Genomic DNA, 49,406 nt, shown 5'->3' on the forward strand with positions numbered 1-49,406 from the left:
TGGTGTGCGGCTTTTGCTGTTTCTTTTTTGTTTCGGCTCCCCGGGCGGGGATGACAACCAGCGGGCCGCTCCGGCGGGAAAGCTGCGGGTGGGTTCGGCCCTTTTGTCATGTACCCTTTGCAGGGGATCACCCCATGCCGGTCCAGAATCGGCCGGCTAGCGTGATCCGGGCTTTCATGAAGGCTTGACACAAAAAACAGACAGTTTCCTACGTTTACGACAGCAAGGCAGGACCATACCCATGGGCGAGTTCATTTACACCATGAAAAACGTGCGGAAGGCGCACGGTGACAAGGTCATTTTGGACAACGTCACCATGATGTTTTACCCGGGCGCGAAAATCGGCGTCGTCGGCCCCAACGGTGCCGGCAAGTCGTCGATTCTGAAAATCATGGCGGGCATCGACCAGCCGAGCAACGGTGAAGCATTCATCGATCCCGGTAAAACCGTCGGTATCCTGCTGCAGGAACCGCCGCTGAACGAAGACAAAACGGTACGGGAAAACGTCGAGGAGGGACTCGGCGAAATCTTCCAGAAAAAGCAGCGCTACGAGCAGATTGCCGAGCAGATGGCCACCGATTACTCCGATGAGCTGATGGAGGAATTCGGCAAGCTGCAGGACGAGCTCGACCATGCCGACGCCTGGGAGATTGACTCGAAAATCGAGCAGGCCCTCGATGCGCTGCGCTGCCCGCCCGGCGATGAAGCCGTCACCCACCTCTCCGGTGGCGAACGCCGCCGCGTGGCCCTGGCCAAACTGCTGCTGTCGGAGCCGGATCTGCTGCTTCTGGACGAGCCGACCAACCACCTGGACGCCGAATCCGTGCTGTGGCTCGAGCAGCACCTGGCCAAATACCCCGGTGCGGTGCTGGCCGTCACCCACGACCGCTACTTCCTCGACCACGTCGCCCAGTGGATCTGTGAGGTCGACCGCGGCAAGCTCTACCCCTACGAGGGCAACTACTCCACCTACCTGGACACCAAAGCCAAGCGTCTGGAAGTCGCCGGCAAAAAGGACCAGAAGCTGCAGAAGCGCCTGAAGGAAGAACTTGCCTGGGTGCGTTCCGGGGCCAAGGCCCGGCAGGCGAAAAATAAAGCCCGTCTTGACCGCTACGAGGAGATGGCCGCCGAAGCCGAGAAATACAAGAAACTCGATTTCGAGGAAATCCAGATTCCGACCCCGCCGCGGTTGGGTGCCCAGGTCGTCGAGGTGGAAAACCTGGTCAAGGGTTTCGACGGCCGGACGCTGATCAAGGATTTGAGTTTCACCCTGCCGCGCAACGGCATTGTCGGTGTCATCGGCCCCAACGGTGTCGGCAAGTCGACGCTGTTCAAAACCATTGTCGGCCTGGAACAGCCCGATGACGGTGTGGTGAAAGTCGGCTCGACGGTCAAGCTCAGCTACGTCGACCAGAACCGGGAGAACATCGACGGCGAGAAAACCGTGTGGGAGGTCGTCTCCGACGGGCTGGACCATATTGTGGTCGGCCAGAACGAGATGCCCTCGCGCGCCTACCTTTCGGCTTTCGGTTTCAAAGGCCCGGACCAGCAGAAACCCGCCAAAGTTCTCTCCGGCGGTGAGCGTAACCGGCTGAACCTGGCGCTGACGCTGAAGCAGGGCGGAAACCTGATCCTGCTCGACGAGCCGACCAACGACCTGGACGTGGAAACCCTGTCCAGCCTGGAAAATGCCCTGCAGCAGTTCCCCGGTTGCGCTGTGGTCATCTCCCACGACCGGTGGTTCCTTGACCGCACCTGCACGCACATTCTCGCCTGGGAGGGCAACGTCGCTGAGGGCCAGTGGTTCTGGTTCGAAGGAAACTTCGAGGAATATGAAAAGAACAAGGTTGAGCGCCTCGGTGCGGAAGCCGCCCGCCCGTCCCGGGTCACCCACCGGAAGCTGACCCGCCCTTAAAAACCCCGTTTTCAGACACACCGATTTTTTCCGCCCCGCCCTGCCCGTGCTTGTCGTCGCACCACCGGCAGGGCGGGGTGCTGCTGTTGTACCGCCAGACCTGTGGATTGTGGTGGCCGGGTACGCCTCCCCGCTTTGTCCACCTGTGGCGGCATAAGCCGGGACGGCCCGTGTTATTTGCGGCTGTGAGCCTGACACGCTCATGTTGGTTCCGGCACCGCCGACGGGGTAGAACTGTGGCATGTCCTGCCCCGCCTGTGACTGTCGGGGTAGTTTGGATATTCAACCGCCACGATTTGAAAGGGCTTAGATGGATTCCTCATCCGGGGCCACCCACCTGCACACCACCGAAGTCCACGTCAGGTGGTCGGATTTCGACAGATTCGGGCATTTGAACAACGCCGCCTACATTGAGCTGGCGCAGGAAGCGCGCAATATTTTCGCCGTGGAGGAATTCATCGGCCGGGGCCTGGACGTTCCGGCCGTGTTCATCCGCTCGCTGGAAGTCGAGTATTTCAAACCGATCCTTCCCGACACCACCAGCGTGGTGGTCAAGACCTCGGTCACCCATGTGGGCCGCACCTCGTTTACCACCACCCAGGAGATTCTCGACCGGGAAGGCCGGGAATGCTGTGTGGTCAAATGCGTGCAGATCGCCGTTGATCTGGCGACCTCCAGCCCGCGGGAGATCACTTCCTCGGAGATGAAAATTCTCACCCAGGGCCGGTTCGACGGCAGCCAGACGGTGGCCACCCGCGACAGCGACGGCACCCCCTAGTGTGCCCGGTCCGTTGTCCCCATCCGCCAGCGGGTTTTTAAAACAATGGGACAACGGAAAAAGCCGCCCCGGCACCGCCGGGATACCGCAGCCGGAGTGCCGGGAACACCGAGCCGGCACGTGAACACACAAAGGGGCGTGATTTTCCACCCATGACTACTGATCACCTGGCCATCAGCGATGGCGTTCCGGGCCTTGTCGCCCTGCTGCAGCGGGCCGCGTCAATCAACCCCATGTCGGTTGCGCGGGTGGTTGCCACCGACCGGACCCGCAACCCGGCCGATACCCCGCAGCCGCTGGATGTGTTTGTCACCACCCCGTTTCAGGTTCTGGTCTCCCGGCGGGTCACCGGAACCATCAGCCGGGACGGTGCGGTGTGTGCGGTGGCGCAGTTGGCCGACAAACTCGGTGACACCGGTGCCGACGGTTCGGTTCGGATGGACCTTGACAGCTGTGACGCCAGTTGGCCGGGGGCGGTGCCGCGGCCTGCCGTCTGGCAGGAAATCGATACCCTTCCCGCCAGTGTGGTCGCCGACCTGTCGCAGCAGGGCAAAAACCTGGCCCGGCAGTTTTCCGGCCCGATGGGCCCGCCGGCGTCACTGATGGACCAGAATGTGCTGACCGTGACCGGAAACGGGCAGACCACCGCCATCCCGATGCGCATGATTTTCGCACTGACCAATTTCGGGCTGATCCCCGGCAACGGGGCGGCGGTGAGCATTCCCCGGCATATCCGGGTCGCCACCGCCGGATCCTGGCAGCGTATTGATGCCGCTTTCGGCTCCGCCTACCGCACCAGCGCACCCGGGGTGCTGAGCCTGCTGACGTGACGGCAGGTTGAGTGCCGGTTGTCCTGGTGCGGCGGGTTGGGCACAAAAACAACCCCGCACCCCCACCGGGGACAGTCCGGGTGGCGGGGATGCGGGGGAAAATAAGCGGCGGCGGTGTTCCTAGCTGCCGGTGCCCGGGTTGATGCCGATACCGTTCGGGTAGGGGGTTTTGATCCCGGCTTTCGCCAGGGCGGGAATGATGCGGGTGAGCAGCTGGCGCTGGATGTACCACTGCTGGCCGGGGATGACCTTCAACCGGACCCGGATGGTCATGTGGTCCGGCTTCATGTCGGCTACCCCGTCCATCGTCGGCTCCTCGTCAAGCACATACTCGCTGAGCAGATCGCTGGCGGCCACCTGCTTGACCGTGGCCAGAATGACCTCTTCGGCGGCGTCGACATCGTTGTTCAGGCTGATCGGCACATCCAGACGGGCGGTGGCGAAACCCTTGGTGGAGTTGCCGACGGTGGTGATCTGTCCGTTGCGGACATACCACAGGTTGCCGTCGACATCCCGCAGTGTGGTGATCCGCAGGGAGACGTTTTCGACGGTGCCGGAAATATCGCCGACCTGAATCCAGTCGCCGACACCGTACTGGTCCTCGATGAGCATGAAAATACCGGTGATGAAGTCCTGCACCAGGGACTTGGCGCCGAAACCGATGGCCAGACCAAGAACACCGGCGCTGGCCAGAATCGGCCTCACTTCAATACCGAACTCGGAGAGAACACCGATAAATGCCCAACCCCAGATGAGAATCGCCAGGGTGGAACGGGCAACCGCGGACAAGGTGTTGATCCGTGATTCGCGCCGCATCCGGTCGGCGGCAACTTCTTTCGGCAGTGGGGCTTCGCTTGCGGTGTGGGGGGAGAGTTTTTTCGGATCCCGGTTCAACTGGTGGCGGGCGATCCGTTTGATCACAATCGAGGCAATCGACTGCAAAACAATCGCGATCACCACGATCACGGCGACACTGATGGTGTGGCTGACCGCGTTGCTGGTGAACTGCTCGGGTTGGAACACGGGGGTGGATACTGTCGTGGCGGGGGCTGCTAGTTCAATCATCGCCATGCCAGGGTACACAGTCACCACAGGTTGGACAATCAACGGAACAATCGCGGAAAAGCGGGGGAATTTCCTGTTCCCTCCACCGCGTGGGACCACAGGGCTGCAGTTCCGGATCCCGTGCGCCGGCCACATCCGCCGGTGTCGGCCGGGAGGGCGGATAAAAGCCGCTCACCGGTGGCTGCGGGGGAAGCTGTGCCGCCCACTGCCGGGGTTGTCCCGGTGGAGGGGAGGGGATGTGACCGACATCAGGGGGTCGGCTGGTGTGCGGTGTCCCGGATGCGCGGCCATTCCCCGGTGGGGTATTTTCCGGCTACAGTTGCAGTATGCATGAACTTCCTGTTGCAGTAGTTACCGGCGCCACCAGCGGTATCGGCCGCAGTGTGGTTGATGAACTCAAAAAAACCCACCGGGTGTACGCCCTGGGGCGCAACCAGCGCGCGCTGTGGGAACTTGACCGGCACACCAATGTCACGGCAGTCGAGGTTGATCTGCTTGACGCCCTGGTGGGCGGCGCGGAATCGGAGGGACTTGCGCAGCTGCGGGCATTGCCGAAAATCGATGCGCTGATCCATTCGGCGGGGGTGGCCAGGCACGGGTCCCTGCAGGACGCCGGAATCGAGCTGTGGCGTGAGATGGCGGATATCAATGTGCTGGTGCCTGCACTGCTGACGAAAATGCTGCTCGACAGGTTGAAAGCCGCGGAAGGCACGGTGGTGTTCGTCAATTCCGGTGCCAGCCAGAAACCCGCCCCGGGGATGGGGGTGTACGCCGCCACCAAGAGTGCTCTCAAAGGCCTGGCCGACACGTTCCGGGTGGAGATCGCGGGTCACGGTGTCAAAGTCACCACCGTCAGCCCCGGGCCGACCGATACCCCCATGCAGGAGAAGCTCGTTGCCGAACGCGACGACACCTACATGCCGGCGCACTACATTGCCCCGCAGGAAGTTGCCGAAGCTGTCGCGGTGGCGGTGCGGGCCGGGTCCTCGGTCCAGTTGACCGACATCAATGTGCGGCCGCGCATTGAACTGTCCGACCGGGATGACTAGTTTTTCCTGTCCCCGTGCCTGACATGCCGCCGGGGGAGCGGGTTGGTAAACGACCTGCTCCCCCGGCGGCTTGTGCGGCGTATGCGGAAATCTTTTTTTCAGCTTCCCCCAACCGGCGGATACCCCACTGGCCGGTCAGTTCATGCTGCCGGGTGCAGGCGCCGGGGCGCCGCCGGTGGCGGCGCCAGCCGTTGCGCCGGCGGGTGTGTCCGCGGCAGGGCGGGCAGCCGGGTCGGTGTCGCCGGGTGTGGCCCGGCGGCTGCGGGTGCCGGTGGCAAAAAGTGCCCGCTGATCCCACCAGTCCGGGGAGCGGGGGATCGCCAGATGGATGCCCAACGCCAGGGTCACCATCGCCGACAATGCGGCCACCAGGGCGACATCGCCTATTCCGTTGGCCCAGTTTCCCACTGCCGCCTGCATCTCCACCTGGGTGTCCAGGCTGATCAGGTTGGGCAGCCAGCTGGTGCCGCCGGTGGATAAAAACAGCAGGCCGATGGCGATAAACAGCAGACCGGAGGCGATCTGTGTGGTGGTGGTTGACAATGGCCCCAGACGCACCGGTTTGCCGCGCAGCCAGTGCGAGGATCCGATATCCAGCCCATCCCAGAAAGCGGCCAAAACAAAAAGCGGCACTGTCATTCCCAGCGCGTACATGGCAAGGATCACCGCCCCGTAGAAAGCACTGGCGGTGACAGCCGCGGTGGTCAGAACCGCGCCGAGAACGGGGCCTGCGCAAAAGCCGGCGAAACCGTAGACACAGCCGAGCAGGAATATCTGCACCACCCCGGTGCCGCGGACTTTTCCCGACAGTGTCGACAGGCCCGGGATGGCGAAGCCTTTGCCCGCGAGCGCGATGATCCCGAGCACGATCATGACGGTGCCGCCAACGGTGACCATCAGACTGCGGTGGGCGGTAATCGCCGCCCCGGCGGCACCTGCCCCCATACCCAGCGGAACCAGGATCACGGTCAAACCGGCCCAAAAAACGACGGTGCGGCTGATCAGTTTGCGTTTGGCGGAAAACGCCGCGGCGAAAAACGCCGGCAGCAGCAGTGCCGAGCAGGGGGAGAGGATCGACAGCACCCCGCCGAGGAATGCGCCCAGTAAACCAATCGAGATCACTTGTTGTCCGCGTCTTTCGGTGTGGTGGGAACAACCTCGCCGCGGGCGACCTTGTTCAGCTCGTCGGTGATCAGCTCCACGAAGGTCTCGGTCGGCTGCGCCCCGGAGATGAAGGTTTCACCGACAATGAAACCGGGGGTGCCGGTGATACCGATGTTGGAGCCGTATGCCCGGGCTTCGGTGACCACGTCGGAATATTTCTCACCGGTGGCATCGGCGCGGAAGGCATCAAGGTCTTCCACCCCGGCTTCGGCGGCGTAGCGGACGAAATCGTCGATGGTGTTGTTCGGGTGGCCGTTTTTGCTTTTCTCCTGGGAGAACAAAATCTCCTGGAACTGGAAGAACTTGCCCTGTGCGGCGGCGGCCCGCCCGGCTTTCGCCGCGGCCACCGCGTTGGGGCCGTTGATCGGCATGTCGTTGAATTCCAGGCGCACCAGGCCTTTCCGGACGAACTGGTCCATGATCACCGGTTCGGTCCGGTTGCGGAAACGCGCGCAGAAGGGGCATTCGAGATCGGAGAATTCACTGATGACCACCGGGGCATCCACGGCGCCGACCGCAAAAGGATCGGCTGGGTCACGGCGGTGCACGTTGAGAATGTCCGCCCGGGTGTTCAGCGGTCCACCCGGCCCGAAGATCAGGGCGTTGTAGCTTCCGTCAGCCCGGGCGACAGGCGTAGCGGTCATGGTGCCGGGTTGAAGTTTTCCGCTGGCCACAAGCTCGTCGACGCTCATCCGGTCGGCCGCCGGGGTGTCGGTGGCGGAGGCGGGTGTGCGGGGGGAAGCGGCATCATGCGGTTGGTCATCGCCAGACGACCCGGCGGATCCGGAGGACCCGGCTGCCGCACTGTTGAGCGCATCTGTGAGTCCCGCTGCTTCCAGGGTGGTGGTCACCCCGTGCCGGTTGCCGACCACATAACCGCCGAAAGCGGCGGTGACTGTGAGCATGAGCACGAATGCCCAGGCGGCACCGGGTACGCGGGAAAAACCGGTGACTTTCTCCGGCGGGCGGGCAGTCTGTTCCTCGGGGGTGGCCACCACCTGGGGATCGGTGGTGGCGTCGTCCGCCGCCGGGGTGGTCGGGGTGGGGTTGTCGCTCACAGGCAGGCCTTTGCTTTGACAGAAGGAAAAAGAAGGTGTGTCGCACTGGTTAGCCTGACACACCCGGGGAGGGCATTGTTTCGGGTGCCCACTGTCAGCGGCGGGCGCCCATCGGTGCCGCTGCGCTCGGGCGGATACCAGGCTAGTGGCCGGCGGGCGATCCACCCAACCCGGCGCCGCGGAACCGGTGGGGAAAAGACAGCAAAACCCCGGCGCCGGTGACGGCTGTGCCGGTCACCCGGCGCCGGAGGTGGTGCTTGCTCCGGCGCTCCGGTGGGGTTGTTTTTCCTACCGGCCGGCGTCGACTGCCCGGTTGCGCAGGCTGCGGGCCACCCGGTCGCGGCCTTCGGCGATCACCCGGCGCAAACCACCGGGAAGATCGTGGCCCAGAAGTTCATCGGCGCGGGCGATGGTGTCTTCTGTGACATCGTCGACCGGGAACAGGGCGGTCAAGGTGGCAAGCGCCATCTCCGGGGTCTGGTTGGCCCACACTGATTCGGCGCGGCGGAAATAGTCCGGTGCCAGCCGGTTGGTCAGATGTTGCGATCCGGCATGGTGGTAGCCGGCGATCTTGTGGCGGATGCACAGATTCGACAGGTCGCAGTCATCGGTGGTGACCGCATCGAAGATGGCTTTTTTGTGCTCCAGATGCGGGATTGCGGCATCGGCGGCCCAGGCGAAGTTCTGGCCTGTGGCAGACCGGTCGCGGGTACGCTCCTCGGCGATGGCCTGGTCCGGGTCGTCGATCCTGTCGGCCGAGATCAAACCGGCCAGCGCCATCCAGCGCAGTTCAGCATCGACTTCGATGCCGGGGAAGGGGGCGCGGTCGTCAAGGATGTCACGCATGACTTTTTCCAGTGGTGCGGTGACCTCCAGCTCCAGGGCGCGTTTGACGATCGCCAGCTGGTTGTCGTCACCGGTGGCCGGGTTGTGTGCGGCCTGCAGCAAAGCGGTGGTGACAAGCTCCAGTCCCTCGGCCTTCACCCACGTGCGGTCGGCGTAGGCGTCCAGGGCATGGGTGACCTGCAGGGTAACTCGTTCCACCACCGAGGATTCTGTTTCGGTCGGCAGCGCCCGGGCAGCCAGGGAGATGAAATCGCGTGCTTTCATCTGCCCGTCACGGGTCATCTCCCAGGCGGCCGACCAGCACAATGCCCGCGGCAGCGGCTCGGCGATATCCTGCAGATGGTCGATGACAAACTGCTTGGAATCCTCATCCAGCTGCATCAGGCAGTAGGTCAGATCATCGTCGTTGACCAGCACCAGGTCGGCTTTGGTTTCCCCGACAAGGCTGGCGACATCGGTTCGTTCGCCGTCGATATCCAGCTCCACCCGCTTGTAGCGGGTGACGGAACCGTCGTCGTTTCTCGCGTACAGCCCAACCGCCGTGCGGTGGGTGCGCAGCCCCCCGTCACCGGGTTGCGCCCCGGTCTGGGTGATGGCGAAGGAGGAGTAGGTGCCGTCATCGGCGACCGTGAATTCGGGGGCCAGCGTGTTCACCCCGGTGGTTTGCAGCCACTGGGCGGCCCAGTCGGACAGATCCCTGCCGGAGGCTTTCTGCAGTGAATCCAGCAGATCGGCGAAGGTGGCGTTGGAGGAAGCGTGGGCGGCGAAATGGCGGCGCACCCCGGCGAAGAATTCCTCCCGGCCGACATAGGCCTGCAGCTGTTTCAACACCGAGGCGCCCTTGGCGTAGGTGATGCCGTCGAAGTTCTGCTCCACGGTTTCGATGTCGCTGGCATCCGCCGAGATCGGGTGGGTGGTCGGCAGCTGGTCCTGCTGATAGGCCCATGATTTCTCACCGTTGGCGAATGTTACCCAGGCGGTGTCGTATTCGGTGTTTTCCGCCTGTGAGATCGTCGCCGCCCAGGTGGCGAAGGATTCGTTGAGCCACAGGTCATCCCACCACTGCATGGTCACCAGATCGCCGAACCACATGTGCGCCATCTCGTGCAGCACCGTGTCGCAGCGCCGCTCGTAGCGGGCCCGGGTCGTCTTCGAGGTGAACACGTATTCGTCGCGGTGGGTGACACAACCGGCGTTTTCCATCGCCCCCATGTTGAACTCCGGCACAAACGACTGGTCATATTTGCCGAAGGGGTAGGCCATGCCGAAATTGGCGTGGTAGAAATCGAAGCCCTGTTTCGTCTCACGGAAAAGCCGCTCGGTGTCCATGTGTTCGGCAATCGACTGCCGGCAAAACAGTCCCAGCGGAATCTCGATCTGGCCTTCCGGCTGCCCGGCCGGGGTTTCCGGGTGGTGGGTCAGCTTCCCGGTCCACACATCGCGGGCCTCGTAGTAGTCGCCGACCACAATGGCCACCAGGTAGGTCGACAGCTGGTAGTCGATCGAGCAGCGGTGCACTGCGGTGGTGTCCAGCTCCTCAACTGTCTGCTCGGCATTCGAGATGACCTTCCATCCCCGCGGGGTGGTCACCGTCAGATCGTAGGTGGCCTTCATATCCGGCTGGTCGAAACAGCAGAACATGCGCTTGGCGTCGGCGGTTTCGAACTGGGTGTAGCAGTAGACCCTGTCATCGGCCGGATCCACGAAACGGTGCAGTCCCTGGCCGGTCCGGGAATAGATGCAGCAGGCGTCGACAACCAGGGTGTGCCGGCCTGCGGACAGTCCGTCCAGCAGGATGCCCTGCTCCTCGTCGTAGCTGCCCCGGTCGGTGGCCGCAACCGCTGAGGCGGTGATGTCGGTGCCGTCGAGAACAACCGAGGTGACCGACTCAGCCCGCAGATCAATAAAGGTCGAGCAGTCCTTGAGCGCCTCGAAGGTGATGGTGGTCACCGAGGGGAAGGTCGTCTCCGACACACTCAAGTCCAAATTGATCGAGTAATGGCTGACGCGGATGGCGGCTGCCCTGGCGCGGGCTTGTTCACGGGTGAGGTTGGTCGATGTCATGCGGTTTCTTCCGGGCCTTTCAGTAGGTTTTTCACAATAAGCTGGTGCCGTCACTCCGGCAGGGCGGTGTGCCACCCTGCCGGAGTGACGGCCGCATACGACCAACTGTATCGGTCCGGCCACCGCCACCGGTGACGCGGCGGGTCATCCGGGTTTCAACCGGGGCCGGGTCAGCAGCTCCCCGTCGGCGGTGGTGCGTGTTTTTTCAAAGCCGCAATCAGACACCTGACCGGCAGCGCCGGTTTTCACCCCATCTCCCACCGCGTCACCGGTTCCGGCGGCCGGACCCGTGGGTGAAACGGTAATGTCGGGGCTGGATCCTGGGTTGTGGAAAACACCGGAGTCAAAAACCGGCAGCTTTGCAACCTGCACCAACAACAAAGAAAGAAGGACCCGTGAGCGAGAAAGTCACCTTCTGGTTCGACGTCAGCTGCCCCTACTGCTGGATTACCTCCCGCTGGATCAAGGAGGTGGAAAAAGTCCGGGACATCGACATCGACTGGATTCCGATGAGCCTGTACGTGCTCAACGAAGGCCGTGATCTGCCCGACAACTACCGCCGCCACATCGACTCCACCATCTACCCGGCACGCATTTTCGCCTGGGTGAAAAAGAACCGGCCGGAAAAAATCGACGCCCTCTACACGGCACTGGGCACCCTGGTGCACACCGACGGCAAAGGAAGCCCCGATTCCTGGGAGCACAACCGGGACCTGGTCAGTGACGCGCTGGCGGAATGCGGACTCGATGTCGAACTGATCGACATCGCCGACGACGAAGCCATCGATGACACGCTCAAGGCCTACCACGCCACCGCCATGGACGAAGTCGGCGACGACGTCGGTACCCCGGTGGTCAAAGTCGGCGGAACCGCGTTCTTCGGCCCCGTGCTCACCCGGATTCCCCGCGGCGAGCAAGCCGGCAAAATCTTCGACGGTGCGCTCCTTTTGGGAAGCTACGACCACTTTTTCGAGCTGAAGCGGTCCCGCAGTGAATCCCCGGTTTTTGACTGAACCGGTCACTTTTTCCCCGTCCCCGACACAGCGGTCAGACGGGGAGATACCCCACCCACTCCCCGGCGCCCGTGGGCTGGCAGTCCATCCGGCCTGCCGCCCCACGGGTGCTGCCGCAGGTGGCCTGGCCGGTGGGACAACCACCGCCCCGGCTGGTGTGGGCCGGGCAGCGGCCGGGCCGCGCGCCGGGGAACAGTCACAGCAAACGCCCCGGGGAACAGTCACAGCGGGCGCCCCGGAGACAACTGTTCGGTAAAGTTTGTGGCATGCGCATTTACCTTGGAGCGGACCATGCTGGGTTCGACATCAAAGAAGTCATCAAACGCCATCTTCGCGATCAGGGACATGAGGTTGTCGACTGCGGTGCCCACACCTACGACGCCGCCGATGATTACCCGGCTTTCTGCATCACGGCCGCCAAGAAAACCGTCGCTGACCCGGGTTCGCTGGGAATTGTCATGGGAGGGTCCGGTAACGGTGAACAAATCGCCGCCAACAAAGTCGCCGGTGCCCGCTGTGCCCTGGCCTGGTCGGTGGAAACCGCGAAACTGGCCCGCGAACACAACAACGCCCAACTGATTGGCCTGGGCGGGCGGATGCACTCGGAAGCCGAGGCACTGGCCATTGTTGATGCCTTCATCGAACAACCCTGGAGCGAGGAACCCCGCCACCAGAACCGGATCGACATCATCACCGAATTCGAAAACTCCGGCGATCTGCCGGAGATCCCGGAAGCCACGTAGCAGATCTTTTTCCATCCGGCGGCCGGCACGGTTGCCCACCCGCCGGACATGAGCCGTCCTCCTGGGGTTTTCCAACCGGAAAAGCCCGGGAGGACGGCTTCATTATGTGGCTCAACGGGGGTGGACCCCCGGGCGTTTTTAAGCTTCACGGTACGAACCGGGTTATCCCCGCTCCCGTCGGCCGGACCCTTTGTTCGGTGACGGTGCCGCCGGCTGCTGCCCGGGATGAGGCGTGGCAGTGAAAACACACCGCTGTTTCCGGCGTTTCCCCCGGTTGCCGTCATGGGTTTACAACCACCACGGACCCGCGGCAGAGACCACCGGTGAGCGCACGTGTGACACCTGCCGCGGGCTGTGGCGCGTAGTGTTCCCGCGTGCGTGCGGATCAGGTTCACCGGGAAGGTGTCCCTATCTGGCATTTTTTCCCTCAGCCGGACGAAGCGGACAGCTGGTGGTCCGGGAAAAGGAAACGGTCATTGTTGTGCCGGGAATTTTTGCCTCGATCCCCATCGGCGGGCAGTGGTCGCGGCTGTCCGCGGGCGGGCGGGAAAACCCGCGGCACCCGTCAATCGCCGAGCGCTAAACCGGTGGGGCGGGAACAGCAAAAAAACACCCGCCAAGCCAGTAAAACTACTGGTGGCGGGTGGTTTTCTAAGTGGAGGGAACGACGGGAATCGAACCCGCGTCTTCAGCTTGGAAGGCTGAGGTATTAGCCACTATACGACGTTCCCAGAAGGCGGCGCGGTGAGATGGTGCCGCGCGACTTGTCCAAGCCTAACACCTTCTTGCCGGGCTGCAAAACTTGCCCGCGTACGGCCGGTTCCGGACCATCGTCGGGACATGGCACTGCGGTGGGCCGGTGGTGGTGTGCGATGGACGTGTGTGCTGAGACATTGGCGGAGTGGGGCAAATGGCGAAGGGGTGTCGACGGGGGTAATATTTAGTCGCAAGACAGTTTGGTCAAGAATGCTGAAGGTAATTCTGATAATCTTTTAGGGGTCGTCCAGTGTCAGCTCGGGCTTCATGGATTTGTGGCCGGCGGGGGATGGGGGCCGTGTTGCGGGTCCCCGGGCATGGGGCAATGGGATATGTGTTTAGCACTCGTTTTGGCCTTCCGGGTGTGTGTGAGAGATCTGGGTAATGACCCAAATGAAAATTTACCCACCCCTTAAACAAAAATTAAGGCCTCCGGAAAACATGGAAATAGGGGGGAGTGTGTCATGTGTGGGTGCCGGCTACCGGTGCCGATTTTTCAGATTCATTAAGTAATCATTGAATATTTTGGCGTACCCTCATGGCCATGCAACCGAAAATTATTGACGCCGACACCGGACGTGAACTTTGGACCGCCATCGAGTGCGCCCGCTTTTCTGGTACCGCCCGTGGCACTTTCACCAGCTATGCGGGACGGGGGCGTGCACCGCGCCCCGTCGCCAAGATGCACGGTTTGACACTGTGGGACTCCAAGACAATCCATGAGTGGGTTGAGGAGCGCAACGCCAAAAAGGCGGCCCGCGAAAGTTAGCGTCCGGTCACTTGTGACAACCAATCGCCCCGCATGCATGACGGGGTGATCGACTCCGGGGCCGCCGGTGCATTGCGCATCCGGCGGCCCCGGAGCGCCATTTCCGCGGATGTATTTCTTGTCCCCAATCCGTCATCGGCTGCGTATCCCAAGACACCGGGACAGGGCGGGGGCGGTGTGTGGTCGATCCAGGTCAGGTGCGGGTTTTCGTTTTCTCCGGCCCGAAAGCGCACCCTGTTGAAATCGGTGGTTGGCCCACCGGTAGACTGACTGACCGAACCGCGATCGGGCCTTTCTGGATCAACCGCCACCGTCTGTGGCGGCCGGAATCTACCGCCGCGGGGCCATGGAAATGGCAGCCACTTGTTTTAACGGGGTATGGCGCAGTTTGGTAGCGCACCTGCTTTGGGAGCAGGGGGTCGCAGGTTCAAATCCTGTTGCCCCGACGAAACGCCGGTTGTCCACAACACCTCCATCATCTACGGCTTGTCCGGGGTATGCCCGGGCCGACCGCATCCCGCGGTGACGGCGATGATGGTTGACGGGGTGGATTCTCCGGCGGTGCCGTACCCGCCTGACGGCTCTGGGCACGGCTTTTATTACTCTGTCAACGACCGATTATTGAAGAACAGACATCAGGAGAGTGACTCGTGAAGAGTTCCGTCGAGAAGCTGAGCGACACCCGCGTCAAGATGACCGTAGAGGTTCCCTTCGACGAGTTGGACAAAGAATTCAACACCGCTTACAAGGCAATCGCCCAGCAGGTGAGCATTCCGGGTTTCCGCAAGGGTAAAGCACCCCGGCAGCTCATTGACGCCCGTTTCGGCCGCGGTGTGGTCCTGGAGCAGGTCATCAATGACATGCTTCCGTCCCGTCTGCAGGCCGCCTGTGATGAACTCGACGTCAACCCCCTGTCCCAGCCGCAGGTCGATGTCACCAAGGTCGAGGACGGCGATGTCGTCGAGTTCACTGCTGAATGTGATGTACGCCCCGACTTCGAGCTTCCCGACTTTAGCTCCTACGAGATCGAGGTTGCCCCGGTCAAGGCTGTTGAGAAGGCCGTTGACGAGCAGCTGGATAACCTCCGCCAGCGTTTCGCCACCCGTACCAGCGTGGAGCGCAAGCCCCAGGACGGCGACACCGTCACCGTTGATCTGAAGGCCGCCATCGACGGCAAAGAGATCGAGGAGGTCTCCGCCGAAGACATGACCGTCACGGTTGGTTCCGAGGAACTGATCAAGGGTGTCGACGAAGCCATCAAATCCACCGAGCCGGGTGAATCCAGCACCTTCACCACCACGCTGGAGCACGAGGACTACAAGGACAAAGAAGCCGAGATCACGGTTACGGTCAAAACGGTCAAGGAAACCAGCCTGCCCGAACTCGACGACGACTTCGCCGAGATGGCCAGTGAATACGACACCATCGACGAACTGCGCGAAGCCATCGCCAAGGACGCCGAGGAAGCCGTCAAGGCTGACCAGGCTGCTGAACTGCGGGATAAAGTTTTGAACAAGGCTCTCGACGAAGCCGCCTTCGAACTGCCGGAAGCGGTTGTCCAGGAACAGGTCAACGCCCAAAAGCGCAACCTGCTCAACCAGTTCGGCGGCGACGAGAAGATCCTCGACTCCCTGCTGCAGGGCCAGGGCATGTCCCGCGAAACTTTCGAAGCCAACACCCGCGAGCAGGCCGAAAAAGCCGTGCGCACCCAGCTGTTCCTTGATGCGCTGGCGGAAAAAGTCAAGCCCGAGGTCACCCAGGAAGAGCTGTCCGAGCACATCATGTTCACGGCCCGTTCCTACAACATGGAGCCGCAGCAGTTCCTGCAGCAGCTGCAGACCTCGGGACAGATCGGCAACCTGTTCGCCGATGTGCGCCGGGGCAAGGCACTGGCTGCCGCCATCTGCGAAGTCAAGGCCGCCGACACCGACGGCAACAGCTTCGATCCGGCCGTGTACTTCGGTGAGGAAGACGAACCCTCCGACAACACCGCCGACAACAACGAAGACAACAACGAAGACTAGACACCGGCCTTCCGGCTGCCTCTTCGCTTGTCCGTCCCGGCAATCGGTTTGACACTGCCCGCCCGCACCCGACGCTGCGCGCGGGCAGCGGTCATTTCCGGTCCCGGCACCCACCGGCGGGTCGGCCTAACGCTTACAGCGAACAAAAGCGGTCTGTGCCCTGATAAGCCGGTAGCCTGGGAACGCAACGGCTAGCGTGCGCCCGGTGGATCATCCGGGCGTGGCACGCGCACGAACCTACAACGACACATTTTCACCAACACGAACAGTTGACCGGCGGACACCGTGGGACCACACCACCGTTGCCCCCGCCGGCGCAGGAGGTAAGAATCCACATGGCTTCGACAAAGCCCACCAATTCCGGCGGTACCGGCGGCATGAACCTGTCGGACTCCGTCTTCGAAAGACTGCTGCGCGAGCGCATCATTTTCCTCGGCCAGGAAGTCGATGACGACATCGCCAACAAGCTGTGCGCCCAGATTCTTCTTCTCTCGGCTGAAGATCCGACCAAGGACATCTCGCTGTACATCAACAGCCCCGGCGGATCGGTGACGGCGGGCATGGCCATCTACGACGCCATGAACTACAGTCCCTGTGACGTGTCGACCGTGGCCATGGGACTTGCCGCATCCATGGGCCAGTTCCTGCTGTCAGCCGGTGCGAAAGGCAAGCGCTTTGCTCTGCCGCACGCCCGCATCCTCATGCACCAGCCGTCCGCCGGTGTCGGCGGCACGGCCTCCGACATCGCCATCCAGGCCGAGGTGCACCGTCAGGTCAAGCAGGAACTGAGTGAACTCAACGCCAAGCACACCGGTCACACAGTCGAAGAAATCATCCGCGATTCCGACCGTGACCGCTGGTTCACCGCCCCGGCCGCCCTGGAATACGGCTTCTTCGACGAAGTGATCACCAACGCCAAAAAACCCGGCGAGACCAAGTAGCACCGCGTGCCGCCGGATGCGGGATGACGGCAACGGCAGCGCCGTAACCCCCCGCCCCGGCCCAGGTTGATATCTGCTTTACCGACTAAACACAAGGACTGTGAAAACCTTTATGGACAACAAGATGACCCTGCCCTCGTCGCGGTACATTCTTCCCAGCTTCACCGAGCATTCCTCCTTCGGGGTGAAAGAATCCAACCCCTACAACAAGCTGTTCGAGGAACGCATCATCTTCCTCGGCACCCAGGTCGACGATGCCTCCGCCAACGACATCATGGCGCAGCTGCTGGTGCTGGAAGGCCAGGATCCCGACCGTGACATCACGATGTACATCAACAGCCCCGGCGGCTCGTTCACTTCGCTGATGGCCATTTACGACACCATGCGCTACGTCCGTCCCGACGTCCAGACCGTCTGTCTGGGGCAGGCGGCTTCCGCCGCGGCCGTGATTTTGGCGGCAGGCACCCCCGGCAAACGTGCCGCTTTGCCCAATGCCCGGGTGCTGATCCACCAGCCGGCCACCGGCGGAATCCGGGGCCAGGTGTCCGATCTGGAGATTCAGGCCGCCGAAATCGAGCGCATGCGCACCCTGATGGAGAAAACCCTGGCCGAACACTGTGGCCGCAGTCCCGAACAGGTCCGCAAAGACACCGACCGTGACAAGATCCTCACCGCCCCGGAAGCCCTCGACTACGGCATCATCGACCAGGTCTACGGCTACCGGAAGCTGTCCGAAGCCGATTAAACCCCATCCGTCTCATCGCCCTGGCCGGTTTGCCGCACTACAAGGGACACCCCACGGTGTCCCTTGTAGTGTGCTGCGGCCCGGCTCTGGCGGCCGCCGCCGCTAACGCCCTGTGCCGAAGGCGCGCCGCAGCAGGAAATCTGCCGGACGGCCAGTAAGATGGAACAAAACCCACGGCACCACCCGGTGACCGGGACAAACGGGTGGATGCGGCGAATTTTTTTGAAAAAAAACGGGGCACCATCCGGGAGCCGGTGGTGCAATCCCCGAAGCCGCCTCATCCGGTCGTCGGAATTTTCGAGAAACCACAGCAACCCCATAGACGAGAAGACGCGGACAGACACTTTCCATGGCAAGCATCAAAGACAACGCCGATCTGCTCAAATGCTCCTTTTGCGGCAAGAGCCAGAAACAGGTGCGCAAACTCATCGCCGGCGGCGGTGTGTACATCTGTGATGAGTGTATTGACCTGTGCAACGAGATCATCGAGGAAGAGCTGACCACGGCTGCCCCGGAGAAATCGAAAAAAGATTCGCTGCCCAAGCCTTCTGCGATCTGTGAATTCCTCGACGGCTACGTTGTCGGGCAGCAGGACGCCAAACGGGTGTTGTCTGTGGCCGTCTACAACCACTACAAGCGGGTCCGGGCGCAGAAAAGCAGCAACAAACCGGGTTCCGGTGACGGCAGCGAGGTGGAACTGGCCAAATCCAACATTCTCATGCTGGGTCCGACGGGTACCGGTAAAACCTATCTCGCCCAGACGATGGCCCGGATGCTGGATGTTCCTTTCGCCATTGCCGACGCCACCTCACTGACAGAGGCGGGCTATGTCGGCGACGATGTGGAAAATATTCTGCTCAAGGTGTTGCAGGCCGCCGAATTCAATATCGAACGGGCCGAAAAAGGCATCATCTACATCGACGAGATCGACAAGATTTCCCGCAAATCCGACAATCCGTCAATTACCCGGGACGTCTCCGGCGAAGGCGTGCAGCAGGCTCTGCTGAAAATACTGGAAGGAACCGTGGCGTCCATTCCGCCGCAGGGCGGGCGCAAACATCCGAACCAGGATTTCATCCAGTTGGACACCACCAATATTTTGTTCATCGCCTCCGGGGCGTTCGCCGGGCTGGAGAAAGTCATTGAAGCCCGCATCGGCAAACAGTCGGTCGGTTTCGGCGCCAATGTGCGTTCCCTGGAAAAGGAACGCGGCAATATTTTCAGCGAAGCGATGCCGGAGGACCTGGTCAAATTCGGGCTGATCCCCGAATTCATCGGCCGTCTCCCCGTCGTCGCCACCGTCGACAACCTGGACCGTGACGCTCTGGTTCGAATTCTCACCGAACCGAAAAACGCGCTGGTCAAGCAGTACCAGAGACTTTTTGAGATGGATGGGGTGAAGCTGACCTTCACCGCACCGGCACTGGAGACCATCGCCGATAAGGCGCTGTCGCGCAACACCGGCGCCCGCGGCCTGCGGGCACTGCTGGAAGAAATACTGGTTCCGACCATGTTCGATCTTCCCGACCGGGAGGATGTCATCGAGGTCAAAGTCACCGCGCCCGCCGCCCGCGGTGAAACTGAACCGGAACTGATCACCCAGTCACAGCGGGAGAAGTCGGCCTGACCGGGTAGCCCCGTCCGTTTGGCGGAAACAGTGCACGCAAGCCACACCGCGGGGCTGGTTCACGGCGAAGCGGTGGGCGGGCACATCCGCGGGTGGATTTCCAGGCACAAAAAATCCCGGTCCGGGCACTTTTCACCCCCAGGCCGGGATTGCCGTCTGGAAAGCCGGCGGCTTTTTGTTCTTAAAAGGTCAATCCTCGAAGATATTGGACAGGCCTTCCATGATGTCGCCGTCGGTGACCGGTTCGTCGGAATAGATGCCCGAGGCCATCGATGATTCCTCCGGATGATCATGCAGGGTGGAGGGATTGTCCGGCTTGAGGTAGCTCACCCCGTTCGACGACATATTCGAGGTGAGGAAGCTCAGCACCGTGTCGACGGTGAGTTTTTTCAACCCGTCGGTATTGGCCTCATCGGAAAGGTCCGTGCTGTAGAGGTTGACGAACGTGTCCCGGTTGGATACCCGGAACGAACACATCGACGCAATGATGGTGTAGACATCCAGGGCCGAAATACCGGGCCGGAAAGCACCGGCGTCCTGACCGAGCATGAGCAGCCGGTCCAGGGACAAAATGACGCTGGACTGGTCGGCAAGCGGAGATACCTGGCCGAGATCGGCCCACCGGAACAGGTTTTCCATCACGACCAGGCGGCAGGCTTCCGGATGTTCGATAACCTGCTCGAACAAAGCTTCCACAGCCTGCTGTACACCATCGACGGGAACCGAACTCGACGGTTCCAGCCGCTCTTTGACAGGCCGCAGCAGCTGCACGGCGCGGGCGAGTGTCTGCAGATACAGGCCGCGTTTGTCGCCGAAATGGTAGTGGATCATGCGCTTGGTCATGCCCGACTCGGAGGCAATTGACTCCAGCTTCGTGTCCGCGAAACCCTTCTCGGCGAAACTGACGAGAGCGACATCAATCACATGGTCGGTTGTCGCCGGGGCCGATTCGGTATCGGACTGAGGCCGGTTCATGCGACTTCCTTTCTTGGCGGTCGGGCGGGTGGGGCGTGATCACACGCTCCTTCGAATGTTTATCGTGCCCCAAAACAGGGTCGCCATGTGAAAACCCCGACCGGCCTTAGCTAAAAATGCTGGTCAAAACCATGCAACTACCGTTAAACGGGGGTGGGGAACAGCCCATGGACACCCCTGTACTGGTGTAGTAACTTCCCGGGTGGTGTTATCCGGGTCAAAAACCACTCAGTAACCGGTCGGGTGTGAGGAGTGTTGCTGAAAACATGCCCCCTAAAAGGGGCGGATCATGCTGTGGTGCCGGGTGAACCCGCACCGTATGCTCCCGCCGGCGGTGGATGCGGTGATGTTTCTGGACCATGTTCACGGTTCACGTCTTGGTTGGTGGGGGAGACCCGGAAGCAGCCCGGCGTGATGCATGAAAAAGTCCGAACGTGTCCGTTTATGTGGGGCATGGCCGGTGTGCGGCCAGCTGTGGCGAATATCCCAGCGGTGTTGAAGGTGCCTGCACACCGGTTGCGTCATGGCTTATTAATGCAGTTCAGGTGGGGTGGTGTGGTGTTCGGGGGCCACCGTGGTGGGGCGGGATTTCCCGGGGGAGTGTGCCTATGGCCCACCTGTGCCCGTTTTTCCGACTAGTGTGGGGTCCTGTATCCCCGTACCGGAACTGGTGGTGTGCGTTCCATGCGACCACGGCGCAGTAACGCGGCGGGGAAGCCGGGGTTGTCCGGCGACGCGGATCAGCTGCGCACCAGTGCGCCATGCCCAACCGCGCCGTGTGTTCGACTCCCGGTGGAGAAAACCGCCGCTGGCACGTCTGCGGCCGACACAGAGACCTGTTGTGCTGCCTTCAGTGCGGTGCACCGCCTCGTACCTGATGCCCCTGCCGCCCGCGGCTTGGGATCAGCGTGCTGTCCGCCCCCACGATGCCAGTGTCAATGAGAAAGAGAGAGTCAAGGTAAACGTATGACTGATGTGAAAAAGATTGCCGTGACCGGTGCCGCCGGTCAGATCGCCTACTCGCTGCTGTGGAGGATCGCCAACGGTGACGTCTACGGTCCGGACCAGCCGATCAAACTGAGCCTGCTGGAGATCACCCCGGCCCTGGGAGCAACCGAAGGCGTTGCCATGGAGCTGCTTGACTCCGCTTTCCCGCTGGTCAAGGACATTGAGATCAGCGACGACGCCACCAAGGCTTTCGACGGTGCTTCCGCTGCCTTCCTGGTCGGTGCCAAGCCGCGCGGCAAGGGCGAGGAGCGCTCCGATCTGCTGGCCGCCAACGGCAAGATTTTCGGCCCCCAGGGCAAAGCCATCAACGACCATGCCGCCGACGACATCCGGGTTCTGGTGGTCGGTAACCCCGCCAACACCAACGCCCTGATCGCCCAGCATGCGGCCCCGGATGTTCCGGCTGACCGCTTCAACGCCATGATGCGCCTGGACCACAACCGCGCCCTGTCGCAGCTGGCCACCAAACTGGGCTACGGATCCGACGAATTCGAGAAAATGGTTGTCTGGGGCAACCACTCGGCCACCCAGTTCCCCGACATCGCTTTCGCCGAAGTTGACGGCAAGAAGGTTGCCGACCTGCTCGACCACGACTTCTACATCAACGAATTCATTCCGCGCATCGCCAAGCGCGGTGCCGAGATCATTGAGGTCCGGGGCAAGTCGTCGGCCGCGTCGGCTGCCTCCTCGGCCATCGACCACATGCGTGACTGGATTGCCGGCACCAACGGTTCCTGGCGTTCGGCCGCCATCCCCTCCAAAGGCGAATACGGCACCGACGAAGGCCTCATCTTTGGTCTTCCCTGTGTCGCCGAGGGCGGCGAATGGAAGGTTGTTGAAGGCCTCGAGCTTTCCGACTTCCAGAAAGAACGCATTGCCGCCAACAACAAGGAACTCAACGAGGAACGCGACGCCGTCGCCGATCTGCTGAAGTAGTTGCTTGGGTCACTGGTGGCCGGATCATATCCGGCTGCCGGTGGATCAGTCAGGGCGCATCCCGTTTGCGGGATGCGCCCTGAACTGTTGTGGTGGCCATTGTGGGAAAAAGCCCCGCCCGGACAACCGGTGCCTACCCGGCTGATGCGGCCGGGCGGGCGGGGTGATGGGTATTTGTTCCGGCGGGTCTCTAAGATGGGTGAACGTGACTGACAACAACAAGGCGACGCAGACAAACCGCGCAGATGCGCTTCCGGCAAGCTGGGATCCCCAGACGGTCGAAAAAGACCTCTACGAAGGATGGGTGGACAAAGGCTATTTCACCGCCGACCCGTCCTCGGACAAACCCGCTTTCTCCATTGTCCTGCCGCCGCCGAATGTGACCGGTCAGCTGCATATGGGTCATGCTCTGGACCACACCCTGATGGATGCGATGTCCAGGCGCAAACGCATGCAGGGATTCGAGGTGCTGTGGCTGCCCGGCATGGACCACGCCGGCATCGCCACCCAGTCGAAAGTCGAGAAAATGCTCCTCGACACCGAAGGGAAATCCCGCCTGGACCTGGGTCGGGAAGCCTTCACCGAGAAAGTGTGGGAGTGGAAAAAACAGTACGGCGGGACCATTGCCGCCCAGATGCGGGCCATCGGCGATTCGGTGGACTGGTCCAAGGAGCGCTTCACCCTCGACGAGGGCCTGAGCCGTGCGGTGCAGACCATTTTCAAAAACCTCTACGACAAGGGCATGATCTACCGGGACTACCGGCTGGTCAACTGGTCGCCGGTGCTGAAAACAGCCGTCTCCGACATTGAGGTCGTCTACAAAGACGACGAGGGCGAACTGGTGTCGATGCGCTACGGCTCGCTGGATGACAGCCAGCCCCATGTCATTGTGGCCACCACCCGGGTGGAAACCATGCTGGGTGACGTGGCAGTCGCGGTCCACCCCGATGATGAGCGCTACCGGGATCTGGTCGGCAAGAAGCTTCCGCACCCCTTCCTCCCGGACCGGGAGATGGTTGTCATCGCCGACGACTACGTCGATCCGGAGTTTGGGACCGGTGCGGTGAAAATCACCCCGGCACACGACCCCAACGACTATGCGATGGGGCAGCGGCACAATCTGGATATGCCGGTTGTGCTGGATGAGGAAGCCAGGATCTGCAACACCGGCACGGAATTCGACGGCATGGACCGCTACGAAGCCCGGGTTGCCATCCGGGAGGCTTTGCGCGGGCAGGGCCGGATCGTGAAAGAAATCCGCCCCTACATTCACTCGGTCGGCCATTCAGAGCGGTCCGGTGAACCGGTGGAGCCGCGGCTGTCGAAACAGTGGTACGTCAAAGTCGACGAGCTGGCGAGAATGGCCGGCGATGGCATCCGGGCCGGAGACACCGTCATCCACCCGGCCAGCCAGAAACCCCGCTACTTCGACTGGGTCGATGACATGCACGACTGGTGTATCTCCCGGCAGCTGTGGTGGGGCCACCGCATCCCGATCTACTACGGCCCCGACGGCGAGATGGTCTGCTGCGGTCCCGATGACACCCCGCCGGAAGGCTGGGTGCAGGACCCGGATGTGCTGGACACCTGGTTCTCGTCGGCGCTGTGGCCTTTTTCCACCATGGGCTGGCCGGACAACACCGACCTAGTGAAAAAGTTCTACCCGACATCCGTTCTGGTCACCGGCTACGACATCCTGTTTTTCTGGGTGGCCCGGATGATGATGTTCGCCACCTTCGCCTCCACCCTGGAGGACTCCGCACTGGGCACCGCCGCGGACAACCGACCGCAGGTTCCCTTCAAGGATCTGTTCCTGCACGGCCTGGTTCGCGACGAAAAAGGCCGGAAAATGTCGAAGTCACTGGGCAACGGCATTGACCCGATGGATTGGGTGGCCCGCTTCGGTGCGGATGCACTGCGCTTTACCCTGGCCCGTGGGGCGAACCCCGGAACCGACCTGCCGCTGGGGGAGGATTCCGCCCAGTCGTCGCGGAACTTCTGCACGAAGCTGTTCAACGCCACCAAGTTTGCGCTGATGAACGGGGCCAAAACCGGGGAACTTCCCGCCCGGGAAGACCTGACCAGTGCCGATGTGTGGATTCTTGACCGGCTGGATGATATCCGGCGGGAAGTCGATGATCTGCTTGACCGTTACCAGTTCGCCAAAGCCACCGAGCTGCTCTACCAGTTCGCCTGGGGTGAGCTGTGTGACTGGTACCTGGAGATCGCGAAAGTCCAGATTCCGCGCGACGAGGCTGCCGCCACCGCCGATGAGCTCGCCCGGGGCGACAACACCCGCCTGGTGCTCGGCCGTGTTCTCGACCAGGTGCTGCGCATGCTGCACCCGTTCGTGCCCTTTGTCACCGAAACCCTGTGGAAGGCACTGACCGACGGGGAATCACTGGTGGTCGCCGACTGGCCGACCGCCACCTCTGTTGCCGGGGGAGCGGACAAGGATCCGGCTGCCGCCCGGCGTGTGGCCGATGTGCAGAAACTGGTCACCGAAATCCGCCGGTTCCGCTCCGACCAGGGGATCAAACCCTCTGCTCCGCTGCCCGCCCGCATCGATTTTGCCGCCTGTGATCTTTCCGGCGAGCAGTCGCTGGTGCGTTCCCTGGCCCGCAGCCCGCAGCCGGGCGATGATTTCACTGCCTCGGCAACCATTGAGGTGCGGCTGAACCAGGCCACCGTGGAAGTGGCCATCGACACCTCCGGAGCGATTGATGTCGAGGCGGAGAAAAAACGTCTCGAAAAAGATCTGGCCGCGGCGAAAAAGGAACTGGAATCGACCGGCAAGAAACTGTCGAACGAGAACTTCCTGGCCAAAGCGCCGGCAGCTGTGGTCGAGAAAATCCGCTGCCGCCGGAAGGTGGCCGAGGAAGAAACCGCCCGGATTACCGCGCGACTGGAGGAACTGGCCTAAATGCCTGATCATCTCACCCCTGACGGGCCCGGATTCGAGTCCGCCGGGGAGCACCGTCGGCCGCTCGGCGATCCCGATAATCCGGCCATCGACAGTTTCGGCGAGCCGGTGCTGTCGGCCGGCGGGCTGGATCTGCCCATTGATGTCACCGAGGCGAAAAACGATCCCGCCCCGCTTCAAGCCACCCCGGAGGAGTTGGCGGCGTTGGCGGAAACCGAAGCGGAACTGGACGCGCGGTGGCCGGAAACAAAAATAGAGCCGTCACTGACCCGTATTGCCCTGTTGATGGATCTGCTGGGCCATCCGGAGAAATCCTTCCGTTCGATCCATGTGGCCGGCACCAACGGCAAAACCTCCACCGTGCGGATGATCGAATCACTGCTGCGGGCTTTCCACCGCCGTACCGGCCGCACCACCAGCCCGCATCTGCAGTCGGTGACCGAACGCATCGCCATTGACGGCACCCCGATTGCCGCGCGCGACTATGTGCGCCTGTGGCGGGAAATCAAACCCTACGTGGAGATGGTCGACACAGCCTCGGAAAAAGAGGGCGGTCCGATGATGAGCAAATTCGAGGTGCTCACCGCCCTGGCCTATGCCGCTTTCGCCGACGCTCCGGTGGATGTCGCCGTGGTGGAGGTGGGCATGGGCGGTAGATGGGATGCCACCAACGTCATCGATTCCGATGTGGCGGTGGTCATGCCCGTCGGCCTGGACCACACCGACTATCTGGGGGAAACCGTCGAAGAAATCGCCGGGGAAAAAGCCGGCATCATCAAACCCAAGGTCAAAGACCCCGATGATGTGCTGGAGCCCGATGACAACGTCGCCGTTGTCGCCCTGCAGGAGGCGGCGGCGATGAAGGTGATTCTCGCGCAGGCCGTGAAGGCCGATTCGGCGGTGGCCCGCTTCGGCCAGGAATTCGGTGTTGCGGAATCTGTGACCGCAGTCGGCGGGCAGCTTGTGACCCTGACCGGTCTGGGCGGAACCTACGAGGAGATTTTCCTTCCCCTCAGCGGTGCCCACCAGGCCCACAACGCGGCCTGCGCACTAGCTGCCGTGGAAGCGTTCTTCGGTGCCGGTGCCGGTCGCAAACTCGACATCGACATGGTGCGGGAAGGTTTCGCCACCGTCACCTCACCGGGCAGATTGGAACGGGTGCGCGCCACCCCGACTGTTTTCGCCGACGCCACCCACAACCCGCAGGGGGCGAAAGCACTGGCGGCATCCCTGGCCGATGATTTCGAGTTCCGCCGCTTAATCGCGGTTGTGGCCTGTTTTGCCGATAAAGATGTCCGCGGCATTCTCCGTGAACTGGAGCCGGTGGTCGACGAGATTGTGGTCACCGAGAACTTCTCCCCGCGGGCGATGCCCGTCGATGAGCTGGCGGGTATTGCCCGTGAGATCTTCGGCGACGAGCGGGTCCACACCGCCGGCCAGTTGGTCGATGCGGTTGACACCGCCACCGCGCTGGCGGAAGACCCGGATAATGAGGGTGGCCCGGTGTCCGGGTCGGGCATCATTATCACCGGCTCAGTGGTCACCGCCGGCCAAGCCCGCACCCTGTTCGGAAAGGAACCAGCCTGATGACCGACCGCCCCACCGACGGCCCCGAGCGGCACACCACCGCCCCCTACGGTCCGCTGGGCAAAGGACATGCCCCGACAAAAGATCCCATGAAGGGGTTGCGGGGGGTGATGGCCGGCACCCTGGTGATGGAATCGATCAGCCTGCTGCTGGTGCTCACCGTGATCTTGCGGATCGACGGCGGTGAGCACTGGACCACCTTCAACTGGATGTATGTCACCGCCATCGGGGTGGCGATGTTCGTGTTGGGGTTCGCGATGAAAAAACCCTGGGCGATGGCCGCGAACTGGATTCTGCAGGTCCTGGCGCTGGTCGGCGGGGTGATCGTGCACATCTCCATGGGAATTATGGCGGTGGTGTTCATCCTGGTGTGGCTGTACATCATGTATCTGCGCAAAGTCCTGATTGAGCGCATGCAGCGGGGACTGTTGACCACCCAGCACACCTGACCGCGGCATGGTTGTCGCGCGCCCCCACCGCCCACCCGCCGGATCGTGCCTTATCCGGTGGGTGGGCGGTGACTTCATGGTCGACGGGGATTACGGTGGGGTGCATGAGCGGACTGATCAAACTCGCTTTCCTGTGCGCACTCGGCGCCACCCTGGGCGGGGTCATCGGCTATGTCACCATGGGCCACCAGGTGGGATGGCTGCTGCTGGCGGCAGCCGGCCTGACCGTCCAGATCATTGTCGGCATCCACAACACCTACAGCATGAAACAACAGTTCGCGCGGTCGTCCGGGGGTCATGAACCGGGAACCCCGATGCGGCTTCCGGAGGACAAACTCGCCAGGCTGGCGGCCCTGAAAGCAGCCTCAACCAGTTCCGCCGCAGCTATCAGGACCCTGCGCAGCTGGTATCCCGGAATGGATCTGCGCACCGCGACGGTGACCTACAACTCGGTTGATATTGCGCCCGGCTCGGGGGACGAAGGCCTGGCGGTGTTTACCGCCACCCACCGAAAAACAGCCCGACAGACCCGCGCCGGTGGTGCGGGCCGGGACGGTGGCCGCGATGAACAGGCCACTATCCGGGATGAGAGCTGACGGCACCGGCGGATGACGTGTTTTTTCTTCCCGCCCGGCCAGCAGCGGCGGCGGGCCGGGGGATAGCTTCGTGATGCTGCTTTGGCAGGGCGTGGTCTAGCGCAGCTGGCGGCTGACGATCATGTCCTCGCAGCTCCATGCCGCGGAGGTGATTGGTTCTGTGGTGGTCTCACCTGTCCGGCTGCGGCCGGAGTCTATTTCTTTCAGGGTGACCACTGCCGCAGTGAAGGTGTCCATAAAGTCGTGGGCGTCGGGGCGGGCGTCGAGGGAATCGAGTTCCGCGGCCACCACCGCCACCGCCTCACCGTCGCCGAGACTGCGGGCCTTGTTTTTCAGAAGCCGCACATGCCTGCGGCGAACCGCCTCATCACCGCGGGTGAGCCGGTAAAGCTCCATGAGATTGGTTTCCGCGTTGCCCATGTCGCTGATGGCACGGTAGGCATCACGTACTTTCGGCTGCCAGTTGCCGCCCTCGTCGACCAGCTCCACGAATCCTTGGGTGTCACGGTCGTAGCGGGCGCGGATGGCTTTCCATTCCGCGAAAAACGGGTCGTCGGCGCTGCCTCCGGTGAGGCTCCGGGCCAGCAGATCCAGGTCGTTGAGCACCATTCCGATGCGGGTGATCTCCGAGGAGACGACATCGCGCATGCGAATCGACAACTCCCTTTTCACCGGCCCGCCGGCGGAGCCTGCGGCAAGTCCCCTGCGGTGGGCGTCCAGGGCGGCGGCAAGAAGAACAATGATGCTGGTGACGGTGAACGTTATGGCACCGGTGATACCCCAGTCGGGGAACAGGACCGCGGCGGCGATCTGCAGCGCCAGCATGATCACCCCCCACACCACAGCGGTCATCGTCCAAGTGACCCGGAGTTTTTTGGTGGTGCGCACACTGGCCAGTCCACCGCCCCCGGAGCCGATGTAGGGGCGGATCCCGCCCATCCCCACCCCGGGAAGCCAGGCCCGGGACGCGATGGTGGTGGTTCGCAGCACCCATTTCGGATCCTGGTGGGTGACGGTATCGGCGGAGGACGCGCGGATTTTCTCCGGGGCGAGGTTTTTCAGATCCCCGGCGTGGTCCAGGCCTGCGGGTGCCCGCAGCGTTGCCCCGGTCAACGGGCTGATCAGGTGGCCGTAGTCGGTGAGCAGTTTGCAGTAGGCGGGCAAAAAAGCCGGGCAATGCGGGTCGATGGTCAGCCCTTCGGCCCGGGCCAGCAGTGTGGTGAGTCTTTCGGCCAGCTCCGGGTGGTCGTAGCCGGTGGCCCGCATGTCTTCGCGCAGCCGCTCCAGGGCTTCCATGCGGGCGTCGGTCAGCCCGTCATCCATCCCCAGAACCAGCCGCAGGTGGGTGTCAACGACCGGCATCCGCAGCGCGGCAGCCCACCCGACATCAATGTCATCGTCGCTGAGACCATCGACGGTGTCAGTGTCGATGGCCTCAAGGACCCGCATGATTCGTCCCCGCACCGTGGCCCAGGTGTCGGTGACCAGAATGCGGGCGGCCACCGAGACACTCATGGTGATGCGGTCGAGTTTTTCCACCCGTTCGAGAAGCTCCGGCCGAGCCTCCTGCAGCTGCTGAATCTGCGCCCGTCGCCGGGCGATGGCCACCGCCCGGTCCCGGGCGGCAAGAGCCACGGTCACCCACAGCGGGGCCATGAGGGTGATGGCCGCGACAACGGCGGACAAAACCAGTTCAGGGATGGCACTGGTGGTGTTGATGGCTGCTGCAGGCATGTCCACCATCTTAAACCCGCCGAAATGCGGTCGTGAACCCCCGCATGCCGATCCCGCCGCAGAATTCGGGCACACCCGGCGGGGCAGGTGATGGGCGGGCGGGCAACCAGCGGGCGTGTCCGGTCGGGTGCACCGGCGGGTGGTTGCCCGCTAGGATCGGGGCCATGACTGAACGCACACTCATTTTGATCAAACCGGACGGCGTCAAGCGTGGGCTGGTGGGCGAGGTGATCTCCCGCATCGAGAACAAGGGCCTGAAGCTGGTGGCCATGGATCTGCGCACCGCGGACCGCGCCACCGCCGAAAAGCACTACGCGGAGCACACCGACAAGCCGTTTTTCGGTGAACTGGTTGATTTCATCACGTCCGCCCCGCTGGTGGCCGGTGTCATTGAAGGCCCCCGCGCCATCGAGGCCTGGCGTCAGCTGGCCGGCGGCACCGACCCGGTCGGCAAAGCCACCCCCGGCACCATCCGCGGCGACTTCGGACTGGAAGTGTCCGAAAACGTCGTCCACGGCTCTGACTCCCCGGAGTCGGCGGAACGCGAAATCGGCATCTGGTTCCCGAACCTGTAGGACACCACCAGTTTTCCCCTGACACACCGCACACAACGGTGGAATCCCCGGCAACGACTTCATCTGATTGGTCGGCCCCGGGGGTTCCACCGTTGTCATCTGTGCACCACCCGCCGCATCCGGGAGGTGGCGGGGTATCCCATCCCGGTCAAACGGCATCGGCCAACTGCATACTCAGGCGGCATGGTGGGCCAGTTCGGCTTCCACAGCCGCCACCCCGGCGGGGGAAAGCTGGCCGTGAATGGTGTCCGGGTCCTTGGCCGGATTCCAGCCCCGCTGCCGGCGGTTGTCGGCCAGTCCCGCGGCCTGCAGCTCCTGCAGTGCCCGCGCCACCTGCACGCGGTCGATCCCGAGGACGGTGCTGATCCGTTTGTCGGTGACCTCCCGCCACCCCGGAGTGCAGCCCAGTCCCCGCATGGTGCAGGCCACGGCCAGTTGCACGCGGTCAGCACACTGACCGCCGACCCGGTTGTCTGCGGCTGTGTGCGCCACCGGTTGCGGGTGCGGAAAAAAGATCATCCAGCTCACCACCGCTGCGATCACCCCCAGCGTCAGAGCGACGGCAGCAGCGATGCGCCAATCGTGGTCACGGAAAAATGACGCATTGGCGTAGGTCATGTACACAACAGCCGCGGCAACCACCACCAGGATCCGGCGCCTGGTCAACAATGTGCCGGTGATCCCCGCCGCATTGGTGGGGCGGTTGCTGCAGCCACCGGCCCACGCCCGCCACAGTCCCAGTACGGCGAGGACGGCAACAAGCAGCAGCGCCACCAGGGGATGGCCTGTTGCGGCGAGGACAAAAGGAAGCGCCACGACGGCAAAAATTCCCGCCGTCCACACGATGTTTTCTGTGCGGGCCAACGATCCTTTCCCCAGCCGTGCAAGGGCGTCATCCGGCCATCTGCTGGAGGTGGAAGGAGCGTGTGCATCCGAATTCATGACGCCGCAGTCTAGGTTTGGGGCACACAGTCCGCAACCCCCGGTAAGGGGGCACGTGCTGCAGTTTTGCAAGGACTACGGACAAACGGCAAGACCGCTGGTCGGGTGTTGATGCCCGGTATGGTTGGCCGTGGCCACCGGAAGGGGGTTGGTGTCAGTGCACCCGGTGCGGGGAATATGTGACACAATGGACCCACGTGGTCTTTGCCCGGCAGCGGTTTTGTCAGAAACCTCTTGTCAGCCTGTTGACGGCTTTGCTGCCCCGGGACAGGCCACCGATGACTTACATTTTTACATCAACAGAGCTTCCATCAACTTCACAAACAACCCCCACAACCGCATACAGCAGCCACCGCCCCACGCGGCCGCCGGAGTACCGGCACCAGGTTCACTGGCCACCAGTGTTCCTGTCCCGCCCGCTGTGAACAACGCACACGGTGTGTTTGTTCGCATCATCACCAGACTTTTGTGCCTTTCACAGGCACCACTTACGGTGCTGTCCGCAGTCCAATGCTTGTCGCGTGCGCCCACACCACCGTTGTGTGCGCCCCGCCACCGGTTGATCCGGCTGTCGGCACGCAAGCCGCTCGGGCAATACAATCGTTCACCGCGCGGAATCCCCGGATTCCCGCCGGGTGCACGGCTGCTGTATCCGCACACGTGGCACACCCCCGTCGGGTGGGAAACAGCACTGTTTCCCACCGCCACAAATGCCTTGTTCCAAGGTGTCTGTCGCCCGGTGACCGGACCAGTGCCCACGCAGTGCCTGCCGGTTGCGTGCGGGCACTAGGAGATAACCGTGGCAACAAGCACCGGTAACAGTAAACAGAAAACCACCCGCCGCCGCAGTACCCGCAAGGCGGGCACCAGCAAGACAGATGCAGCGCCGGAAAAAGACGCACCGGAAAAAGCAGCCACCCGCCGCCGGGCAGCGGTGAAGAAAACCTCCACCGGAAAAACGGCGCCCGCGACAAAGACCACCGCGAAGAAAACAGCCGGGAAGAAAACGGCCGCGAAGAAAACGGCCGCGAAGAAAACGGCCGCGAAGAAAACGGCCGCGACAAAGACCACCGCGAAGAAAACGGCTGCGAACAAGACAGCGCCGAAGAAGAAGACCCGGGCAGCGAGCACCGGCGACTCCGACGGTCAGCAGCCGGTGACACAGAAAGCGAAAGCAGCCACCACGACCACCAGGCGCTCGACCCGCACCACCGCCAAGAAGACGGCGCCGAAGAAACGGGCCACCCGCACCACCGGGGATGCTGCAGTGGAGGCTGCTGCTGTGGTCACCAAGGCTGACGCACGCTCGTCCGCCCCGATTGAGGGAGTGTCGCGGGAACTGGCCGAACAGGCACGCGGCGTTGACCGGGAGGGGCTCGGCGACAAACTGCGTGTCCACCAGCTGGCGAAGGTTCTGGGGATCACCTCCAAGGACATGGTCGGGTATCTTGCCGAGGTCGGCATCGAGAAAAAAGCCCAGTCCTCGCTGAGCAATGCCGAGGCGTGCCTGGTGCTGGACAAGATCGCCGAACCAGTGCTCGAGACCGGGGACAAGACGGTCGAGGCACTGCGCTACGAAGTCGGCAAGAACGTGGAAAACGAAATCCACCAGATCACCGAGAAAGTCGAACGGGAACTGGCCGACAAAGTCGATGATGACGATCTCGCCGGTGACGCTTCCGGCGACCGTGCCGATGACACCGGTGATGACACCGACGAAGATGCGGTCGATATTGAGCTTGACGTCGATTTCGACGATGAAGACGACATGCTCGACGACGAATACGAATTCGACGACGAGGATGACGAAGACGAAGACCTCGACGACGATGACGATGACGACGTAGACGACGAATTTGATGACGACGATTTCGACGACGAGGATTCCGACGAGGAGGATGACCGGCCGGAGCTGAAGACAATCGACATCCGGGAAGAAGCCCGCCGCGAGGAAAACGCGGAGCTTTTGGAAGATGTCGTCTCCGCGGTGACCCCGGTTCCGGAGGATGTCGACTCCACCTTCGTCACCCCGGTGTTCAAAGCACCGGTGCCGGTGAAAGTCGCCCCGAAGAAAACCCGCAGCCGCGATGACGGCGACGAGGACTCCCATCCACGCCGGTCCCGGCGCAGCCGGGATGACCGGGAGAGCAAACCGAAAAAAGTCAGGGTCATTGATGAACCCGCCGCCATCAAGGGTTCCACCCGGCTGGAGGCCCAGCGCCGCAGGCGCATCGACCGGAAACGGGAAGCCCGCAACACGCCCCGCCATGTCATCAGCGAAGCTGAATTCAGGGCACGCCGTGACGCCGTGGACCGCATCATGCTGGTGCGTGAACGCTCCCGCAGCGATCACCCGGGAGCGGTGACCCAGGTGGTGGTGCTGGAAGATGGCAAAGCCGTCGAACACTTCGTCACCAGTGAAACCCAGTCGTCGATGGTCGGCAATATCTATCTCGGGCGGGTGCAGAATGTGCTGCCCAGTATGGAAGCCGCCTTCATCGATATCGGCAAGGGCCGCAACGGCGTGCTCTACGCCGGTGAAATCGACTGGCGTTCCACCGGTCTGGGCGGAAAGTCCCGCAAGATCGAGCAGGCTTTGAAATCGGGCGACCAGGTGCTGGTCCAGGTCACCAAGGATCCGGTGGGCCACAAGGGCGCCCGCCTGAGCACCCAGGTCTCCCTGGCCGGGCGCTACCTGGTGTACGTGCCCGGTGGCCGCAGCGCCGGAATTTCCCGGAAACTCCCGGAGACCGAACGCAAACGTCTCAAGGCGATCCTGAAAAAAATCATCCCGGATTCCGGTGGCGCGATTATTCGCACCGCCGCCGAAGGTGTGTCGGAACCGGACATCGAAAAAGATGTCTCCCGCCTGATTTCAATGTGGGATGAGATCGACGCCACGGTCAAAAAAGAAAAGAAATCCAAGGGGTCCAAACCGGTGACCCTCTACGAAGAGCCCGACATGCTGGTGAAAGTCATCCGGGACCTGTTCAACGAGGATTTCTCCAAACTCATCGTCGACGGCGATGCCGCCTGGCAGACGGTGTCCGGGTACGTCGGCCGGGTCGCCCCGGATCTGCAGGACCGGCTGATGCACTGGGACCGCTCCAAAGCCGGTGGTGACGACGGTTTCGCCCGCTACCACGTCGACGAACAACTGTCGGAGGCACTCAACCGCAAAGTGTGGCTGCCCAGCGGTGGCACCCTGGTCATTGACCGCACTGAAGCGATGACCGTGGTGGATGTCAACACCGGCAAATACACCGGTACCGGCGGAAACCTCGAGGAAACGGTCACCAAGAACAATATTGAGGCCGCCGAGGAACTGGTCCGCCAGATGCGTCTGAGGGATCTGGGCGGCATGATTGTCGTCGACTTCATCGACATGGTGCTGCCGGAAAACCGGGATCTGGTGCTGCGGCGGCTGGCCGAGGCGCTCATGCATGACCGCACCCGCCACCAGATCAGTGAAGTCACCTCCCTCGGTTTGGTGCAGATGACCCGCAAACGGCTGGGAAGCGGTCTGATTGAAACGTTCTGCACCGACTGTGAGGCCTGTGACGGCCGCGGCCTGATCGTCCACAACGATCCGGTGGAAGACGACGGCAGCGATTCCTCCCGCGGCAAGCGGCGCAAAAACGGCGACAAAAACAACGCTTCCCGCCGCGAGCAACGCTCTTCCCGCAGCACCAGCCATCCTCCGGCCGAGCATCCCGCAGCCCGGGCCCTGCACAGCCACGACGATGACGAACAGGTCGCCGACAAGCCCGGTCACGCACGTGACACCGACCGGGCCGACAGGCAGGACACCGCCGGCAGCGGCCGGAAGGACACATCCGCCCGCGACAGTGAGCCGACCCCGGATACCGAACAGGGCAGCAGCCGGCGCTCCCGCCGCGGCTCCCGCCGCGGTACCGGGCAACCGGATACCACCCGGGAGGCCGCAGCCCAGGCTGATGCCGTGCCCGGTGAGCAGCCCGCCGATGGTTCATCCGACACCGCCGGGCAACCCGCCCGCGGCCGCCGCGGCCGCCGGCGGGCGGTCCGTCCGGCAGAGCCTGCCGGGACCGCGGCACAACCGGTGTCAGCGGCCGAGGAATCCCGCGAGGAGTCCGCGGCCGATCACGCCGACGGGTCGGTGAACCAGTCCGACCGTGGCGGACGCCAGCGCCGCCGGGCGGGGCGTTCCCGGTCCACCCGTTCCTCCAGCCGCAGCGTTGCTGCGGAAAACGCACAAGGCAAAACCCCCGCCGAAATCGCCTTCGATGCCGTCGACACCGCCGACCGGGAGGATCCCGATGAGCCGTCGGGGCGCAACTACCTGCCGGTGGATGACACCCCCACCCCACCCCGGGGAGCAGTCGACAGCAGTGATACCGACACTGACACCGATGACGGTGTCACCTCCTACGAGCAGGCCATGGCTGCGTTTGAGGCCTCACCGCGGCGCAAACGCAATGTCCGCGGCAACAGCCGGTCGGATGTGCCGCCGAAGCGCTCTGATTTCATCACCGGACCGATGGGATCCGACGGTATCGACACCCTCGACGTCGACGACGATGACGAGCAGGCCGCCGCGCCGGAACAACCGGACCACGGTTCCCGGTCACCCCGCCGGGCCGATGATGCGGCCGGGTCCCGCCAGTCGGCCAGTGCTGCGCGGCGGGCACGCCGCCGCGCCACCCGTGCCGCGCAGCAGGGGGCGGGCACCGCGGGCGAGACCGATCAGTCCGCCGACGGCGGGCGCCGTGACAGCGAGCAACCCTCCGGAAGCACAGACGGGACAGCACCCGCCGGACGGGGGCGGGGCCGCCGCCGGACGGCCACCGCGCCGTCAGCCGCGAAGTCCACGCCGCCAGCCGCCGACGGGGCCGGGCAACCGGCCGCGGCAGATGATGATGATTCCGCCCACGGCGCCGCCACGCGCCGCGGCACCCGCCGCGGCCGCAGGCGGGTCACCCGCCCGGTGATCGCACCCGGTGCAGACGATACCGACGCCGGTACAGCCGACCCGGCGCCACGGACGTCCGCCGGCGGCGCGTCGGCGGACACGCCCGCCCCGGGACGGTCCGGTCGGGGTCGCCGCCGCGGCACCCGTTCCACCCGCCGGCGCTGACGCCGCAGCTAGCCGGGATCCGGCGGCACAGGCGCCGCCGGATCCCGGTACCGCGGGTGCCGGGACAAACCCCGGTTTGTCTTTTTGCTGTCCCGACGGGTAGTCTTTGACAGTCGCTGTTGTGAAAGGGTCCGGCAACCCGTGACAGGGTATGCCTCAAGGCGCCCCGGCCAAACAGCCTGGTCGAATAAACCTCGACCGGCCCAAAGCCCTGGTTGCGTGCCACACGACCACATGACAAGCAAATTAAGTCCAGTCGGGCATCCGCTTGGTAGGCCACCCCATGGTTTCCCGTGGGGCGGCACAGTGTGACCCCGGTGAATGACCACCGGGGATGCACTCCAGCGGGCAAGACATGCCTGAGCCGAAAGTTTCAACGAAGATAAAGGGGTAGCCCTCCTATGTACGCGATCGTCAAGACCGGCGGCAAGCAGTACAAGGTTGCCGAAGGTGACCTCGTCAAGGTCGAGAAGATCGAGGGTGAGCCGGGTTCCACCGTGGCTCTCACCCCGGTTCTGCTCGTCGACGGCTCCAATGTGACCACCGGCGCCGATGACCTTGCCAAGGTCACCGTGAACGCCGAGATCGTCGAGCACACCAAGGGCCCGAAGATCCGCATCATGAAGTACAAGAACAAGACCGGTTACAAAAAGCGCCAGGGTCACCGTCAGAAGCTGACGGTCATCAAGGTCACCGGTATCAAGTAAGCGGCTTTTCGTCGCCCAGAGAAGAAAATTTTTAAGGAGGGAAACCGCTCATGGCACACAAAAAAGGTGCATCCAGCTCCAGCAACGGTCGTGACTCCGAGTCCAAGCGTCTCGGTGTGAAGCGTTTCGGTGGCCAGCAGGTCAAGGCGGGTGAGATTCTCGTCCGTCAGCGTGGAACATCGTTCCACCCCGGTGAGAACGTCGGACGCGGCGGCGATGACACGCTGTTCGCTCTGAAAGCCGGCGCCGTCGAATTCGGCGTCAAGCGCAACCGTCGTACGGTCTCCATCGTCGAGAACGTAGCCTAAGTCACACATCACCCGGCTTCCGGCCTCGTCGCAGTTCCGGGGCCAACCGTTGCCCGCGCGTACCGTGCAGTCGGCGGTGAGCCGGTCCGGCCCGGCCGGTCGGCACTCAGATAGTGACACACACGGGGCCTGCACCGCGATCACCAGGATCAGCGTGCAGGCCCCGTTTTTGTATCTGTTCCGGCAGCCGATCAGTGCCGGTATAGCCGTGCGTGCCCGCTGCCGGTGCGAAGTGGGCAGGCCACGGCTGAAAAACCCGGTGAACCGTCCATCCGCCGCAACATCACGGGGTGGACCACCGCCACTTCGGTTTCCTCCCCGGTAGCCGCCCCCGTCGCTGGGGTTCCGCAGAATACGGGTGTGCGGTGCGGGATCCCTAAGGCCCGGTCAGCGGGTAAAGCATCACCGCTTGCCCCCGGCGATGCGGCCCGGGTGCCGGATCGGCTGCGTTCTGCCGTGCGGCGGCACCCGTCTATTTCCCCATTTTTCGTTTTATCCAAGTTAAGGTGAGTTTTTCCATGGGAACATCACGCTTCGTTGACCGCGTCGTCCTCCACTTGAGCGCCGGCGACGGGGGGCACGGGTGTGCCTCAATCCACAGGGAGAAATTCAAACCCCTGGGTGGCCCCGACGGGGGCAACGGCGGCCACGGGGGAGATATTGTGCTTGTGGTCGACCCGCAGGTGCACACGCTGCTCGATTTCCATTTCCGCCCGCACATCAAAGCCGGGCGTGGCGGCAACGGGGCCGGTGACCACCGTAACGGCGCCCGCGGCGAGGATCTTGTCGTGCAGGTGCCGCCGGGCACGGTGGTCATGGACGACAACGGCGAAGTGCTGGCCGATATGACCAGCCCCGGAATGCGCTACATTGCCGCCGAAGGCGGCCATGGGGGACTGGGTAACGCCGCGTTGGCATCCAAGGCCCGCAAAGCCCCCGGATTCGCTCTGAAAGGGGAACCCGGCGAGGAACACGACATTGTCCTGGAGCTGAAATCCATGGCTGATGTCGGGCTGGTCGGTTTCCCGTCGGCCGGTAAATCATCGCTGGTGTCGGTGCTGTCGGCGGCGAAACCGAAAATCGCCGACTACCACTTCACCACCCTGCAGCCCAACCTCGGGGTGGTCACCGTCGGCAACGGCACCTTCACCATCGCCGATGTTCCGGGACTGATCCCCGGTGCCAGCCAGGGCAAGGGCCTGGGCCTGGATTTCCTGCGGCATATCGAACGCACCGCCGTTTTGGCCCACGTCGTCGACACCGCCACCCTGGAACCGGGCAGGGATCCGGTCTCTGATGTGGCCGCCCTGGAAGAAGAACTCGCCAACTATGAATCAGACCTGGCCGGCGATACCGGGCTGGGGGATCTGAAAGACCGGCCGCGGATCATCATTTTGAACAAAGCCGACATCCCCGAGGCCCTGGAGCTGGCGGAGTTCGTCGAGCAGGATCTCACAGATGCTTTCGGCTGGCCGGTGATGATCATCTCCACTGTCGCCCACAAAGGCCTGGAGCAGCTGAAATACAAGCTGATGGAGATGGTCACCGAACACCGCACACACCACCCGGTGGCAGACGAAGATGCCCGCACCATCATCCGGCCGAAAGCCGTCCGCGCCAAAAAAGGCCGCGGCAAGTCCGGGCAGGGCCACGACTTCGAGATCCGCCAGGACCCGGACATCGACGGTGGTTTCCTGGTTGTCGGGGAGAAAACCGACCGCTGGATCATGCAGACCGACTTCGACAACGATGAGGCCGTCGGCTACCTGGCCGACCGGCTGGCGCGCATGGGTGTGGAAGAAGCCCTGTTCAAAGCCGGGGCCCAGGAAGGCTGTCCGGTCACCATCGGCGGGGTTACCTTCGAATGGGAGCCGATGACCTCGGCGGGCACCGACCCGCTGCTGACCGGCCGTGGTTCCGATATCCGCCTGGAGCAGACCCACCGGGCCTCGGCCGCGGAGCGCAAACGTGCCTCCCAGGCCAGGAGAGGATTGATCGACGAGTTCGATTTCGGCGACGGGGAACAGGCCTCCACGCAGCGGTGGGAAGGCTAGCCCGACGAAGCCTGCTGCTTGCCCGGGTAAACAACCTACGGCCGTGCGCCCGGCGTGGGTGATCCCCGGCGGTTGCTGTCGGCCAGCAGTGTGATCCAGCGGGCCAGTGATCCGTCGATGATGCTGCGGTGCACAATCGCCGGGTCAAGGATGCGTTCCTGGTCGAGCAGGAGCTGGATGATCGCCAGCAGCTGCGGAGCAGAGGCGGTGTTGACGGCGGTGTCGTCGGCGGTGAAACTCACCAGTGGCCGACCCAGTGCCCGTGCCGGATCAGCGGTGCGGTGCGGCTGGAATTTCTCCCTCAGCTTTGCCCTGAGCCGGTCGGTTTCGGCCGGATCATCGCCACAGCCGGCCGCATCCTCGATAACCGGAAGCATCGCCGCCAGGTCGGCATACGGACCCGTGTAGGTGCGGTAGCTGGTGTTGTCGGTTTTCACCGGCCGCAGGCTGATCACCAACTCTTCGGGATCAAGTCCCATGAATTCGAAGACGCGGCGCAATACCAGGGTTTTCACCGCCGTGGAACTTGCATGGTGGACGACGGCACCGGCACCAATCGGGCTGCAGGACGAGTTGGAGGCAGCGGCGTCCGCCGGGCGGATGGCCGGATCGATTCCCGCCTCCACATAGCGGCGCATCTCATCCGGGTGATCCAGGGTGATCTGCCGCAGCACCCCTGACAGGACCTCCACCCAGGTGCTGACCGGCTCACCGCTGTCTTCGAACGACCAGGCAACCGGAGTCCGGTTGGTGAAATCGTTGTCGGTGCCCAGCGGTATCCGGTCCAGTTCCGGGGCCGGCGGGACAAAAGTTGTCGTGGGCAAAGCCCAGTAGGCGACAGCCTGGGCGGACAGACGTTCGGCGCGTTGCTGCAGCTGCGTGCTGCCCCAGCTGTCGCATTCGTTGACGAACCGGTTCAGCCGGTAGGGGGTGTGCGCGAAACCGGATTCCCCGGCTTTCTTCATCTCGAAAGGAAGATTGGAATACTCCGGGTTGTAGCCGGTCACCGTCAGGTTGGCAATCCGGTGAACCCAGGTGGCGTGGATATCCTCGGCGTCGGGCCCCAACTGTTCACGCCAGGCAGAGGTCAATGTCTGGGGCATAATGTGCTCGATGGTCAGTTCCCCGGCCGCCAGCCGCCCGGCGATATCGGTGGTGTCTTTCGACGTGCCGTTTTCCAGGCATTCGAACAGGTACCGGCGGCGTTCGGCCTGCATTTTGTAGAAGTTGCGGGTGGTGAAATCGGCGGCGAACTCCTTGTCGCCGGGAAACCGCGCGGAACCCTCACGGCGCAGCAGCGACCAGGCCAGGATATCGGCGGCTGAGGTTGTGTCCGACAGATGTTTTTTCACCTCCCGGTAGATGGTGGCGAATGTTTTGTTCAACGAGTTGGTCGCCAGGTTGCAGGTGAATCTGCGGAACAGGTAGGACTCGGTGATCGCCAGGCAGTCGAGGAAATCCTTTTCGGTGATGGTGCCGCTTCGCACATCGCCGATCAACGGCACCAGAAATGGCAGCACCACATCCTGTTTGAGGATATTCAGCCGTTTCAGCCGCCGGTCGATGGCCGGAAAACCGGTCGTTGACTGCAAAATATCGTGGTAGTTGCGGGCGAACTCGGTGACTGGGGCAAGCAGTCGCGCCCCGGAGGTGCCCTGCCTTGCGGCGTAGGCCTTGAATTCCTGGAACACCTGGTCCCGCCGGGGTGTGCGGCCGAGCACACTGACCAGAAACCAGCGGAAGAAGGGATCGGTATCGTAGTCGACGAGTTCCTCGATGCGATTCCAGTGATCGTTGTAGACCTTTTCCTGCTCGGCGGCGGGAAGATCCATCAGCACCAGGTTTCTGATTTTGTCGGCCTCCGACAAGGCCAGACCCGTGGAGTTGAGGGATTCGAAAATACGCTGCGGGTCGTCTTCCTGCCCCAGGTTCAGCCGCATCACCTGCAGTCCGTCGATGGCGGCGAGAAGTTCTTCCGCCTCCAGTCCGGTGGCTAGCAGCCGCTGGGTCAGATACCGGTAGTTGGTGGTGACCGTCGATGATTCAATATCGGGAAGATCATCGCGAAATAGCCGGGTGTAGGCCTCATCGTCGTGTTTGACCGGTTTGAGCCGGAAGCGGGTGGCGGTCACCCCGTCGTCGTCATTGATGAGGAAACTGTCCCGCAGTTTGGCGCCCAGGCCAGCGTCCCGGCAGGGGATTTTTTTGTTGTCTATCAGCCGCGACAGGGCGAGAAGCAGCAGCGAGACCGTGGTCAGACGCTGCTGGCCGTCAATGACCACCCAGCGGAAGGCGTCTTCGGATTTGCCGACGATAGAGCCGAAAAAATGCGAGGTTCTGTTTGTTTCGGCCAACTCCACCAAGTCGTCGACCAGCTGCCCGCACTGGGTGGGGGACCAGTCGTAGTTGCGCTGGTAGACGGGGATGATCAACTGCAGGTGCCGGGAGTCGAATACCTTCCGTACCGATTCGATATGGCCTTGCCCGGGCCTGTCCTTTTCCTGGTGCTTTTAGGTGACGAAACGTTCTCGAGTCCAGAGTAAAAAAGACCCGCCAGATCCGGTGTAGCGACACTGTGTTTTCCCCGCATGTCAGCGCCTCCTGCGGCCCCATCACAGGTGGTTTTCCTCCGGTGGGCGGGCGGGGACAATGCGTGGTTGCCCGCCGGGGAAGAAAAGGGACAACCCCCACCCCAAGAGTGTCACGCAGTCGGGTGCCCCGGTGTCGGTGACAGGCGTGGGGCGGTAATAAAATTGGCGGCCATGAACCCCGCATGGTCGACTGGCGACAACCAGCTTCCCACCACCCCATATGCCCCCGACCAGACTGCCGTCACACCACCTCCCGGCCGTGCCTGCGGTCCCGCCGGCGGTATCAGGGCACGTTTGACGGCGGCGAAAAAAGTGGTCGTCAAAATCGGTTCATCATCGCTGACCTGCCACGACAACACTGCCGTTGATCCTTTAGCCATTGACCGGATCACCGATGCCCTGCAGGCCCGGATGGTGGCGGGAAGCGATGTGATCGTGGTGTCCTCCGGGGCGGTGGCCGCCGGCATGGGGCCGCTGGGGCTGAGCCACCGGCCGACGGATCTGGCCGGAAAACAGGCTGCGGCTTCCGTCGGGCAAGTTCATCTGGCCCATGAGTGGGGCCGCAGCTTCGGCCGCTACAACCGGACGGTCGGGCAGGTGCTGCTGACCGCCAGCGATGCCGGTATCCGCTCGCGTGCCCGCAACGCGCAGCAAACCCTGGACAGGCTGCGGCAGCTGCGGGCGGTACCGATCGTCAACGAAAATGACACGGTCGCCACCTCCGAGATGCGTTTCGGCGACAATGACCGGCTGGCCGCCCTGGTCGCCCACCTGGCCGGTGCCGATCTTTTGGTGCTGCTCAGTGATGTGGACGGTCTCTACGACAAAAACCCTTCCGACCCGACGGCCAGGTTCATTCCCGAGGTCATTGGGGCGGGGGATCTCAATGGTGTGGTGGCCGGCGGCGGCGGGAAAGTCGGTACCGGCGGCATGGCGTCGAAAGTGTCGGCCGCCATGCTGGCCACCAGGGGTGGTATCCCGGTACTTCTGACATCCGCGGACAAGATCAGTCAAGCCCTGACCGATGCCAGTGTGGGCACGGTGTTCCATCCCCGGCAGGGGCGGCTGTCGGCGTGGAAGTTCTGGGCGCTGTATGCCGCCGATGTCACCGGAACCCTGCGCATTGACGCCGGGGCGATGCAGGCGGTCACCCACGGCGGGGCGTCGCTTCTGGCGGTGGGCATCACCGAAACCGAAGGCGAATTCCACTCCGGCGACATTGTCGAAATCGTCGGACCCGACGGTCAGATCATCGGCCGCGGGGAAGTGGCCTACGACCATATGACCCTGGCCGGGATGCTGGGCAAAAACACCGCCGACCTGCCGGAGGGCATGCAGCGGCCGGTGGTGCACGCGGACTATCTGTCCAATTTCGCCACCCGTGCCTGACACACCCGACACGCTTTCACAGTTTCGTTCACACCGCTACAGTGGACAGTCACACCCGCCGCCGGGCCCCGGCGGCGGGAACGTTGACACAAATACCCCGAGCGCAAGAAAGTATGTGAGCTGTTGTGAAATACGCGATGTTGCCCACCCGGTGGGATGTTGTTGAACAAGCCCTGGCGAACGAGGGCCTGGAACTGGTCGACCTGGACGACGGTGCGGAACTTCTGGTCTACAACGGGTCGGCGGCCGATTTCCCGGAGCTTCCCCGTTCAGTGAAGTGGGTGCAGCTGACACTGGCCGGAATCGACGCCTTTTTCGACGAGGGACTCATCGACGCCACACGAACCTGGTCGAATGCTTCCGGGGTGTACGCCAAGCCGGTGGCGGAATCAGCGGTTGGTCTGCTGCTGGGTTGCCTGCACATGTATCCGCGCATCGACCGGGCGCGGTCCTGGGATGTGCACGGTGAAATGGACCGGGAGACCCGGTGGCTTTACGGGGCGCATGTGGCTGTCATCGGCGCCGGCGGCATTGGCCGGGATCTGGTGGAGATGCTCAAAGGTTTCGGCTGCACCGTCACCGCGGTCAACCATTCCGGGCGGCCGGTTGCCGGGGCGGACCGGACCCTGTCGTCGACGCACACCAGCCAGGTGCTCGCCGAATGCGACCACGCCATCCTGGCGGCACCGCTGACCGAGGACACCGTCGGCATGATCAACCGCGACAGCCTGAAGCTGATGAAAAACTCGGCGGTGGTGGTCAATGTGGGCCGTGGACCGCTGGTCAACACCGATGATCTGGTCGAGGCACTTGAGAAGGGGCAGATTGCCGCCGCCGGACTCGATGTCACCGACCCGGAGCCGCTTCCCGACGACCATCCGCTGTGGGGAATGGACAATGTGCTGATCACCCCGCATGTGGCCAACACCCAGGCGCAGATTCCGCATCTGCTCAAAGACACCATCATCGCCAACTACCGGGCTTTTGTCGCCGGCGGGGACCTGCCCACCGCGGTCAGCCCGGACAAGGGGTACTAGAAAAACCCGGTGCCGGCCCCCGCCCGCGGGCGGGCGGGGACACCTTGTCGACCCCGTGCCACCTGACAGCCGGGCCACCAGGCCCCGGATTGTCTAGGCTGGGGGCCGGGCAGTGCCCGCCCCCGCGGGCGCTGCCTTTGATGTCGCGGCCGGAATGACAGCCCGGACAGCCGCGACCACCCATCCACCGGTAGGAGACCATGAACGCCGACAGCATCACCCGTAGGACCGAACGAGATGAGGTGCTTGCCAAAGCCGCCGCCGCCAAAGCAGTACTTCCCGCTCTGCGTGCCGGTGCCCCGGACAGAAAAAACACTGTGCTCACCGCCGCCGCGGCGGCGCTGCGGGAGAACGCCTCGACGATCATCACCGCCAACGCAGCCGACATCGAGCGCGGTGTCGCCGCCGGAATGTCGGGGGCGCTGGTCGACCGGCTGCGGCTTACCCAACCGCGCATCGACGCGATGGCCTGCGGGTTGGAGCAGGTGGCCGCGCTGGCTGACCCGGTGGGCCAGGTGGTGTGTGGCCGCACCCTGCCCAACGGGCTGAAGCTGACGCAGGTGCGGGTGCCGCTGGGGGTGATGGGCATGGTCTACGAGGCCCGGCCCAATGTCACCGTCGACGCTTTCGGGCTGGCGTTCAAAGCCGGCAATGCCGCGCTGTTGCGGGGATCGAAATCGGCCAGGCAGTCCAACACCGCCCTGGTGGAGATTCTGCGCCGGGTTCTTGCCGACCACGATTTCCCGGAGGATGCACTGCAGCTTCTTCCCTGCCAGACACACGAGTCGGTGCAGGATCTCATCACCGCCCGCGGCCTGGTCGATGTGGTTATTCCCCGCGGCGGGGCCGGGCTGATCACCGCGGTCGTCACCGGGGCCAGTGTGCCGACGATTGAAACGGGAACCGGTAACTGCCACGTCTACGTCCACGCCGACGCCGACATCGAGATGGCCACCGAGATCATCCTCAACGGCAAAACACGCCGACCCAGCGTGTGCAATGCCACCGAAACAGTGCTCATTGACCGGGCGGTGGCGAAAAACAACCAGTTCAACATCATCCACGCCATCCAGGACGCCGGGGTGGTGGTGCACGGTATCCCCGCCGAGTTGAAGGACATCTGCGGGCAAGGCCTGGTGGAAGCCGATGAGAGCGACTGGGCGGAGGAATACCTGTCGATGGATGTGGCGGTGAAACTGGTCGACGGCATCGACGGTGCGCTGGAACACATCGCCACCTATTCCTCCGGGCACACCGAGGCCATCGTCACCAAAGATCTCACCGTCGCCGAACGGTTCACCGACCTGGTTGATTCCGCGGCAGTGATGGTCAATGCGTCCACCGCCTTCACCGACGGCGAGCAGTACGGCATGGGCGCCGAGATCGGGATTTCCACGCAGAAACTCCACGCCCGCGGGCCGATGGGCCTCCCGGAGCTGACCACGACCAAATGGGTTGTCATCGGCCGGGGGCAGACCCGCCCCTAGCCGCCCGGCCCCGGGGGCGGGTATACAGGCGTGTGGGGCACCGCCCGGCCCGCCTTCCGGCCCGTCCGCCCGGGGACATTCCTGACCGTGCCCGGCCTTTTTCGCCCCACACCCCGTTGCCACCACAACCGAAAGACCGCCATGCGTTTTCGCCTGTTGCCCCCAGTCCGTCGTCTTGCCGCAGCCGCGGCAGCCTGCGTCTTCGCGGTCGGTGGCCTGGCCGGTCCCGGCAGCCTGCCCCGGGCGCAGGCCCAACCGGCCGAGTGCCCGGCCACCGTGATCATTGCGGCCCGCGGCTCCGGGGAACCGCAGGCCGCCACCATGGCGTTTCCCGTCGGCGGGGCGACCACCAACGGGTGGGAAGGCGGCATGATCCAGCGCACCCTGGAGCATTTCGATTTGACCGACACCACCGTCATCGGGTTGGACGCCGATGACTATGAGGCGGCCACCGTGTGGCTGGGCAGCGGGTCGGAGGTCTATGAATCATCGGTGAACGGTGCCCGCAACGCGATCGGCCGGGCGCTCGACTTCGAACGCCGTACCGGCTGCCGCCCCAGCTACATTGTGATGGGCTATTCACAGGGCGCGGCGGTGATGCACATGGCCGAAATCCCGCTCAGCTGGTCGGGCCGGCTGGTCGGGGCGATCTATATGGGCGATCCCTTCCTCACCCCCGGTGACCCGGCGCTGATCGGCGCCCCCTCCGGTGGCCGCGGCATGGTCTACTACGGCGGCAACGGGCTGACCTCCACGCAGCTGCGGGCCGCCCCCATTGTCGCCGACTACTGCCTGCCCCGGGATCCGGTGTGCGACTGGCCGGGCAATGTCGACGCCGCCAACGACAACTACGGCAACCACATCATCTATTTCCGCCCCCGGCCCCACGGGCTTACCCCCTCCGAACAGGAAGTGGTCAACCGGGCCAACGCCATGCTCAACCTGGGCCGCCAGCGCAAAGCCGACGGGGCCAACAACACCAGCCCCACGCCCGTGCAATGGTCGTGGATCGCCGGCCGCTAGGGGCCGTGTCTTCGGTGCCCGCACCGCCAGGGGAAGAAGGCGGGCGGGCGCACCGCTAGAATGACCGGTCATGAGTTCCACGACAGCGCCCCGCCGCATCGGGGTGATGGGCGGCACCTTCGACCCGATCCACAACGGCCACCTGGTGGCGGGCAGTGAAGTCGCCGATCTTTTCGGCCTTGACCTGGTCATCTATGTTCCCACCGGCCAGCCGTGGCAGAAAAAGGGGCGCAGCGTCTCCTCGGCGGAAGACCGCTACCTGATGACGGTGATCGCCACCGCCTCCAATCCGCAGTTCACCGTCTCCCGGGTGGATATCGACCGCGGCGGCGCCACCTACACCGTCGACACCCTGCGGGATTTGAAAAGACAGTTCCCGAAAGCCGAACTGTTTTTCATCACCGGGGCGGATGCCCTGGAAAAAATCGGAACCTGGCAGAACTGGGATGAATTGTTTGATCTGGCCCGGTTCATCGGGGTGACCCGCCCCGGCTACGAACTCAACGAATCCGCCCTGCCGCAGGACAAGCGCGACTCGCTGTTTCTGGTGGAAATCCCGGCGATGGCCATTAGTTCCACCGACTGCCGGAAACGGGCCGCCACCGGGCGGCCGGTGTGGTACCTGGTGCCCGACGGTGTGGTGCAGTACATCGGTAAACGGCAGCTGTACGCCATCGGCGGCGCCGACGCCGCCCGGGACCCGGAAGGGGCGTCGCCGAAAAACCGCTCCGGGGGCAGCTGATCCGCCACCCGTGCCGGGCCGGAGGGGAACAATCCGGTTGCGGTTCGCGCCGGGTGTGTGCGGCACAGTGTTTTTTGCCCGCGGATTCCATACCATGGTCCATGGACAGCCGTCACGCTTTTTCCGCCGCAGGCGGAACAGCTGGTAAAATATTCTCTTTGACCCGTATCCGGGTCGTGATTTTTCCCGCACCACCACTTGAAGGACGTTGACTAAGACAAGTGACAGCATCGACACACGCCGTAGAACTGGCCACCACCGCAGCGACAGCCGCCGACGACAAACTCGGCGAGGACATCGCCGTGGTCGATGTCAGTGAACAACTGATCATCACCGACTGTTTCGTGATCGTCACCGGCGACAATGAACGCCACGTGCAGGCACTGGTCGACGAAATCGAGGACCAGCTGCGCGACAAACACCAGGTCAAACCCTTGCGCCGGGAAGGTACCCGCGAATCCCGCTGGGCCTTGATCGACTACGGCGAGATCGTGGTCCATGTCTTCCGCCGCGACGAGCGCGGATACTACGGCCTGGACCGGTTGTGGCGGGATTGCCCGCTGCTGGCGGTCGAGGGCATCGAGACCTTCACCCGCGGCGACGACACCGACGGCGGCATCGACATTTTCGAGGTCGATTCCATCGACCAGATTCCGCTGGCCGACCCGGCCCCCGACGAGGCGGAGCTGTGAGCAGACGGCTGCTGCTGCTGCGCCACGGGCAAACCGTCCACAACACCACCGGACGACTGCAGGGACAGCTCGATACCGACCTGTCCGATACCGGTGTCCGGCAGGCGGAGACCGTGGCCGGAATACTCGCCGATGAGAATATCGCGCGCATCTATTCCTCTGATCTCACCCGCGCCAGACGCACCGCCGAAGCCGTGTCGGCGCGTACCGGGGTTGCGGTCCACACCGACCGGCGGCTGCGGGAAACCGATTTGGGCACCTGGCAGGACCGTACCCGCGAAGACATCGATGCCGCCCACCCGGGCATGCGGGCGGTGTGGCGCAATGATCCGCTGTGGGCGCCCGACGGCGGGGAAACCCATATGGAGGTCGGCCGCCGGGGCAGAGCAGTCATCGACGAGATCATGGCCGACGACGATAACTGGGATGACCACACGGTGCTGGTGGTCGCCCACGGCGGGCTGATCATGGCGCTGACGGCCAACCTTCTTCGGCTTGCCCCGGAGCAGATCCCGATGTTCAACCGGCTGGGAAACACCTGCTGGGCGGAACTGGAGGCCCGCCCGCCCTTTGACGTCCGCGCCGCCGTCAACGGGGCGGAATGTCCGGCAGCATCCACCGGCCGCCAGCCCACCGCCGGTATCCGCTTTACCCCCGACACCGTGGACGGGGCGAAGTGGATCGTCACCGCCTGGAACCGCACCCCGCACTGATGGGCGGAGGTGCACCGGCTGATTTCCCTTTCACCGCTGCTGCCAGAGTAGGTTTTAAAGGGTACGGCCGCTTTGAGCGCCCCACCCGCCCCCCGCGCCCCGAGGAGACAACCAGTGCCCGTCCGGATCGTCACCGACTCGTCGTCGAATCTTGACCCCGCCCTCGCGCAGGCCGCCGGGGTGACGGTACTGAAACTGCACACCATCTCCAGCGGGCAGAACCGCTCCACCGCCGGGCTGTCGGCCCTGGAACTGGTGGCCGCCTATGCCCGGCAGCTGGAGCGGGGCAACGATGAGGGGGTGCTGGCCATCCACCTGTCGAAGGAGCTGTCATCAACCTGGTCGAATGCGACGACCGCGGCCGGTGTGTTCAGCGAACCGGTGGTGGTCGTCGACACTTCAGCGGTGGGCATGACACTGGGGTGCGCCGCCCTG

The 49,406-nt window shown here is 63.4% G+C and carries 38 protein-coding genes and 2 tRNA genes; 30 read left to right on the forward strand and 10 right to left on the reverse strand.

Features of this window, described 5'->3' with window-relative positions; translation table 11 throughout:
• Positions 1 to 241 precede the first annotated feature (241 nt).
• The 3 genes from ettA (at position 242) to JZY06_RS05920 (ending at position 3,523) form a co-directional block, all read left to right on the forward strand.
• The gene (gene ettA, locus JZY06_RS05910) at positions 242 to 1,915 is read left to right on the forward strand and encodes an energy-dependent translational throttle protein EttA (protein ID WP_207119115.1); all 1,674 of its coding nucleotides are present in this window, start codon (positions 242 to 244) and stop codon (positions 1,913 to 1,915) included.
• A gap of 310 nt (positions 1,916 to 2,225) precedes the next feature.
• On the forward strand, positions 2,226 to 2,693 hold the full coding sequence (locus tag JZY06_RS05915; protein ID WP_207119117.1) for an acyl-CoA thioesterase: 468 nt from the start codon (positions 2,226 to 2,228) through the stop codon (positions 2,691 to 2,693).
• 152 nt (positions 2,694 to 2,845) lie between these two features.
• A complete protein-coding gene (locus tag JZY06_RS05920) occupies positions 2,846 to 3,523 on the forward strand; it encodes a hypothetical protein (protein ID WP_207119119.1) in 678 nt (225 codons plus the stop codon).
• Between the two features lie 120 nt (positions 3,524 to 3,643).
• Here the strand turns inward: JZY06_RS05920 and JZY06_RS05925 are convergent, their stop codons facing one another.
• Entirely contained in the window at positions 3,644 to 4,612 is a 969-nt protein-coding gene (locus JZY06_RS05925) for a mechanosensitive ion channel family protein (protein ID WP_207119121.1), read from the reverse strand.
• A 302-nt stretch (positions 4,613 to 4,914) separates the two neighbouring features.
• On the opposite strand from JZY06_RS05925, the gene JZY06_RS05930 reads away from it, so the two are divergent.
• A complete protein-coding gene (locus JZY06_RS05930) occupies positions 4,915 to 5,637 on the forward strand; it encodes an SDR family oxidoreductase (protein ID WP_207119123.1) in 723 nt (240 codons plus the stop codon).
• A 135-nt stretch (positions 5,638 to 5,772) separates the two neighbouring features.
• Here the strand turns inward: JZY06_RS05930 and JZY06_RS05935 are convergent, their stop codons facing one another.
• From JZY06_RS05935 to pepN, 3 genes are all read right to left on the reverse strand, one after another.
• Positions 5,773 to 6,759, reverse strand: coding sequence for a cytochrome c biogenesis CcdA family protein (locus tag JZY06_RS05935; protein WP_330617141.1), 987 nt, complete (start codon positions 6,757 to 6,759; stop codon positions 5,773 to 5,775).
• Complete coding sequence (locus JZY06_RS05940) at positions 6,756 to 7,859, reverse strand: DsbA family protein (RefSeq protein WP_330617142.1); 1,104 nt, start codon at positions 7,857 to 7,859, stop codon at positions 6,756 to 6,758. The genes JZY06_RS05935 and JZY06_RS05940 overlap by 4 nt, the downstream gene beginning before the upstream one ends.
• 288 nt (positions 7,860 to 8,147) lie before the next feature.
• Positions 8,148 to 10,769: an aminopeptidase N gene (pepN, locus tag JZY06_RS05945; protein ID WP_207119125.1), complete on the reverse strand. Its 2,622-nt coding sequence runs from the start codon at positions 10,767 to 10,769 to the stop codon at positions 8,148 to 8,150.
• 395 nt (positions 10,770 to 11,164) lie between these two features.
• Between pepN and JZY06_RS05950 the strand changes: the two genes are divergently transcribed.
• On the forward strand, positions 11,165 to 11,782 hold the full coding sequence (locus JZY06_RS05950; RefSeq protein ID WP_207119127.1) for a mycothiol-dependent nitroreductase Rv2466c family protein: 618 nt from the start codon (positions 11,165 to 11,167) through the stop codon (positions 11,780 to 11,782).
• Positions 11,783 to 12,048: 266 nt separating this feature from the next.
• Positions 12,049 to 12,525 carry a ribose-5-phosphate isomerase gene (locus tag JZY06_RS05955; RefSeq protein WP_207119129.1) on the forward strand — a complete coding sequence of 159 codons (477 nt, stop codon included), beginning with the start codon at positions 12,049 to 12,051 and terminating at the stop codon, positions 12,523 to 12,525.
• Between the two features lie 656 nt (positions 12,526 to 13,181).
• Here the strand turns inward: JZY06_RS05955 and JZY06_RS05960 are convergent.
• Positions 13,182 to 13,256, reverse strand: a tRNA-Gly gene (locus JZY06_RS05960).
• Positions 13,257 to 13,825: 569 nt separating this feature from the next.
• Between JZY06_RS05960 and JZY06_RS05965 the strand changes: the two genes are divergently transcribed.
• From JZY06_RS05965 to clpX, 6 genes are all read left to right on the forward strand, one after another.
• On the forward strand, positions 13,826 to 14,050 hold the full coding sequence (locus JZY06_RS05965; protein WP_207278764.1) for a hypothetical protein: 225 nt from the start codon (positions 13,826 to 13,828) through the stop codon (positions 14,048 to 14,050).
• A gap of 372 nt (positions 14,051 to 14,422) precedes the next feature.
• Positions 14,423 to 14,496: transfer RNA gene (locus tag JZY06_RS05970), tRNA-Pro, on the forward strand.
• A gap of 204 nt (positions 14,497 to 14,700) precedes the next feature.
• Positions 14,701 to 16,074 carry a trigger factor gene (gene tig, locus JZY06_RS05975; RefSeq protein ID WP_207119130.1) on the forward strand — a complete coding sequence of 458 codons (1,374 nt, stop codon included), beginning with the start codon at positions 14,701 to 14,703 and terminating at the stop codon, positions 16,072 to 16,074.
• A gap of 335 nt (positions 16,075 to 16,409) precedes the next feature.
• On the forward strand, positions 16,410 to 17,015 hold the full coding sequence (locus tag JZY06_RS05980; protein WP_207119132.1) for an ATP-dependent Clp protease proteolytic subunit: 606 nt from the start codon (positions 16,410 to 16,412) through the stop codon (positions 17,013 to 17,015).
• Positions 17,016 to 17,139: 124 nt separating this feature from the next.
• Positions 17,140 to 17,760, forward strand: coding sequence for an ATP-dependent Clp protease proteolytic subunit (locus JZY06_RS05985; protein ID WP_377768850.1), 621 nt, complete (start codon positions 17,140 to 17,142; stop codon positions 17,758 to 17,760).
• 349 nt (positions 17,761 to 18,109) lie between these two features.
• Positions 18,110 to 19,387 (forward strand): ATP-dependent Clp protease ATP-binding subunit ClpX, encoded by a 1,278-nt coding sequence (gene clpX / locus JZY06_RS05990; protein WP_207119136.1) that lies wholly within the window; start codon positions 18,110 to 18,112, stop codon positions 19,385 to 19,387.
• 189 nt (positions 19,388 to 19,576) lie between these two features.
• Here the strand turns inward: clpX and JZY06_RS05995 are convergent, their stop codons facing one another.
• Positions 19,577 to 20,362 carry a TetR/AcrR family transcriptional regulator gene (locus JZY06_RS05995; RefSeq protein ID WP_207119138.1) on the reverse strand — a complete coding sequence of 262 codons (786 nt, stop codon included), beginning with the start codon at positions 20,360 to 20,362 and terminating at the stop codon, positions 19,577 to 19,579.
• A 966-nt stretch (positions 20,363 to 21,328) separates the two neighbouring features.
• On the opposite strand from JZY06_RS05995, the gene JZY06_RS06000 reads away from it, so the two are divergent.
• The 5 genes from JZY06_RS06000 (at position 21,329) to JZY06_RS06020 (ending at position 27,861) form a co-directional block, all read left to right on the forward strand.
• Positions 21,329 to 22,306 carry a malate dehydrogenase gene (locus tag JZY06_RS06000; protein WP_207119140.1) on the forward strand — a complete coding sequence of 326 codons (978 nt, stop codon included), beginning with the start codon at positions 21,329 to 21,331 and terminating at the stop codon, positions 22,304 to 22,306.
• 166 nt (positions 22,307 to 22,472) lie between these two features.
• Entirely contained in the window at positions 22,473 to 25,229 is a 2,757-nt protein-coding gene (locus tag JZY06_RS06005) for a valine--tRNA ligase (RefSeq protein WP_207119142.1), read from the forward strand.
• Positions 25,230 to 26,816, forward strand: coding sequence for a bifunctional tetrahydrofolate synthase/dihydrofolate synthase (gene folC, locus JZY06_RS06010; RefSeq protein ID WP_207119144.1), 1,587 nt, complete (start codon positions 25,230 to 25,232; stop codon positions 26,814 to 26,816).
• Positions 26,816 to 27,265: a DUF4233 domain-containing protein gene (locus JZY06_RS06015; protein WP_207119146.1), complete on the forward strand. Its 450-nt coding sequence runs from the start codon at positions 26,816 to 26,818 to the stop codon at positions 27,263 to 27,265. Before folC ends, JZY06_RS06015 begins: the two co-directional genes overlap by 1 nt.
• 104 nt (positions 27,266 to 27,369) lie before the next feature.
• Entirely contained in the window at positions 27,370 to 27,861 is a 492-nt protein-coding gene (locus JZY06_RS06020; RefSeq protein ID WP_207119148.1) for a hypothetical protein, read from the forward strand.
• 96 nt (positions 27,862 to 27,957) lie between these two features.
• Here the strand turns inward: JZY06_RS06020 and JZY06_RS06025 are convergent, their stop codons facing one another.
• Entirely contained in the window at positions 27,958 to 29,595 is a 1,638-nt protein-coding gene (locus JZY06_RS06025) for a hypothetical protein (protein ID WP_207119150.1), read from the reverse strand.
• Positions 29,596 to 29,759: 164 nt separating this feature from the next.
• Between JZY06_RS06025 and ndk the strand changes: the two genes are divergently transcribed.
• The gene (gene ndk / locus JZY06_RS06030; RefSeq protein ID WP_207119152.1) at positions 29,760 to 30,170 is read left to right on the forward strand and encodes a nucleoside-diphosphate kinase; all 411 of its coding nucleotides are present in this window, start codon (positions 29,760 to 29,762) and stop codon (positions 30,168 to 30,170) included.
• Between the two features lie 174 nt (positions 30,171 to 30,344).
• Here the strand turns inward: ndk and JZY06_RS06035 are convergent, their stop codons facing one another.
• Positions 30,345 to 31,112, reverse strand: a complete 768-nt coding sequence (locus JZY06_RS06035; RefSeq protein ID WP_207119154.1) for a helix-turn-helix domain-containing protein — start codon at positions 31,110 to 31,112, stop codon at positions 30,345 to 30,347.
• A gap of 786 nt (positions 31,113 to 31,898) precedes the next feature.
• Positions 31,899 to 32,243 carry a hypothetical protein gene (locus JZY06_RS06040; RefSeq protein ID WP_207119156.1) on the reverse strand — a complete coding sequence of 115 codons (345 nt, stop codon included), beginning with the start codon at positions 32,241 to 32,243 and terminating at the stop codon, positions 31,899 to 31,901.
• 25 nt (positions 32,244 to 32,268) lie between these two features.
• Here JZY06_RS06040 and JZY06_RS12560 point away from each other — a divergent pair, with 25 nt between their 5' ends.
• The 4 genes from JZY06_RS12560 to obgE all read left to right on the forward strand — a co-directional run bounded on the left by JZY06_RS12560 (position 32,269) and on the right by obgE (position 39,297).
• Positions 32,269 to 36,228, forward strand: coding sequence for a translation initiation factor IF-2 N-terminal domain-containing protein (locus JZY06_RS12560; protein ID WP_207119158.1), 3,960 nt, complete (start codon positions 32,269 to 32,271; stop codon positions 36,226 to 36,228).
• A gap of 401 nt (positions 36,229 to 36,629) precedes the next feature.
• Positions 36,630 to 36,935, forward strand: a complete 306-nt coding sequence (gene rplU / locus JZY06_RS06050; protein WP_207119161.1) for a 50S ribosomal protein L21 — start codon at positions 36,630 to 36,632, stop codon at positions 36,933 to 36,935.
• A gap of 50 nt (positions 36,936 to 36,985) precedes the next feature.
• Positions 36,986 to 37,243 carry a 50S ribosomal protein L27 gene (rpmA, locus tag JZY06_RS06055; protein ID WP_207119163.1) on the forward strand — a complete coding sequence of 86 codons (258 nt, stop codon included), beginning with the start codon at positions 36,986 to 36,988 and terminating at the stop codon, positions 37,241 to 37,243.
• 518 nt (positions 37,244 to 37,761) lie between these two features.
• Positions 37,762 to 39,297, forward strand: coding sequence for a GTPase ObgE (gene obgE / locus JZY06_RS06060; RefSeq protein WP_207119165.1), 1,536 nt, complete (start codon positions 37,762 to 37,764; stop codon positions 39,295 to 39,297).
• Positions 39,298 to 39,332: 35 nt separating this feature from the next.
• Here obgE and JZY06_RS06065 read toward each other — a convergent pair whose 3' ends face one another.
• A complete protein-coding gene (locus JZY06_RS06065; RefSeq protein ID WP_330617157.1) occupies positions 39,333 to 41,771 on the reverse strand; it encodes a DUF262 domain-containing protein in 2,439 nt (812 codons plus the stop codon).
• A gap of 288 nt (positions 41,772 to 42,059) precedes the next feature.
• On the opposite strand from JZY06_RS06065, the gene proB reads away from it, so the two are divergent.
• The 8 genes from proB to JZY06_RS12250 form a co-directional block, all read left to right on the forward strand.
• A complete protein-coding gene (gene proB / locus JZY06_RS06070) occupies positions 42,060 to 43,277 on the forward strand; it encodes a glutamate 5-kinase (protein WP_207119169.1) in 1,218 nt (405 codons plus the stop codon).
• Positions 43,278 to 43,402: 125 nt separating this feature from the next.
• Entirely contained in the window at positions 43,403 to 44,314 is a 912-nt protein-coding gene (locus tag JZY06_RS06075; RefSeq protein WP_330617146.1) for a D-isomer specific 2-hydroxyacid dehydrogenase family protein, read from the forward strand.
• A gap of 200 nt (positions 44,315 to 44,514) precedes the next feature.
• On the forward strand, positions 44,515 to 45,801 hold the full coding sequence (locus tag JZY06_RS06080) for a glutamate-5-semialdehyde dehydrogenase (RefSeq protein WP_207119171.1): 1,287 nt from the start codon (positions 44,515 to 44,517) through the stop codon (positions 45,799 to 45,801).
• 141 nt (positions 45,802 to 45,942) lie between these two features.
• On the forward strand, positions 45,943 to 46,824 hold the full coding sequence (locus JZY06_RS06085; RefSeq protein WP_207119173.1) for a cutinase family protein: 882 nt from the start codon (positions 45,943 to 45,945) through the stop codon (positions 46,822 to 46,824).
• 70 nt (positions 46,825 to 46,894) lie between these two features.
• Complete coding sequence (nadD, locus tag JZY06_RS06090; RefSeq protein WP_207119175.1) at positions 46,895 to 47,566, forward strand: nicotinate-nucleotide adenylyltransferase; 672 nt, start codon at positions 46,895 to 46,897, stop codon at positions 47,564 to 47,566.
• 221 nt (positions 47,567 to 47,787) lie between these two features.
• Positions 47,788 to 48,258 (forward strand): ribosome silencing factor, encoded by a 471-nt coding sequence (gene rsfS, locus JZY06_RS06095; protein ID WP_207119177.1) that lies wholly within the window; start codon positions 47,788 to 47,790, stop codon positions 48,256 to 48,258.
• A complete protein-coding gene (locus JZY06_RS06100) occupies positions 48,255 to 48,971 on the forward strand; it encodes a histidine phosphatase family protein (protein ID WP_207119179.1) in 717 nt (238 codons plus the stop codon). Before rsfS ends, JZY06_RS06100 begins: the two co-directional genes overlap by 4 nt.
• Before the next feature lie 114 nt (positions 48,972 to 49,085).
• On the forward strand, positions 49,086 to 49,406 hold a 321-nt coding region (locus JZY06_RS12250), incomplete at its 3' end, for a DegV family protein (protein WP_330617147.1).

The organism is Corynebacterium mendelii (genome assembly GCF_017307055.1).
Lineage (GTDB): Bacteria > Actinomycetota > Actinomycetes > Mycobacteriales > Mycobacteriaceae > Corynebacterium > Corynebacterium mendelii.

What these genes read in the sequence shown, in the direction of transcription:
- pepN (WP_207119125.1), bottom strand. Translation starts at nt 10,769, where the DNA reads ATGACATCGACCAACCTCACCCGTGAACAAGCCCGCGCCAGGGCAGCC.
- obgE (WP_207119165.1), top strand. Translation starts at nt 37,762, where the DNA reads ATGGGAACATCACGCTTCGTTGACCGCGTCGTCCTCCACTTGAGCGCC.
- ndk (WP_207119152.1), top strand. Translation starts at nt 29,760, where the DNA reads ATGACTGAACGCACACTCATTTTGATCAAACCGGACGGCGTCAAGCGT.
- JZY06_RS05985 (WP_377768850.1), top strand. Translation starts at nt 17,140, where the DNA reads ATGACCCTGCCCTCGTCGCGGTACATTCTTCCCAGCTTCACCGAGCAT.
- JZY06_RS06000 (WP_207119140.1), top strand. Translation starts at nt 21,329, where the DNA reads ATGACTGATGTGAAAAAGATTGCCGTGACCGGTGCCGCCGGTCAGATC.
- folC (WP_207119144.1), top strand. Translation starts at nt 25,230, where the DNA reads ATGCCTGATCATCTCACCCCTGACGGGCCCGGATTCGAGTCCGCCGGG.
- rpmA (WP_207119163.1), top strand. Translation starts at nt 36,986, where the DNA reads ATGGCACACAAAAAAGGTGCATCCAGCTCCAGCAACGGTCGTGACTCC.
- JZY06_RS06025 (WP_207119150.1), bottom strand. Translation starts at nt 29,595, where the DNA reads ATGCCTGCAGCAGCCATCAACACCACCAGTGCCATCCCTGAACTGGTT.
- JZY06_RS05955 (WP_207119129.1), top strand. Translation starts at nt 12,049, where the DNA reads ATGCGCATTTACCTTGGAGCGGACCATGCTGGGTTCGACATCAAAGAA.
- JZY06_RS06020 (WP_207119148.1), top strand. Translation starts at nt 27,370, where the DNA reads ATGAGCGGACTGATCAAACTCGCTTTCCTGTGCGCACTCGGCGCCACC.
- rplU (WP_207119161.1), top strand. Translation starts at nt 36,630, where the DNA reads ATGTACGCGATCGTCAAGACCGGCGGCAAGCAGTACAAGGTTGCCGAA.
- JZY06_RS06005 (WP_207119142.1), top strand. Translation starts at nt 22,473, where the DNA reads ATGGGTATTTGTTCCGGCGGGTCTCTAAGATGGGTGAACGTGACTGAC.
- JZY06_RS05920 (WP_207119119.1), top strand. Translation starts at nt 2,846, where the DNA reads ATGACTACTGATCACCTGGCCATCAGCGATGGCGTTCCGGGCCTTGTC.
- JZY06_RS05915 (WP_207119117.1), top strand. Translation starts at nt 2,226, where the DNA reads ATGGATTCCTCATCCGGGGCCACCCACCTGCACACCACCGAAGTCCAC.
- ettA (WP_207119115.1), top strand. Translation starts at nt 242, where the DNA reads ATGGGCGAGTTCATTTACACCATGAAAAACGTGCGGAAGGCGCACGGT.
- JZY06_RS05995 (WP_207119138.1), bottom strand. Translation starts at nt 20,362, where the DNA reads ATGAACCGGCCTCAGTCCGATACCGAATCGGCCCCGGCGACAACCGAC.
- JZY06_RS06035 (WP_207119154.1), bottom strand. Translation starts at nt 31,112, where the DNA reads ATGAATTCGGATGCACACGCTCCTTCCACCTCCAGCAGATGGCCGGAT.
- JZY06_RS05965 (WP_207278764.1), top strand. Translation starts at nt 13,826, where the DNA reads ATGCAACCGAAAATTATTGACGCCGACACCGGACGTGAACTTTGGACC.
- proB (WP_207119169.1), top strand. Translation starts at nt 42,060, where the DNA reads ATGAACCCCGCATGGTCGACTGGCGACAACCAGCTTCCCACCACCCCA.
- clpX (WP_207119136.1), top strand. Translation starts at nt 18,110, where the DNA reads ATGGCAAGCATCAAAGACAACGCCGATCTGCTCAAATGCTCCTTTTGC.
- JZY06_RS05980 (WP_207119132.1), top strand. Translation starts at nt 16,410, where the DNA reads ATGGCTTCGACAAAGCCCACCAATTCCGGCGGTACCGGCGGCATGAAC.
- JZY06_RS06015 (WP_207119146.1), top strand. Translation starts at nt 26,816, where the DNA reads ATGACCGACCGCCCCACCGACGGCCCCGAGCGGCACACCACCGCCCCC.
- JZY06_RS06085 (WP_207119173.1), top strand. Translation starts at nt 45,943, where the DNA reads ATGCGTTTTCGCCTGTTGCCCCCAGTCCGTCGTCTTGCCGCAGCCGCG.
- JZY06_RS06080 (WP_207119171.1), top strand. Translation starts at nt 44,515, where the DNA reads ATGAACGCCGACAGCATCACCCGTAGGACCGAACGAGATGAGGTGCTT.
- nadD (WP_207119175.1), top strand. Translation starts at nt 46,895, where the DNA reads ATGAGTTCCACGACAGCGCCCCGCCGCATCGGGGTGATGGGCGGCACC.
- JZY06_RS05930 (WP_207119123.1), top strand. Translation starts at nt 4,915, where the DNA reads ATGCATGAACTTCCTGTTGCAGTAGTTACCGGCGCCACCAGCGGTATC.